Here is a 57,671-nt window from a genome sequence, read left to right as displayed (position 1 = left end):
AGTGGATATAAAAAATAATTTAATTAATATTGAAAAGAGTATACCAAAAGATGTTAAACTTGTTGCTGTATCCAAATATAAACCTATAGAAATGCTTCAGGAAGCATATGAAGCAGGAATCAGGGATTTTGGAGAAAATAAGGTTCAAGAATTACAGGATAAATATGATAAATTTCATAAAGATGTAAAATGGCATTTTATTGGACATTTACAAACAAACAAGGTAAAATATATTGTAGGTAAGGTTAACCTTATTCATTCACTAGATAGTGTTAAATTACTTAATGAATTAGAAAAAAACTACAAGAATAAAGATATAATAGCTGATGTTCTAATACAGATAAATATAGGTAGAGAAGAAAATAAATATGGAATATTAGAAGAAGAATTAATTTCTTTAATAGAAGAGGTAGAAAAGTGTAGTTTCGTAAAAGTTAAGGGATTAATGGCCATATTACCTAAAGGAGATGAAGTTTCTAATAGAGAATATTTTAAAAGAATGTATAAAATATGGAGTGATATGAAAGCAAAAAACTTCAAAAACATAACTATGGAGATATTATCTATGGGAATGAGTAATGATTATAAAATAGCTATAGAAGAAGGAGCCAATATGGTTCGTGTAGGGCAAGGCATATTTGGGAAAAGAGATTAGTATTAAGTTAATAAAGTATTAAATTAGGAGGATTTTATTATGGCTGCTAAAATGTTTAATAAAATGAAAGAAATTTTTGGCTTTGAAGATTATGAAGAGGATTATGAAGAATACGATGAAGAAGTAACTGGAAATGAAGTAGAAGAAGAAATAGAGCCAGTATTATCATCAAAAAGAAGTGGAAAAGTAGTAAATATTCATACTGCTAGTTCTGCAAAGGTAATGATAACAAAACCTACTATGTATGAAGATGCTACAGAAATATGTGATTCATTAAGAAATAGAAAAATAGTTGTTGTAAATACTACAGCTTTAGAGAATAGAATAGCACAAAGATTATTAGACTTTATAAGTGGTTCATGTTATGCGTTATCAGGAGAGCTTCAAGAAATAGAAAAAGGTGTATACATTTTATCACCTTCAAATGTTGAAGTTACAAATGAACTTAAAAATGAATTAAGTTCAAAGGGGTTATTCAATTGGTCTAAATAATTAGGAGGTGATATATATATTAGTTTTATTTTTTAGATTATTATTTAGTTGTATAGAACTAGTTATATTACTTGATTGCATATTTTCTTTTATATATCCTTATGATAGTAATAATAAGTATGTAAGACTTGTTAGAGATATTGCGGACCCTATTTTAGAACCTTTTAGAAAGCTTCAAAACAAATATATAAACGGCTTAAATATAGATTTATCACCAATATTTGCACTTATAGCGTTATCTTTAATTAGAAGAATATTATTTGTATTTATAATATAGTGGATAAAAATTCATTTATAGCCATGTTTAGAAAAGAAAGTTTTGAAGAAGCTACAAAATTATATGATAAATTTAAGATAGCAAGAGGAAAAGGGTATACAGTTTTTACTAAGGAATTATATACTCCAGACATATGGAAAGTGTTAGAAGATATTTCGGATAATTTTATCAAAATAGATAGCTATGGTATTTTTGAAGAGGCTGAGAGAAGAATTATAGCTTTTAATAACTATGAAGAGTGTTTTCCATTAGATTTAATAAAAATTACTGTGAAAAACAAATTTATAACATTAAACCATAGAGATTTTTTAGGAAGTATAATGTCCTTGGGAATAAATAGAAATAGGATTGGAGATTTAACAGTTAAAGATAATACATGTTATTTATCAGCTCATAGGGAAGTCACAACTTATCTATTAGATAATCTTATTAAAATTAGAAATTCAAATTGTGAACTACATATAATTGAAAATGAAAAAGATTATCCTAAAGTTTCGTATGATGCAAAGACGATAAATGTAAATTCTTTAAGATTAGATGCAGTAGTTGCTTCCATAGCTAATGTATCTAGAAGTGAAGCATTGATATTGTTGAAATCTGGAAAAGTATTACTTAATTATTATGTACAAAATGAAAAAAGTAAGGATATAAGTTTAAAGGATAAGATAACAATAAGAGGTTATGGAAAATTTATTGTTAATGAATATTTAGGAAGTAGTAAAAGTGGACGATTAAAAATTGAAATATTAAAATATTCATAGTAGAGGTGATAATATGAAACTAACTCCGATGGAAATAAATAATAAAGAGTTTAAAAGAGGATTAAGAGGATATAATGCTGAAGAAGTAGATGAGTTTTTAGATGAAATTGTTGAAAATTATGAGGAACTTTATAAGGAAAATTCAGTTTTAAAAGAAAGACTTACAGCGTTAAATGAAAAGGTGGATCATTATGCTAAAATAGAAAGCACAATACAAAATACTTTATTACTTGCGCAAAATACAGCGGAACAAGCGAAAGCTACAGCACAAAAAGAATCTGATATGTTAATCAAAAATGCAAATGAAACAGCTCAGAAGATTTTAGATAAGGCCCATAATGATGTTATTCACATAAATGATGAATATGATAGAGTAAAACAAGAATTTGTAAAATTTAGAGCTAAATTTAGGAATTTTATGAATACTCAGTTAGAAACTTTTGATGATTTAGAAAGAGAATGCATAAAACATTTTAACATAGCGAAACCAGAGGATATGCAAGAAAAAGGTATACATATTGATTCAAACAATGAAAACAATTTTGCTAATTTACCTGAAGAAAATATAGAGAGCTCTGAAATAGAAGAAATAAAAAGTTATTTTGCTAATAAATAATAAAAATCTCACTCATATGAGTGAGATTTTTATAATTACATAAATTCCAATAAATATTAATTAGAACATATATATTAAAAGTATATTGCTTTTATTAGCAATTTTTCTTATTATATATAATTGAAAGCAATTTAAGGCTTATGCAGAAAAATAATGAACTAAATATACTAGTATATTAAATTGTTATTTTTCTGAATATGCCTAAACTAATGAAGTAGTAGGAAAGAGGAACTTTAATAATGGATGAATTAAATGTAATAAATGCAAAAAGGCAGTTTGATATAGGAAATTTTGATTTTGGAGGTAAGGAAAAAATATATATTTCAGGTCCGTGTTCTGTGGAAAGTTATGATTCTATGAGAGAAATAGCAAAAGAACTAAAAGCAATTGGAGTAAATATGTTAAGAGGAGGTATATATAAACCTAGAACATCTCCACATGATTTTCAAGGTATTGGAGATGATGGACTTTCTATACTTAGTTCTATAAAAAAAGAATTTGATATACCTGTTTCAACAGAAATTTTAGATATAAGAGATATCGAAAAAGCAGTAAATCATATAGATGTTATTCAAATAGGAACAAGGAATATGTATAATTACACACTTCTCAATGAAGTTGCAAAAACTAAACTCCCCATAATACTTAAAAGAGGTATGAGTGCTACTATTAGGGAATGGATACTTGCAGCTGAGTATATAGCTAAAGCAGGAAATAATAAAATAATATTTTGTGAAAGAGGAATAAGAAGTTTTGAGACTATAACTAGAAATACAATAGATATAAATGCAGTTGCATATATGAAGGAAGTATATAATTTACCAGTAATAGTAGATCCGAGTCATGGAACAGGTATTAGAGATATAGTGAAGAGAACTTCTTTTGCAGCTATAGCTTGTGGAGCTGATGGGCTTATAATAGAAAGTCATGTAAATCCTGATAATGCAATTTCTGATGCAGCTCAAACAATAGATATAAAAACTATGAAAGAAATAATAGATACAGGAAATAAAATAAATAGTTTATTATTATAGTTATAAAAAATTGTCCTTTTGAAAGAATATAAAGTATGTATCAATTTTTGAAAGGATGATTTTTATGCAAGACAAAGAACTTTTGAATTATAAAAATAAGCTTTTAAAGGAAAAAGATAGAGTTTTGAAATTACTTGAACAGATGGAGAAAAACGAAGTAATAAATTCTAATGTAGAAATAGCATCAGAACTTTCTTTATATGATAACCATCCATCTGATATAGCTACTGAAACATTTGATATAGAAAAGGGAAGAGCTTTATATAATAATGAAAAAAATTTATTATATAAAGTAGATAATTCATTAAAGGAAATAGAAAATGGAACATATGGAATATGTAAAAAGTGTGGAGCTCAAATAGCAAAGGAAAGACTAGATTTTTTACCATATGCAGAAAATTGTATAAATTGTCAAAATGCGATTAGTGAAGTGGAAACATTTCATTCTAAAGAAAGACCAACAGAAGAAAGTAGTATAGAAAAACCTTTTAAAATGGGATTTAATAGAGTTGGTGGTAGTAAATTGGGGATAGATGAAGATGTCCCATATACATCACAAAAGAATGTTAACAATGTGTATGGTGTAGAAGAATATTATTATGATGATGATGAATATGTAGAAGAGATTGAAAAAATAAGTAACGAGGTATATAAAAATCAGTTACCAGACTAAAAATTCTAAGCTATAAATTAGGCATATGAAAGAAAATAATGAATTAAATATATTATCATACTATTTCAGTATTTTCTGGAATATGCCTTAGTAAGTTTAATATAAAAAAGGAAGTTGATTTATGGAAAAAATTTTACTAGAAGTACAACAAAGTGAAGAGGCGCAAAGAATAGATAAGTTATTAACTTTAAAAATAGAAAAATTATCTAGAAATTTTATACAAGGACTTTTTGAAAATGAAAGCATAAAGGTTAATGATAAGTTTGTAAAAAGTAAATACAAAGTAAAAGTGGGAGATAAAATAGAGGTGGACATACCTGAGGCTGAAGAGCTTAGAGTTGAGCCAGAGGATATACCACTTAATATAATTTATGAAGATGAGGATGTTGTAGTTATAAATAAACCACAGGGGATGGTGGTACACCCCGCACCTGGGAATTATAATGGTACATTAGTAAATGCACTTCTATATCATTGCAAGGATTTATCGGGTATAAATGGAGTTATAAGGCCAGGTATAGTTCATAGAATAGATAAAGATACATCAGGTGTTTTGGTTGTGGCAAAGAATGATAATGCTCACAACCATTTAGCAGCCCAATTTAAAGAACACAGTATAAAGAGAGAATATTATGCGTTGGTAGAAGGACGAATAAAAAAAGAGGGTGGGGTGATAAATGCACCTATAGGGCGACATGTAAATGATAGGCTTAAATTTGCAGTTGTTAAAGAAGGAAAACATGCAGTGACTCATTATGAGGTATTAGAGGTTTATGGTGGTTATAGTTTAGTTAAATGTAGATTAGAAACAGGTAGAACACACCAAATAAGGGTTCATATGAGCTTTATAGGGCATCCGCTTGTTGGAGATACTGTATATGGTCTTAAAAAGCAAAAGATGGCTCAAACAGGTCAAGTACTTCATGCTAAGACATTAGGTTTTATACATCCTAAAACTAATGAATATATTGAATTTGATTCAGAACTACCAGAAAACTTTAAAAGATTATTAGAAAAGTTAAGAAAAATTTAAAAAAAGGATTTGGAGGGGTAATTTATGAAATTAAAAGCATTACTTATGGATGAAAAAGCTATAAATAGAAGTTTGGTTAGAATATCCCATGAAATTATAGAAAAGAATAAAGGGGTAGAAGATATAATATTAGTAGGTATAAAAAGAAGGGGATATCCACTTGCACAAAGGATAGCAAATCAAATAGAAAAAATAGAAGGTATAAAAATACCAGTTGGAAGTGTAGATATAACTCTTTATAGAGATGATTTATCAAACATAAGTGAAATGCCAAATATAAATAGTACAGATATAGAAACACCTATAAAAGGGAAAAAAGTAATTTTAGTTGATGATGTATTATTTACGGGTAGGACAGTAAGAGCAGCTATAGATGCTGTAATAGATACTGGAAGACCAAGTGGAATACAACTTGCTGTATTAGTAGATAGGGGGCATAAGGAACTTCCTATAAGAGCAGATTTTGTAGGAAAGAATGTACCTACATCTAGGGATGAGATTGTTAAGGTTCAAATACTTGAAATAGATGAAGAAGATTCAGTCAAAATATATGAGAATTAAATTGAAATTAAAGGAGAATTTAAATGGAATATGATTTAATTGCTACTACAACATTTGGAATAGAAGCAATAACAGCAAAAGAGTTAAAAAGTTTAGGATATGAAGATTTAAAATTAGAAAATGGTAGAGTATCTTTTCAAGGGGATGAAATGGATATAGCCATTTCAAATATATGGCTTAGAACAGCAGAGAGAGTACTTATAAAAGTTGCTGAGTTTAAGGCTACAAGTTTTGAAGAGCTTTTTAAGGGTACTGAAGAAGTAGATTGGGGAAAATATATACCTCAAAATGGATTTATGCATGTAAATGGAAAATCAGTTAAATCAACCCTATATAGTGTTCCAGATTGTCAATCAATAGTTAAAAAAGCCATAGTTAAAAGTATGCAAAGAACTTATAATACTACATGGTTTCCAGAAGATGGACCAACTTATAAAATAGAAGTTGCTATACTAAAAGATGTAGTTACTTTAACTATAGATACATCAGGACAAGGTCTTCATAAAAGAGGTTATAGGGAAAATTCAGGAGAAGCGCCGCTTAAAGAAACGCTAGCTGCATCTATGGTTTTACTTTCAAAATGGAAAGAAGATAGATTTTTAGTAGATCCATTTTGTGGGTCAGGAACTATACTTATAGAAGCTGCTTTAATAGGAGCTAATATAGCACCAGGACTTCATAGAAACTTTGTTTGTGAAACTTGGCCATCAATGGATGAGGAAGTTTTTAAACAAGTTAGAGAGGGGGCAGAAAAATCTATTAAAAAGCCAGATATGCAGTTAATCGGCTTTGATATAAATGATTGGGTATTAAAAACTGCAAGAAGAAATGCTGAAAAAGCAAAGGTAAGAGAGTATATAGATTTCCAAAAGTTAGACTTCAACGAATTTTCATCTAAAAAGAAATATGGTTACATAATAACTAACCCACCTTATGGTGAAAGAATTGGAGAGAAATCAGCAGTAGAGGCACTTAATAGAAGAATGGGAAAAGTTAAAAAAGAGTTAGACACTTGGGACTTTAATATTTTAACTGCAGCTGAAAGTTTCCAAAACTTATTTGGTAGAAAAGCTACTAAAAATAGAAAACTATATAACGGTAGACTTCTATGTTACTACTATCAATACTTAGATAATGAATTAAAATAAAAATAGCAAGGCTATAATAGTGTTTTTTACTATTATAGCCTTATCTTTTATTTTAATTTTTTTAGGTCTAATTCTTTTGGCTCAGCATATATTGTTTTGTTAGTATAATAAATTACCATACCAGGTTTAGCGCCAGAAGGTTTTTTAACATTTTTAACAGCAGTATAGTCAATAGGCACTTTTGAAGAATTTTTCCCCTTACTATAGAAAGCGGCTAATGTAGCTGCCTCTTCTAAGGTCTGTTCTGGTACATCAGTTGTTTTTATTATAACATGTGAACCAGGCATGTTTTTAGCATGTAACCATACATCTGTTTTACTTGCAAACTTTAAAGTTAGAAAATCATTTTGAATATTATTTTTTCCCACATAAATATCTATACCATCAGAAGAAATAAAGTGCATTGGCTTAGATGGTTTATTTTTATTTTTAGGATTTTTCTTAAACTTAATATAACCAGAATCCATAAGTTCAGATTTTATATCTTCAATATCAGTATAAGTTTCTACATTGTTTAAATTAGAGTCTACGGAATTTAAATATTCAAGTTCTTCATTTGCAAGGGCTAGTTGAGCTATAGCATTTTCTTCTGATTTTTTTAATTTATTATATTTTTTGAAATAGTTTTGAACATTTTCAGAAGGAGATTTATTCTCATCTAAGCTTATAGTTATATATTCTTCCGTATCACTATAGTAATTAAGTAGTTCTACGCTTTTAGATCCAGCATTAATACTATAAATATAAGAAGTTAAGAGTTCTCCTTTAAGTTTTATAGAATCTTTTTCTTCACAATCCTTTAAAGTAGATTCTAAAATTGAAATTTTCTTTTTACATCTCTCTATGTTTGTGTGCAAAAGCCTGTGAAGTTCTTGACCTCTATTACTTAAACGTTCTTGTTTGTCTTTATTTACGTAATAGATATCTAATAGTTCAGAATGTGAATCAAAATGTAATGTTTCATATTCTTTTAAACTAATTAAATTAAAGAAGCTAAAGTCTTTAAATATTCCATTATCTAAATATATAACGTGATCCTTATTATTAAGGAGTGAATTCAAAGTATTTATTGTAAAATCTAAAATAGTATTTTCATTTAAAGTAATATTTTTAGCTGTAGCTAATAAAAATAATTCTTTTGATAAAGGTTTGGCTATACCTGTAAAGAGTTTTGAAAAAATGTTATCATCAAAGCCAAGATTATTTTCAAGTATTATAGATGAAATATCTTGTGATGTTGTATTAAATGGATTTAATTTTGATGATTTTGGAGGGAAAACATAATTAACCCCAGGATAAAGTACTCTATAGCTATTTACATCAAAGCTTATATGCTTTATAGATTCCATAACCTTATTATCACGTTGTCTAACTAAGCTTATATTACTATGACGTCCCATTATTTCAACGATTAAGCTATACATACTTTGAAAACCTAATTCGTCGTTGCATTCTATGTCAATACATAATACTCTATCTGTATCAAGTTGCCTTATATCTAGTATTTTACCACCTATTAGATATTTTCTTAAAACCATGCAAAACATAGGTGCTTGCTTAGGATTTTCTTTTTGATAAGTAGAAAAGTGTATTCTAGGACAATTGGAACTAGCTGAAATAAGGAGTTTTTTTTGCTCACGTCCTCTTAGAGTGAGAATGACTTCATCCTTTTCAGGCTGATTAATTTTATCTATTTTTAAATTAATCATTGAACTTTTTAATTCTTGTATTAAACTATATAAGTAGATACCGTCAAATGCCATATATATCTTTCCTTTCAAATATGTTAAACTAATGATAGTATAACATTTAGGCATCATAAAATAAATAACTAGTTAGTTATTTGGAGTTGCCTTTAAAGGAAAGTTTATCAACAATAATTGAATAGGGGTGTAATAATGAAATTTTCAAAGATGCAAGGAAATGGAAATGATTTTTTAGTTATAGAGGACCTTAGTGGTAATTTAATAGGGAGAGAAAGTGAAGTTTCTAAAAGGCTATGTAATAGAAAATTTGGAATAGGTGCAGATGGGATACTTATAGTAAGAAACAATAGTAAAGCTGATATAGAAATGATTATTATAAATTCAGATGGATCATATGCTTCAATGTGTGGTAATGGAATAAGATGTTTTGCAAAATATGTTTATGAAAGAAATATAGTAAAGAAACATATAATAAGCATAATGACTGGTGATGGAATAAAAGAAGCTGATTTAACGATTAAAGATGATAAGGTTGAAAAAATAAAAATATTTATGGGTAAAGAGGACTATAATCCAGCTAAGATACCATCTATAAACGAAGGTGAAATAATTAACAAACAAATTTTAATAGGTGAGGAATCTTTTATAATAAGTTCAGTTAGGATGGGGGTACCTCATACAGTGCTAATTGAAGATCAAGAAATGGATATAAACATAGGTGGAAGGATTGAAAAATACGAAGCTTTTCCTGAAGGAACTAATGTTAATTTTTGTAAAGTGATAGATAGAAAAAATATAAAGGTTAGGACATGGGAGCGAGGAGCAGGACCTACATTAGGGTGTGGTACAGGAAATTGTGCATCAGTAGTGATTGCAAATAGGTTAGGATTGATAGATGATAGTGTTACAGTAATAGTACCAGGTGGTAGACTTCAAGTAGAACTAAAAGAAGAGGGAGTTTATATGATAGGAGATGCTGAATTTATTTGTGATGGAATAAGTTATATATAGCGAGGTCAAGATGTTAAAAAAGAGGTGTATATTTTTTATAGTAGTAAGTTTAACTTTAATTTTTATTGGGTGTAATGATAAAAAAGGTAATGTGGAGCCAGAGGTAAGTAAGGCTAAATTTTCAATGGAAGAAACTTTAATTTTAGACGAGAATTCAAAGTCTTTTTATACAATAGATAATCATAAGTTAAAAGCGAAAGAACTAGCTATTACTGATGAAGAAATCTTATGCTTTAATAAAGATACTTTAGTAACTGCAATCAATAGTAAAAATGGAGAAGATATAATACTTTATAAGGGTAATAAGGTGTATAAAACAAGTTTTATAGGAGAGTTAGAATATTTCAATTTTAATAAAGAAGCTTCAAAAGCTATATATAAATTGAAATCTAAAGATGATGAATACGAGTATGGAATATTGGATTTATTAACTTCAAAAACTAGTAAAATAGATATGGATATAGCTATATCTGGAAATTTGATAGAATTTATAAATGATTCAAATTTAATTTTTTATGGGGCAAGTAAAACAGAGAAAGTTAGTGGTATTTACAGGTATAATATAGAAACTAAAGAGGTTAACCTTATAAAAGGGATAAATAACGGCTTTATTACATATATAAAGCCTATAAGTGAAGAATGTTTTATATATTTATTATCTAATTTTAATGATGAAAAGGTTACTTTTAAATATAATATAAATAATTCTAAAGAGTATATTGTATCAAAAGATATAACGAAAATTAAAGATATATTAGAATATAAAGATCAAATTTTTATGATAGGAAGTTTAAAAAATAATTTATTCAGTTTATATGGTATAAAAGATAATAAAGTAAATAGATTAGTTTATGATTTTCCAAGAGGTATTAGTGATGATAGCAATATTATACAGGTAAATGAAAGAATAGTTTTTGAAGGATATGATAAAAATCAAGAAAAAAATAATTTGTTTGAATATAATTTGTTAGATAAATCTACTAATATCATATCAAATAATGATGGTAAATATAGAATAATAAAAAAGTCCGATAAATATTAATTTATTGGACTTTTTTATTTGTTTAATATTGTAAAATGTGGATATCATATAAGGTGGAGGTGGTTTTGATGGGATAACCATAAAAGATATTGATATAAGTTATATGGATAAGATTAGTATGGAAATGGCCTATAATATGAATATATTATCAGTTGGTGAAAAGGACGGGACGTTGACATTTTATACTGGCAAAGCTGAATTTGTAAATAAAAAATATCTTTCATTAATATATGATAAAAATATAGAGCTCATAGATGCTAGTGAAGCACAAATAAAAGAAATATTAGATAAAATATATAATACTTCTTTAGGTATTTATAGTAGTGAAGAATTTACTAAAAGACAAATAGAAGAGATTATAAAAACAGCAATATCGATGAAGGTTAGTGATATACATTTCGAACCTCAGAAAAAATATGTAAATATTAGATTTAGAAAAGATGGAAATCTTTTTATATATGAGAAGCTTAAATTTAAAGATTATAATAATATAATTATTAGAGTTAAGCTTTTATCTAATATGGATATATCTGATAAGTTAAGAGCGCAAGATGGTAAAATGATTTTTTATTATAGCAATAATGAAGACTTAGATATTAGAATATCTACAATTCCTTGTGTTTATGGTGAGAAACTTGTAATGAGAATACTTTATAGAGATGAAGAACTTATAAATTTAAAAAAACTTAATTTTACTGAAAATCAATTAAAGAAAATTTATGGATTATTAAAGCTTAAGCATGGAATAGTTATAGTTAATGGACCTACTGGAAGTGGAAAATCTACAACTCTCTATTCAATGCTAAAGGAAGTAAATAAGGATGATATAAATATATCTACAATAGAAGATCCTGTAGAATTTTGTATAGATGGAATAACACAAATAAATATAAATGAAAAAATAGGGTTAAGTTTTTCAAGTGGGTTAAAACATTTATTAAGGCAAGATCCTGATATAGTAATGATAGGTGAAATAAGAGATGAGAATACTGCTAAGATAGCTGTTAGAGCAGCTATAACAGGGCATAAAGTTTTTTCTACAATTCATACCAATAATCCAGAAGAAGTATTTTATAGATTATTAGATATGGGAGTTGAAAAATATTTGTTGATGCAAGCTATTAACGGAGTAATATCTCAAAGGCTTGTTAGATTATTGTGTCCAAAATGTAAAACGAGAATAAGAAAAGAAGATATTGATTATGATATAAACTATTTTGAATTAAATAGTACACTATATAAAGCAAAAGGCTGTGAAGCTTGTAATTTTACAGGTTATAATGGTAGAACTATGATTTCAGAAATTTTAATTGTAGATAAAAATTTTATAAAAAATTTAAAAGATGGAAAGGAATTTTTATATAAAAAGGAAGAGGATATATTAAGTAGTTGCAAATATTTAGCTGAGAAGGGAGTTGTTTCTGTAGAAGATTTTTTTGCACTAAAGGATGGTGAAGGAATAATAAATGAACTTTAAAAAAAATTATGAAAGTATATTTATTATACTTTGGAATATTTATTTCAATTTGAAGGCTGGTATTCCAATAAATAAATCAATAAAATTAGTACAAGATATTTTGAAAAATAAAAGATATAAAAGCTCTATTGAAATTATAGAGAAAGATATAGAATCAGGTCATTCACTATATGAAGCTTTTTTTAAGCAGAAAGAATTATATCCAAGCTTAATGATAGATATGATACGGGTAGGTGAAGAGAGTGGTAGTTTAGAAATTGTATTAAAAACTTTATGTGAACATTATAAAAAAGTAAATAGGATAAAGAAAAAGATATTAAACATAATGATTTATCCAATATTTTTAAGTGTAATGATATTTTTATCATTAATATTATTTTTAACATTTATATTGCCTACATTTGTAAATATGTATGATGGAGTAAATGCTAAACTAGATAATTTCACAGGATTTTTAATGTTTTTGAGCAAAGATATATCAAAGAATAAGATATTTTGGATTGTCTTAATTATGTTATTATTTATAATTAAATTTTTATTTGTAGTAATAGTTATAAATGTATTTAAAAGGCTTAATATAGTTCCAAGCTTAAAGATTATAAGAAGATATTATGAGCTAAATCTTATATATATATTAAATTTAATATCTAAATCAGGTCAAGCCTTTTATAACAGTTTTAGTATTTTGCAGGAGAATTTAGCTTCATATGTTATTAAAGATTATATAAAAATTATAAGTGATAATTTAAAAAAAGGATTTCCGTTAAGCGAGTCTATGCAAAATATAAAGCATATATCTAAAACAACGCTAACATTTGTACAAAGTGGAGAACAATCAGGTAGTTTAGATGAAAGTTTAGATATATTATGTGAAATTACAGAAAATGATTTTAATAATACTATTGATAAACTTTTAGGATATTTACAACCTATAGTTATGATTTTCTTAGGAATTATAATAGGGGGTATGGTGCTTATGGTGTTTGTACCTATGTATTCGTATATGAATTATGTATAAAAGGATTAAGGGAATAACATTAATAGAATTATTGTTATATTTATCTTTAATAGCCATTATATTTGCTTCAGAAATATGTTTAATAGGATTTGCTAGGGCACAAAAGCAAAAAGCTGAGGAGAGTATAATGATTTCAGAAATAGAATCATTATTCATGTATAGTAAAGAGTATTCGCTAGCTAATAATTGCATATGTCAAGTGATTGTAGATAATCCTAAGAATAGTATTAAGGTAAAAAGTTCAAAAGACATGGATAAAATAAGAGAAATTAATTTAAATAAGATGAAAATATATAATGCAAATAGATATTTATATACAGTAGGAAATGATGGCCGTATAGGAGAAGGAGGAACTATTTGCATTAGTAGTGATGAAAGTAAAAAGAAATTTGAATTTGTGATAGGTGTAGGAACTGACAATATTAGAATTAATGAGGTGAAATAAAAATAGAGTGAAGAAAGACGGAAATATATTGATAGAGGCATTATGTGGTCTTATGGTATTTTCTATATTAGCTAGTGCATTACTTTCAGGTTATGATAGTTATTTAAAGGTAAAGAAAAGAAATAAATTTAATGAGAAAGCAATTCAATATATAGATATAATAACGAAGGAAATAAAATATAATATGAATTATGAAAATTTTGGTTTATATCAAAACGATAAGATTTATTATATGAAAAATACTAATGTTGAAGATTTAATGTGTAGCGAAATTAAAAATTTCATATCAGACACGAAGAATACTGAAAATGAAGTGTGTGTATTACAATTTATTAAGAATGATGATAAGCATAATATAAAGGTTAAGATAAGCTATGAATATGGTGATTACAAAATAAATCAGGAATTTTTCAAGCAGGAATTTTCTTAATGAAGAGAAATGGAAGTATATTAATAGAGCCGTTAATATATATGTTTATAGCAAGTCTTATAATGATATTATGTTTTAATATGCTTAGTATTTATATAAAGGAATTTAAGGCCGAAAAATTCAAAAGTAAAGTTAATAAAGCGTTAGAAACTGCAGATATTACAATTAAAAGCAGAATAAATGTGCCATATATAACCAATGTATGTGTAAATAACAATAGACTTTTTATTGAACATGATGATATTCAAAAAAAGATAAAATATAAAGATGAAATTTATTTAGATAAAAACAGTAGTATTATTAAAATAAATTATTATGAAGGAACAAATTTGAATTCAATAAATAATATATTAGAGGATGTAGAAAGCATAGAGTTAAAAGAGAAGGGTTCCATTATTTATATGAAAATAAGACTTAAGGAGGAGGTAGAGAAAATTTTAGTTTATGAAAAGGGTTAAAGGAAATGTGATTTTAAACGTTATACTTATAACTAGCTTGTGTACAGTATTTTTAAATGGAATTTTTTTAATAGCTATGCACAGTTCAGAAATAAATAGTTTAAAAAGGAAAGAGCAAAGGGAGATAAATTCAGAAGTAGATAAAAGAAAAGAGGCTGTAAATTCAGCAATAATTGAATGCTTTGATTCTAGTAATAAAATTGATGAAAATAAATTAAAATCATTAAAAAGAAGATATGATGATTTTGAAATTTATTATGAGGATACTAAAGGAATAGTAGTTAAAAAAAAGCTAAGTGGGTCAGTATTTGAATATCATTATTTTAAATGTGAGAAAAATGATAAGAATATTATTTTTTTGAAAGAGAGCAAATATTATGAGATTAAGTAGAAAAGAAATATTTTTAAAGAGTAATGAAGAATTTCAAACCATAGATGAAAAATCTATATTAAATGATTATCTAATACTTTTAGAAAGAGAATTATTTATTCATTTTGTAGAGGAAGGGAAAAATTTCACAAGTTCTGATAAAATAGAACGTTATATAGAAAAACTTTTTGTAAATAAAAACATTTTAATCAATTATGAGAAAGTAAATATAAATAATAAAAAATATTTTGTAGTTTATAGTATAGGAGAATATAAAAAATTAAATTATATATTAGGAAAAAATAATAAACTCGAAGTTTTGCCATTTCAAATTTATATAAGTAAAAAAATAAAAAAAGTAAAAGGGAAATGGGATATATTAATTATTAAAAATAGAGGGACTTTATATTTTATACTAAGGATAAGTGGAATCGTTTTTCAAGCTATAAATAAAAAACAAGACGAAGTGGAACTTTTGGAAGATTATATATTAAAGTTAAGGCAAATGGCCGAGATTAATTTCAATTTAAGCCCTTTAGATGAGAGAATTATATCAAATTTTGAGCTTGAAAAGGAATATAATTATAAGAACAATTATATAAGGGTGGTGATTTAAATTTTTTTTAAAACATATAAAAATTTTTTGCCAACTGAATATGTAAAAAAGCAAAATGAAAAAATATATAGAGAGTTAATAATAATTTTTTTATTAATATGTATATTAAATTTAATTTTGGTATTGGTGAATTATAGAAATGTTATAAATTATAATAAAATTAAAAGTATTTCAAGTAATATAGAAAAACCTAAAGAATATAAAACTTTAAATAATTCTAAGAAATTACTATTAGATATTGAAAAAATCGAAAAATTAAACACTAATAATAATATTAATAATATTAATTATAATAATGATAGTATTAGTTTCAATGTTAAAAATAATCTTATACTCAATAAAGAGATAGTAGAAAAAATAAATGATTATGTTGATATTGAGGAATTTAAGCGTCAAGATGATGTTGTTAGTTTTAAGGGTAAATTTAGATGAAGATAAAAAGAATATTTATTTTAATAAGTGTTTCATTAACATTACTTTTAATTCAAGGTATATTTTATAATGAAATTATGTTTAAAACTAAAAAATTAGAGATTAATAAAACTGAAAAAGCTAACATAGATACTAAAAAAGAAATTATTAATATAAATGATGCATATAAAATTTTAAATAATTTAGGAGTTCAAAAATGTGACTTAAAAAAAGAAGGACAGGTATGGATGACTAAAGTAAATTTGAGTGGGAATGATGAAAATATAATGAATATTTTAGCTAAAATTGGGCAAAATGATGAAGTAAAAGTGAAAAATTATACTATAACATTTAAAGATACAATCTATTCACTAGATTTAGATATAGTATTAGAAATTTAGTTGAGAAATGTTTAATTTGATAATTACTACTTAAATGGGCTTATATAAATTTTGGGTTACTTAAAGCTTATAATTGAAAGAAAAAAATTATATAAGCTCACTTTTTTATTAAAGTAATTGCAATTAGTTAATGGTTTTGATAAAATATCATTGTTGTGTTAAAAGGTAGAAATAGCTAATCACAAAATTAATGATGCCAATAAATTTGGCATTGCTTTGCCTGAAAAGGCTTATAATAAAAATCAATTAATAGAGATTTTGGAGGGATACTTAAATGATATCAGCTGGAGATTTAAGAAAAGGTACAACTTTTGAAATGGATGGACAAGTGTTTACTGTTATCGATTTTTTACATGTTAAACCAGGTAAAGGTGCTGCCTTTGTTAGAACTAAGTTAAGAAACGTAATATCTGGGGGAGTAACAGATACAACTTTTAATCCTACTGCAAAATTACAAGAAGCAGTAATAGAAAGAAAAGAAATGCAATATTTATATTCTGATGGAGAATTATATTACTTTATGGATCAAGAAACTTTTGAACAAATACCTCTAAATTATGAAAAAGTTGAAGATGCTATAAAATTCTTAAAAGAAAATATGTTTGCTGTTATAAAATTCTTCAAAGGCGAAGCATTCTCAGTAGAAGCACCAAACTTTGTTGAATTATTAATAACTCAAACTGAACCAGGAGTTAAAGGAAACACTGCAACAAACGTATTAAAACCAGCAACTGTTGAAACAGGTGCTATAGTTCCAGTTCCAATCTTCGTAAATGAAGGAGACACTATAAGAGTAGATACAAGAACTGGTGAATACATGGAAAGAGTTTAATAGCACTATAAATATGCTAAGTTCTAATTAGAACTTAGCATATTTAAAATTATACAAAGTTATATTAAACAATAATGGGGTAATGGACCTATTATTTTGTTTTATATAACTAAATTATTGCTAAAACCATATAAGTTATGGTTATATAAGGAAGTGTTTAAGATGAAAGAGCTTAGAGAGCAAATAGATTCCATATATAATTATTTTAAAAATAATGATGAACAAGATACCGAATTAAATAAAATGTTTTTGAAGGTTATCGAAGGAATTACAGATAAGTTAGAAGAAATTCAAGTGAATTTAGAAAACCTAGATGAAAATATAAGTTATTTAAATGAAGATCTTAGTGACATACAGGAAGATATTTTTGAAGAAGTTACTTTGGAGGAGCTAGAAGCTTACGAAGATGAATATATAGAAGTTACATGTAATAATTGTAATAAAGCAGCGTTTATAGAAAAAAGCGCTCTGGAAAATAATAAGCTTATACCATGCCCGTTTTGTAACAATAATTTAAAGTAAACAAAAAGATTAAGAAAAATAATGAAAGTTATTTTTCTTAATCTTTTTTTGTTTTAAAGTAATATTTTCTTATGTTAAGTAATATGAATTAATATAACGAAAGGAAGTAGGGTGAGTTTATGAATGAGATAATTAAAATTCTGTCTAAACCTATAGCAGATGAAATGAAATCTAGATATAACTTTGATGGGGTACAAGAGATAAGAATAAAAATAAATAGACCATTAATACTTATAAAAAATAATAGTGAAATTATAAGTGATTATGTTGTTACAACAGAAGATGTGAAAATTATAATGCAAAGAATGAGTGGCTATTCAATATATGCATTTGAAGAAGAGTTAAAACAAGGATATATAACAATAAATGGAGGACATAGGGTAGGGATTGCAGGACAATGTGTTATTGAAAATAACCAGATTAAGACTATAAAAGCGATATCCTCATTAAATATAAGAATATGTAGAGAAATAATAGGGTGTTCTAATGTTTTAATTAGAGAAATAATAAATAAAAATAAGGGTGAGTTATATAACACAGTAATAGTATCTCCTCCTAAGTGTGGGAAGACAACTATGCTAAGGGATATAGTAAGAAATATATCAAATGGAATAGGAAATATTGATTTTAAAGGGAGAAAGGTTGCTTTAATAGATGAGAGAAGTGAAATAGCAGCAAGTTTTAATGGTATTCCTCAAATGAATTTAGGTATTAGAACTGATGTATATGACAATTGTATAAAGAGCCAAGGTATGATGATGGCCATAAGAAGTATGGGGCCTGAGGTGATAGTTTGTGATGAAATAGGAACAGATAAGGATGTAGAAGCATTATTAATGGCATATAATTGTGGAGTTAACATAATAACGACCTTACATGGAGCAGACATTAATGATATTTATAATAGGCCTGTTTTCAATAAACTATTAGAAAATAGGGTTATTAAAAAGGTAGTTGTATTAAGTAATTTAAATGGTGTTGGTACCATAGAAAAAGTGCATACATTGTAAAGGAGGAATATTATGTTAAGGTTATTATTCTTAATATTTATAGTAGTTATATGCTCAATATTAGGATATATATATGGAGAAAAGTTTAATAGTAGATTTTTAGAACTGCAAGAACTTTTAAGAATAATTATAAATCTACAAAATGAAATATTATTTTGTTATACACCTCTTCCAGAATGTTTTAAAAAGATACATGAAACATCTAAAAAGCCAGTTGGTAATATTTTTAAAATGGCAGGAGAAAAATTAAATGATAATGAGGTTTATACAGTTTATGAAGCAATAGATAAGAGCATAAAAGAAAATAAACAAAATATGAGTTTGAAAAATGAAGACTACAATATTCTTTTAGACCTTAGTAAATCTTTAGGAGAAACAAGCATAGATGGACAAACTAATATATTTGAACTTGCAAAAGATAACTTGAAAAGAGTAATAGAAATTGCAGATAGTGAATGTCAAAAAAATAGAAAATTGTATAGATACCTAGGTGTGAGCTTAGGGTTTATGATAGCAATATTTTTATTCTAAATAATGAAGGAGGAGAGAAATGTTAGATTTAAGCTTATTATTTAAAATTGGAGGTGTGGGCATAATACTTGTTATTTTGGACAAGGTGCTTACAACTAGTGGAAAACAAGATGTAGCAACAATAGCTAATTTAACTGGAATAGTAATAATACTTAGTATGGTTATAGTTTTAATAAGCAAATTATTTGATTCAGTAAGAACTATGTTTATGCTTTAGGAGGAAGTAATGGAGATAATAAAGGTTATAGCATTTTGTTTAGTAGCGGTTTTCCTTTATGTATTTCTAAAGGATAAAAAACCGGATGTGGCAATACAAATATCAATAGTATCAGGTGTATTAATATTTTTATTTTTGCTTCCTAAGATAAATGAAGTAATAACTTTTATAAATACAATATCACAAAAGGCTGGAGTTGATTTACTTTATATAGGTGTAATATTTAAGATACTAGCAATAGCATATTTAGCTTCATTTTGTAGTGAACTTTGCAAAGATGCTGGAGCAAATAGTTTAGGTGCAAAAGTTGAGTTTTCAGCTAAAATTCTAATTTTAGCTCTTTCGATACCTATTTTGATGGCGGTTTTAGATTCAATACTTAAAATTTTATAAAATATATTTGAATTTTAAAAAATAAATTATTATTTTTTAAAGTCTTTAAAGTGGCGAAATGGAGATTAAAATGAAAAAATTTTTAATAGTATTATTATTTTTTATACCTCTAACATTTCTATTTACCACATATGTTTATGCAGATGACAATTTAGAGGAGAATAAGAAAAACTTGGAACAGGATAACAGGGTTGAAAATTTTTATAATTATATAAATAATAACAAAACTGACGAAGAATTTTTAAATGGTTTAAATGCCAAGGAATTTGTTACTGAATATATGAAAAAAGGACAAAGCTCCTTAAGTGTCGACATGGTAATTAAATCTTGTAAGGTATATTTATTAAAAGAAGTTAAATTAACATTAAAACTTATGATTGGAGTACTCGTAATTGGTGTAATAAGCGCATTACTTAAAAACTTACAGACTGCATTTTCAAATGAAGCAATATCTAGTATAGCTTATTATGCATGCTTTGCAGTATTAATACTATTATTATCAAAGAGCTTTATGATATCAATAACCTTAGCTAGAGATACCATAACAAAGCTTACAGACTTTATGGCTGTATTATTACCGGTTTTAGTTCTCTTACTCACCACCGCAGGAGGAGTAACATCGGCAGTAACGCTTGATCCAGTAGTTGTAGCAGCAGTAGGGTTAACTCCAAGAATATATATAGATTTTTTGATCCCATTAATATCATTAACTTTTGTTTTACAATTTGTTAGTAATCTTACAGGAGAAAATAAAATAACTAACCTATGTAAGCTTTTAAAGCAAATAGCTTTATGGAGTCAGGGGATAGTAATAACAATATTTATAGGAATACTTACGGTTAGAAGCATAACTACTAATACAATAGATGCAGTTACCTTGAAAACTACAAAATTTGCAGTAGATAATTTTATACCGTTAGTTGGAAAAGCTTTTTCAGATGCAATAACTACAGTGGCATCTTATTCGTTACTTATGAAAAATGCAATAAGCTCTGTAGGTTTAATTTTCGTTTGTATAATAGTCCTATATCCTATTATAAAAATTATAATAATTATATTTACGTATAAATTAACAGCAGCACTTATAGAACCTATATCTGAAAAAGGAATAGTTTCATCAATAGTTGGTGCCGCAGATTCCTTGGTTATATTACTTTCATGTGTATTCAGTATAAGTATAATGTTTTTTGTAATGGTTGCAATGCTTGCAAGTAGTGGAAAATTTATTGTGGGGGGATAAAACTATGGATATTTTAAGAAGTTTTGTAATAAATTTAAGTGTTACCATAATATTTTTTACTGCTATAAAGTTAATACTTCCAAGTAATAGCATAAAAAAATATGTAAGTTTTGTAATGGGGATAATGCTAATTGCTGTAATGTTACAGCCTATTATAACAATATTTACATCAGAAGATAAGTTAACAGCAAAAATAGAAAAAAATCTTCAAACTAATAACATAAATTTGGAAAAGTCAAATAATAATATTAATGAGAGTAAAAAAGCTGCTGTTCTTAAAAATATAGAGAATGAAGCTATTAGATTGTTGAAAGGAGAGAATGCAGATAAGGACTTTAAAGTAAAAATAAATGGAAGTGTAGATGTAGAAAAGGTAGTAGTAGATATAAAAGGTGTAGAAGTATGGGTTTCTGATTCCAAAAATATTAAAAAAGTACAAAAAGTACAAATAGGTAAAGAATCAAAAGAAGAACCTTTAAATGATGATTTCTCAGATAAAATCAAAGTTCAGCTTTCAAAAGCTTTAAGTATATCAAAAGATAAGATAATAATTTATAAGGATTAAAAAAAGGGATGGTGTTATGGATAAAAAGAGGTTAGATGAATTTATAGAGAAGATAGGCAAAGACAAAAAATTAACTAACGTACTTATAGCCGTACTAATTATAATTATGATTTATATGGTCGCATCCTATTTTATGGGATTAAATAAGGATCCTAAAAATTTGAAAACAACAATTAATGAACAAAAGAAAGCTGATGATAAAACCCAAGGAGATAGCACTTTAGATAAAGATTATGAATTTAAAGAGCAAAATGAACTTAAGAGTATATTAAAGCAGGTAGCTGGAGTTGGAAAGGTAGAAGTTAAACTTTACTTTGAAAGTGGTGAAATAAAGGTTCCAGCAGTGGACAGCAATTCTTCTAAAAGTACTACTGAAGAAACAGATAAGGAAGGTGGAAGGAGAGTAACAAATCAAAATACTGATGGAAGTAAGGTAGTTGTTACCAATAACTCATCAGGAAATGAACCACTTATAGTTAAAACTTATAAGCCTAAGATAACAGGTGTTGTAGTAGTGGCTGAGGGAGCAGAAAACTCAAAGATAAAATATGCCTTAGAAACAGCAGTTTCTAAGTTATATGACCTATCTATGGACAAGGTAAATGTATTTTCCATGGAGAAAGAAAAATAAATTTTAATATTCATATGGGAGGATTTTGAAAATGAATAAAAAGCAAATGGGAATAATTTTAACACTATTAATTTTGATAGCTTGTGCTGGTGTATTATCAGTAAAGATGAATGGAAAAATAGATGATCCAACAGGAAGTATACCATCAGCAATTTCGTTTAATAAAGAAGCAAAGGAAACTACTGATAAAAATGATTATTTTTATGAAGCAAAAAGTATAAAGGATCAACAAGATGCTAAGTATAAGGAGGAATTAAAGGCGGTAATAAATGATAAAAATTCTACAGCTAAAGATAAAGAAGAAGCATCAAAAAAAATAAAAGATATAGACTCAGCAAAAAATAATGAAACTAGGATAGAACTTGGGGTTAAGAGTAAGGGGTTTGAAGATGTTGTTTGTTTAATAGAAGGAAATAAAAAAGCTAGAGTAATAGTTAAGGCTAAAGAAGCTTTAACAGAAAAGCAAAATATTCAAATTCAAGAAGTAGTACTTAATGTTTCAAAATTAAAAGATGTTATAATAGAAACTAAATAATATAATTGTATTATGAATTTATATTTGTTATAATGAACCTAAGATTAACAAGATTTTCTATACCATTTAAATAGGAGGATATACTTTATGGATGAATTAAATAGAGAAGAAACTAACATTGGAATTGTTAAGATATCAGATGATGTAGTAAGTGTTATAGCATCAATAGCTGCTGCTGAGATAAAGGGAGTATCTGAGATTCATCAAGGAGTTACAAGTGGTATAACTCAGATGATAACAGGTAAAAAAAATGTTAGTAAAGGAATTAAAGTATCAATTGAAGAGGGTGAAGCTACGATTGATGTGGTTATATCTGTTGAATATGGTATTAAAATTCCAGATGTTGTAACTGAGGTGCAAATAAATGTTAAGAAAACAGTAGAAGCAATGACAGGGCTTAATGTTTCGGCTGTAAATGTTTATGTTCAAAACATAATACTTCCAAAGGTAGATGAGAAACAAAAATAAAAAATAATAAAAAATACCCTCTTTATATAAATTAAGAGGGTATTTTTTATTGTTTTTTTGGCTTTATTAAAGCGATTAGTAGCTTATTGCTATTTTAATTACTTTATGTTACCATCTAATATGGTATATTTGGGGAGCTTGTGTAATTTTATAATTAATGGTTTAATTATAGGTATATAGGTCAATAATACAATTAGAATAAGACAATCAGGAGGAAATGATGAACAGAGCAAAATCAAGAGAACACTTATTACAATTAACATATCAAATGAATATAAATAAAGAGAATTATATGGAAACATTTGATTCTTTTATGGAAAATGATGAGAATAAAGATGATATAGATCTTTCTTTTATAAAAACGAGCTTAAAGGGAATACAAGATAATAAAGATGCTATAGATGAAAAAATAGAATTACAGTTAGTAAATTGGAAATTAAATAGGGTTTCAAAGGTTAATCTATCAATATTAAGAATTGCTATATATGAAATAATTTATAAAGAAGACATACCTGCAAAGGTTTCTATAAATGAAGCTATTGAACTTGCTAAGAAATTTTCAGATGACAAATCAGTTTCATTTATAAATGGAGTTTTAGATAAAGTATATAAAAGTCTTTAAGAAATTAGTGAGGGGTTAGTATGGGAATAAAGATAGATGGAAAAGAACTTGCAAACAGAATAAAATTAAGATTAAAAAATGAAGTAGATATTATAAAAAACAATAGTGGAAAGTGTCCTAAAGTAGCATCTATATTAGTTGGAAATGATGGAGGCTCTATTTTTTATCAAAATAGTCAACAAAAAGTAGCGACATCATTAGGTATAGGTTTTGATAAAGTAAATTTAGATGAAACGATTGAACAAAAAGATTTGGAAAATATTATAATTAATCTAAATAATGATAATAATATCCATGGAATAATGTTATTATTACCATTACCAAAACAAATAGATTCTAAAAAAGTAACTTCATTAATAAATCCGGATAAAGATATAGATTGCTTAACAGATATATCAGTAGGCAGATTTTATAAAGGAGAGGAATCTTTTATTCCTTGTACACCTAAAAGTGTACTTACAATTTTAAAAGAATTAAATGTTACACTAGAAGGGAAGAATGCTGTTGTTATAGGTAGAAGTGATATTGTTGGTAAACCTGTTGCAAATCTGTTAACTAAGGGAAATGCAACCGTGACTTTATGTCACTCTAGAACCCAAAATCTTAAAACTATAACAAGTAAGGCAGATATATTAGTAGTTGCAATAGGAAAACCTAATTTTATAACAGCTGATTTTGTAAAAGAAGGTTCGGTGGTAATAGATGTTGGAACATCTTCATTAAACGGTAAAATTACTGGAGATGTAGATACAGAAAGTGTATTAGAGAAAGTATCTTTGGTAACACCAGTACCAGGAGGAGTAGGAGCGCTTACAACTACACTACTTCTTAGTAATGTGGTAGAAGCAAGTAAAAAATATGTATATTAAGGATTTATCAGTAACTGATGTAAATAACTACTTAAAAAAAGTAGTTGATAATGATTTTATATTAAGCAATTTATCTGTAAAAGGAGAAATATCTAATTTTAAGCTACATACAAGTGGGCATTTGTATTTTTCCTTGAAGGATGAAAATTCTAAAGTTAATTGTGTCATGTTTAGAAGTGATGCTTTTAAGCTTGATTTCAAGATGGAAAATGGAATGAAGGTAATTGTAAAAGCTAGGTTATCATTATACGTTAAAGATGGAAGCTACCAGTTATACTGTAAGGAAATAAAAAAAGACGGTATTGGAGACCTTTTTGTAGAATATGAAAAACTCAAAAAGAAACTTTTTGAGGGAGGTTTTTTTGATGAAGAACATAAAAAAGCCATTCCTAAGTTTCCAAGTAGAGTAGGAGTTATAACATCAGAAACAGGAGCTGCTATTCAAGATATAATAAAGGTAATAAGAAGAAGAAATAATTTTGTAGACATTATATTATATCCATCTTTAGTACAAGGTTCAGATGCACCAAATAATTTATTAAAGGGATTAAAATATTTTAACAAAGAAAAGAATGTAGATGTAATAATAATTGGTAGAGGTGGAGGTTCTATAGAAGAGTTATGGGCATTTAATAGCGAAGAGCTAGCTATGGAAATTTACAGAAGCAAAATACCTGTAATCTCAGCAGTAGGACATGAGGTAGATTTTACAATTTGTGATTTTATAAGTGATTTAAGAGCAGCGACACCATCAGCAGCTGCTGAAATAGCAGTGCCTAATCTTAAAGAACATAAAAAGACATTAGAATATTATGAAAACATATTACGAAAAAAAATGGATAGTATTGTGAATGAGGAGAAACACAAGCTTAATATAAGTAATAAAATATTAATGCTAAACTCTCCAACTAAAGTTATAGCTCATGAATATGAGAAGATAATGAAAATTAATGAGATTTTAGATAAAAGTATAATTGGAAAAATAGAAATAAGTAAAGAGCGAATACAAAACTTGAATGCACTTTTAAAAGCTTATAATCCAACAAATATACTTGAAAAAGGATATTCTATAGTTCAAGGTAAAAATGGAGTTATAAAAAGTGTAGATGAGGTTAACATAGAGGATAGTTTAAATGTAAAATTAAGAGATGGAAATTTAACTGTGGTTGTAAAAAAAAAGAGTTAGAATTTTAAATATATTATAAATGGAGGGTTATATGCCTAAGAAATCAGAATCATATGAAGATATGATGATTAAATTAGAAGAAATAGTTACTTCAATAGAAAGTAGTAAGCTAACATTAGAAGAATCTATGAAAGCTTATGAAAATGGAGTGAAACTTATAAATAAGCTGTATAAAACTTTAAACACTTATGAAGGGAAAATAAAAGTTATTAAAAATAACGTTGAGTTAGAAGTTGAGGAATAGATATGAAAAGCGAATTATTAAAAGAGAAAATCGATAATTACTTAAATAATTATTTTAAAGATAAATATGACGATAAATACGAAAAGGTATTATTTGATTCTATGAGCTATAGCTTAAATATAGGAGGGAAGAGAATAAGACCTATACTTATGTTACTTACTTATGGTATATATAAAGAAGATTTAGATAAGATAATTAAGTTTGCAGCGGCTATAGAGATGATACATACCTATTCTCTTATACATGATGATTTACCATGTATGGATAATGATGATTTAAGAAGAGGTAAACCGACTAATCACAAGGTATTTGGTGAAACAATGGCAGTACTAGCAGGTGATGCTCTTTTAAATGAAGCTATGAATATATTATTTGATGCATCTTTAGAATACGGGAATTTGGGGTTGAAGGCAAGTAAAGAAATATCTAATGCAGCAAGTGCTTATGGTATGATAGCAGGGCAAGTTGTTGATATACTTAATGAGCAAAAGAAAAGTATAGATATAAAAGAGCTTGAATATATGCATACTAAAAAGACAGGTGAATTAATTAAAGCTTCAGTAGTTAGTGGTGCTATATTAGGAGATGCAAGTGAAGAAGATATAAAAGCTTTAGAAGAGTTTGGATATAAACTTGGGCTAGCTTTTCAAGTAAAAGATGATATATTAGATGTTATAGGAACAACAGAAAAGTTAGGTAAAAAAGTTAATAGTGATACTGAAGGCAATAAAAATAATTATATAACTTTATTTGGTTTAGAAAAATCTATAGCCATAAGTGAACAACTAACAAAAGAATGTTTAGAAATTTTAAATAATATAACAGGAAACACTAAAGATTTAGAGAATTTAACTTTAAATTTATTAAGAAGACAAAATTAGTTAGAAGGATTTGATAGTGATGTATAAGATTTTAGAAAATATAAAAAGTCCAAATGATATAAGAAAGCTAACTAATGAAGAACTAAATCAGATTTCAGATGAAATAAGAAGGTTTTTAATAGAAAAGGTTTCGAAAACTGGAGGACACTTAGCTTCTAATTTAGGTGTTGTAGAACTTACCTTAGGACTTTATAAAAATTTCAATTTTGATTTTGATAAAGTTATATGGGATGTAGGGCATCAAAGCTATGTACATAAAATATTAACAGGAAGAATGAGTAGTTTCGATACTTTGAGAAAATATAATGGGTTAAGTGGTTTTCCAAAAAGATGTGAAAGTAAATATGATTTTTTTGAAACTGGTCATAGTAGTACATCTATATCAGCAGCTTTAGGTATGGCTAGAGCTAGGGACTTACTTAAACAAGATCATCATGTAATTGCAGTAATTGGTGATGGAGCTTTAACTGGTGGTATGGCTTTAGAAGCATTAAATGATGTAGGTTATAATAAAACTAGGCTTATAATAATTTTAAATGATAATCAAATGTCTATATCAAAAAATGTTGGGGGAATTTCTAAATATCTAAGTAAAGTTAGAGTAGATCCAAGTTATAATAAAATAAAAAATGAAGTTAATGAAGCTTTAAATCATAGTAACTTCGGTAAAAATGTGGCATCATCTTTAAGTAAAATTAAAGATAGTATAAAACAATTAGTTGTGCCAAGTATGCTTTTTGAAGAAATGGGAGTGAAATATTTAGGTCCTGTAGATGGACATAATATTAGAGAGTTTAATGAAGTATTATCACTTGCAAAGCAAGTGGAAGGACCTGTAATAATTCATACTGTAACTCAAAAGGGAAGAGGATATAATTATGCAGAAAGTAATCCCAAGAAGTTTCATGGGGTAGGCCCTTTTGATTATGATAGTGGTGAAATTGTTAGTAAAGGTGGAGACAATTATTCAAAGGCATTTGGAAATGCTATGTTAAAATTAGCATCTGAAAATGATAAGTTAGTTGCAATAACAGCAGCTATGCCAGATGGAACTGGGTTAATAGATTTTTTGAAAAAATATCCGAAAAGGTTGTTTGATGTAGGAATAGCAGAACAACATGCAACTACACTAGCAGCTGGTATGGCTAGAGCAGGATTAAAGCCTGTATTTGCAGTGTATTCAACTTTTTTGCAAAGAGCTTATGATCAAGTTTTACATGATGTTTGTATTCAAAAATTGCCAGTTACATTTGCGATAGACAGGGCTGGTATTGTTGGTGAAGATGGAGAAACTCATCAAGGAATTTTTGATATATCATATTTAAATATGATTCCCAATATGACTATTGTAGCACCTAAATGTATGGAAGAAATAGAATATCTTTTAAGATTTGCTTTAGATTATAATAATCCAATAGCAATAAGATATCCTAGAGGCGGAGATTATAATATAGAAGGCCTTAGCCCAATTAAAAAATTTGAAAAGGGAAAATGGGAAACTATATTAAAGAATGGGGATATAGCTATAATAGCTATTGGAAGAATGCTTCAAAATTCATATAAAGCTAGTAAGTTATTAAATGATATTGGAGTAGAAACTACAGTTATAAATGCAAGTTTTATTAAGCCTTTGGATGAAACAATGCTAAAAGATTTAGCTAAAAATTATAAATTAATTATAACTGTAGAAGACAATGTTATAAAAGGTGGATTTGGAAGTTCTGTTTTATCTTATGTAAATACTTTAGAAAAAAAATGTAAGGTTGTTAATTTAGGATATAAGGATGAATTCATTCCTCATGGTGACGTAAATATACTTTATAAACTTTGTAAACTAGATCCTGAAGGGATAAAAGAGCAAGTATTAAATCTTTTATAAAAGGAGTAGTCATGGCAATAAAAAAGGAAAGATTAGATATATTATTAGTTGAAAAAGGAATTTTTAAGTCAAGAGAACGAGCCAAGGCTAATATAATGGCAGGTAAAGTTTTTGTGGATGGAAAAAGAGTTGATAAATGTGGTGAAAAGGTAAATGTAGAATTGAAGATAGAATTTAAAGGTGAAGATATCCCTTATGTAAGTAGAGGTGGACTTAAGCTTGAAAAGGCAATAAAGGCACTTAATATAAATCTTAAAGATAAAGTTTGTTTAGATATAGGAGCGTCTACAGGTGGTTTTACTGATTGTATGCTACAAAATAATGCTAGTAAGGTATTTTCTATAGATGTTGGATATGGTCAATTCGCATGGAAACTTAGAATTGATCCGAGAGTAGTTTGTATGGAAAGAACTAATGTTAGATATGTTACAAAAGAGACTTTAGGTGAAGTAGCAAACTTTGCATCAATAGATGTATCGTTTATATCTCTTAGAACAGTAGTACCAGGTATTTTAGATTTGTTAACAGACGATGGAGAAGTTGTAGCATTAATTAAGCCACAATTTGAGGCTGGTAGAGAAAAAGTAGGCAAAAAGGGTGTTGTTAGAGAAAAATCAACTCATGAAGAAGTTATTACAAATATAGTAGATTTTTTAATAAGTAAGGATGTTAATATATTAGGACTTGATTTTTCACCTATAAAAGGACCGGAAGGGAATATAGAATTCTTAGTTTACTTTACAAAAAATAAAAATTTAAATAAAGACTTTGATAGAAATGAGATAAATAAAGTTGTAGAAAAGGCTCATGGAGATTTAGTGAATATATAGATTTTAAATAATAGGAAATGTGAGAGTTATGGATAATATAGGTATAATAATTAATAACATTAAGGATGCTAATGGTGTTATATTAAATAAAGTTAAAAGTAAAATAAAAAATACTTTTCCAAATAGTGACATTTTAATATTACATCAATTTGATCATCAGGACAAAAAACATATTAAGAATTTAAGTCTTTTAGTTGTCTTAGGTGGAGATGGAACTTTACTAGGAGTAGCAAGAGATGTATTAAAATATATAAAAGCACCAATATTAGGTGTTAATATTGGTAATCTAGGATTTTTATCTAGTGTAGAATGTGATGAGATTGATATAGCACTATCAGAATTAAAAAAAGGAAATTATAAGATAGAACCTAGAATGATGCTGAATTGTACCATAGAAGGTGAAGAATGGTTTAGCTCTAATGCATTAAATGATATAGTAGTAGCAAAGGGAACTTTATCTAGAATGGTTAAGTATAGAATATATGTTGACAATAACTATTATGCATCATTTAAAGGAGATGGAGTAATTGTTTCAACACCAACTGGATCAACTGCATATTCTTTTTCAGCAGGTGGACCGCTTATATATCCGAGTTTGGAGCTTATTTCAATTGTACCTATATGTTCACATACTCCTAATGTTAGACCTATAATATTAAATGCAAATAGTAGTATAGATATACTGGCTGAAAATTTAGGTGAAACTATGTATCTTACAATTGATGGTCAGAAATCTATAAGTTTAAAGAAAAAAACAAATGTAAAAATTACAAAATCAGTTGTTAAATGTGAAATTGTAGTTTTTAATAATAAAAATTATTTTAGTGTATTAAGAAAAAAAATTTTGGATACTAAAAAAGAATGTGAAGGGGATTAATTATGAAATCAAAAAGGCATTCTAAGATAATAGAAATAATAAATACAAAGGCAGTAGAAACTCAAGAGGAGTTAGCAGAAGAATTAAAAAATGCGGGTTTTGATGTGACGCAAGCTACAGTTTCAAGAGATATAAAAACATTAAAACTTATAAAGGCGCAAGGTGCTGATGGCAAATATAAATATATAGCTATTGAAACAGAAAAAAATGATATAACAAATAAACTTACCAATATATTTCACAATACAGTTTTACATGTAGAAAGAGTTGATAAAATAGTTGTAGTAAAAACAATTACAGGTTCTGCAAATGCAGCAGCAGAAGCAATAGATATACTAAATCTTGGAGATATTGCGGGTACTATTGCTGGAGATAACACTATATTTATTTTAGCTAGGACAAAAGAAACTGCTGATGAATTAGTAAATACAATAATAAAAATGATTCAAAGATAACTTCTTAATTAGGGCTTTAAGGAGGAGAGGAATGTTATTACAATTATCTATTAAAAATTTTGCTCTTATAGAAAAGCTTTCTTTAGATTTTTCAGAAGGCTTTAGTATATTATCTGGAGAAACTGGAGCAGGTAAATCAATATTAATCGATGCTATAAATTATGTACTTGGAAGTAAGTTTAATAAAGAGCTTATAAGAACTGGTGAAACAAAGACAGTTGTAGAGGCTATATTTACTATAGAAAATGAAAAAATAAAGAACGTATTAGAAGAAAATAATATAGAATATGATGATAGCGTTATAATTTCTAGAGAAACTTTCCAAAATGGAAAAAGTATAATTAAAGTTAATGATAAAGCTGTAATTTTATCAACTTTAAAAAAAATAAGTGAAAAATTAATTGATATACATGGACAGCATAATAATCAGAATTTGTTAGATAAGGAAAATCATATACATTATTTAGATAGCTTTGCCGAAAATGAGATAGACAAGTATCTTTTAGAATATAAAGAAAATTATGTGAAATTAAAAGAAATAGAATCTAAAATAGATGAAATAAGTAATCAAGGTGAGAATGATAAACTTTTAGATTATATAAAATTTCAATTAGATGAGATTAATAATGCAAAGGTTATATTAGGTGAAGATGAAGAGCTAAATGAACGGTTTAATATACTTTCAAATGCTGAGAAAATAAGTAATTCATTACAACTATCATATAATAGTTTAAATGGAGAAGATGACAAAACAGTTATTCAAATGTTGTCAGTTATTACAAAAGAACTCTCACATGTAGAAAAACATTCGGAAAAAATAAAAGTATTAAATAATAATATTTTTAATATATATTATTCACTTGAAGATATAAGTAGGGAATTAAGAGCTATAAGTGAAGAAACAGTATATGATGAGATAGAATTAGAAAAAATAAATAGTAGACTTTATAAATTAGCATCATTAAAAAAGAAATATGGTGGTTCTATAGAAAGTATATTAGAAACTAGAAATAAGCTTCAAGCTCAATATGATTCAATAGTAAATGGTGAGGAAATAATTAAAAAGCTAAATGAAGAGAAAGCATTAATAGTAAAAAAATTAAAAGAAATAGGAAAAGCTATTAGTGAAATAAGAAAAAAATTCTCACAAAAATTAGAAGAAAAAGTTCAATATGAACTTAAATATATAGGTCTTGAAAAATGCACATTTAAAGTTTGTGTAGAACAAACTGAAAAATTAAATTCAAAGGGCATAGATGAAGTGCAATTTATGATATCCACAAATCCAGGTGAGCCTATAAGACCAATGGAGAAAATAGTTTCAGGTGGAGAGCTTTCTAGAATAATGTTAGCTTTAAAATGTGTATTTATAGATAAGGATGAAATTCCAACAGTTATATTTGATGAAATAGATACTGGAATAAGTGGAAGAGTAGCTCAAAGTGTAGCAGAAAAAATGTATGAAATATCAACTAAACATCAGATATTTTGTATAAGTCATCTTCCTCAAATAGGAAGTATGTCTGACACTCATTATTTGGTTAAAAAGCATATAGAAGGAGATAAAACTTTTACTAAAGTTACACTAATAAATGTAGAAGAAAAAGCTAAGGAATTAGCATTTATGCTAGGCGGAGTAGAACTTACAGAAATAACATTGCAAAGTGCTAAGGAAATGATACGCTTAGCTGATGAAAAAAAGAAAAAAATTAGAGCATTAAATACATAATGCTAGAAAAATTAGGCAAAATAGAACTGTTAAAGTTCTATTTTTTTTATTTAAAAAAATTATATGAGTTTACAATAAATTAATAACTAATGAAAGAAAAGAGTATTCTATATAGTTTTTAGCTAAGAAATTTTTTCTTATACAATGATAATATTAGAATACTTTAAAATATATTGGCTATAATAACAAAGTTAATATAGCATAAGCATTTTTAAAAAAGGGTAAATTATAATTACAAAAGGAAGGAGGAGATATAATGAACAAGAAAAAATTTTTTAATAAATTAAATTTTATGTTAATATTATTAGGTCTATTCTTGTACGTATCTTCTAGTATAAGTTATGAATCAAAAAGCTTATACCTAAGTAAGAGTAATAATATTTTACCCTTAACAACTTCAAAGAATGCAAATAATGAAAAAAAATTAATAAATAAGTATAAGGAAACAGAAAAAACTTCAATTAAACCTACATTTTCAAAAACAAATGAGGATTTAAAGATATATGCAGGAGGAAATCCGGTTGGGGTTAAAATATCTACAGAGGGAGTTATTGTTGTAGGGTATTCTAATATAACAATAAATGATAAAATTTTAGAAAGCCCAGGTAAGCTTGGTGGTATAGAACTTGGAGATACTATAATTAAAATAGATAATTTTAAAATTCAGGATTCAAAAGATTTATCTAATAAATTGAAAAAGATTAATAAGCAAGAGGTTAATATCGAGATTAATAGAAAAGGAGAAATTGTAAATAAAAAAATAAAAACTATAAAAGTAGCTGAAGATGAAAGTATTAAGATTGGTCTTTGGGTTAGGGATTCAACTGCTGGAGTTGGAACTATGACTTTTTATGATGTTAAAAATAATAAATATGGTGCATTGGGACACCCAATTACAGATAATGATACTAATGTACTTCTAAATGTAAAGGATGGTAAATTAATAAAATCATCTATAATTAGTGTTAAAAAAGGAGAAAAAGGAGCACCAGGAGAATTAAAAGGTATATTTATAAGTGAAGAAAATCCTTTAGGAAATGTAAAAAATAATACTCAATGTGGTATATTTGGAGAAATAGATGGAAATAAGAATTATTTCAGAAATCAAAATTATCTAAAGGTAGGTTTTAGGGATGAAGTAAAAGAAGGTAAAGCACAAATTATAACTACAATAGATGAAGAAGGTCCTAAAGCATATGATATAGAAATAATTAAGCTTTTACCTCAAGATATACCAGGACCTAAAAGTATGGTAATAAAGGTAACTGATGAAGAATTGTTGAAAAAGACTGGTGGAATAGTTCAAGGTATGAGTGGATCACCAATAATTCAAGATAAAAAGATAATAGGTGCTGTTACACATGTACTTGTAAATAAACCAGATGTGGGATATGGTATATATATAGAATGGATGCTTAAAGATGCTGGTATAATTAATTAAAAGAAAATATTGCAAAAATTCTAATAAAAAGAACAAATTAACATGTTTTTATGTTATAATAATACCAAAAAGATATTTAATATGTATCTTTTTGGTATTATATATTTGTAAAAAATTTCAATGTTTTCTAAATTTTATTTAAATTTAAGAAGGATTTAAATAAGTTTTGTCGAATTTAAATAAATGTAAATCAATGGAGTATGAAGGGGAGATATTATGCAAGACTCAAAAATATCAGTATTAATAGCAGACGATAATAAAGAATTCTGTAATATTTTAAACGATTATTTACTAAATCAAAGGGATATTATAGTTACAGGAATAGCAAAGGATGGATTAGAAGCTTTAGAATTAATCCAAGAAAAGAAACCAGATTTAGTAGTTTTAGATATTATTATGCCTCATTTGGATGGACTTGGAGTTTTAGAAAGATTAACGTCTATGAATTTAAATCCAATGCCTAGAATAATAGTTTTATCAGCTGTTGGACAAGATAAAATAACTCAAAGAGCTATAACTCTTGGAGCAGATTATTATGTTGTAAAACCTTTTGACATGGATGTATTCACTAAAAGGATAAGACAAATGTTTAATAATACGATATCAAGTGACAGTAATAAAAAAACAGTTTCATTTATTGAAATACCTGAAGTTAAATTAGAGCAGAAAAAAGAACCTTTAGATTTAGAAGCAGAAATAACAAATATAATTCATGAAATTGGAGTACCAGCTCATATAAAAGGATACATGTATTTGAGAGAGGCTATTACTATGGTAGTTAATGATATGGAACTTTTATCAGCAGTTACAAAAGAATTATATCCATCTATAGCTAAAAAATATAATACTACTGCGTCAAGAGTAGAAAGAGCTATAAGACATGCTATTGAAGTAGCTTGGGGAAGAGGACAAATGGAATCTATCAATAAGCTATTTGGATATACTATTCACAATGATAAAGGCAAGCCTACAAATAGTGAATTTATTGCTATGGTAGCTGATAAATTAAGACTTAAGAATAAGGTTAGCTAATATTTAGAAGAAAATTAGTTAAAAAAATCTTGAATAAATAACTTAAAATTTAAAATCTAGATTGAGTATATTAAGTAATTATAGGAAATACTTTCAATCAGTTGAGTATATTCACAATTGATTGAAGGTATTTTTTTGCAAAATTATTAGCAAGATTTTATAACTCCTGATGATTTGAGTTTATTTACGTAAGGAGAATATTATAGAATATTATTTTTAAGAATAAAGCTTTTAATAGAAAATAGTTAATTGTAGGGATATTATTCATAAATAAGGATATATATGTTATAATATTTATTATAAAATTAGGAGGAAAAGGGATGGACACAAAAAAGGAAAAAAGTGCAGTTATATTATGTTTTCTTTTGCTAGTTGCACTTGTAGCAGTTATTATATTAGGTAATATTAAAAATAATAAAGAAAACAAAAATATAGTTGTTAAAAGTGAAGATAAAAAAGTAAGTTTACAAAAAGAAGATAAAAAAGTAAATGAAAAAGAAAAGAAAGATTTATATATTAAGCTTAAAAACAAAGAAGACATTTCAATTTGTATAATAGGAGATTCGATAGCTAATAGTGAAGGCGTGATAAAACAAGAAAATAATTGGAATGAAAAATTGAAAAAGTATATTGAAAATACATATAACTCAAAAGTTACTATTGAACATATTATAAATAATGGTGGATTATCAGAAAGATTAGATTTATATAATAAAAATAAAAAACAATATGACTTAATATTGCTTTGTTCAGGATATAATGATAGAAATGCTAAGATAGAGGAATTTGGACCTAAATATGAAAATTTTTTAAATAATATAATTGAAAGAAATGATAAAACAGAAATTTTTTTAGTTGTAGAAAATTCCTTACGTAAATTTGATAAAGTTCCAAATGAAATAAAAAAAATAAAAGAATATTATGAATTAAATTTAATAGATTTACGTGAAGCATTTGCAGATTCACCAAAACCATACAAACAATTAACAAAAGACAATATAAATCCAAATGATGATGGATATGATCTATATTCAACAGCTATATTTGACAAGATAAAGTTAAATAATAAGGAAAACAAAAAAATAGATTATAAAGTAAAAGATAAATTATATAAATAGAGGTGAAGTTAATGAAGTTAGAAGAAGAATTATTAGAAGAAAAACTCATTCATAAAGGTTCTTTTTTAACAGTAGTTAATCAAAAAGTTAAATTACCTAATGGTAAAATTGGCTTTAGAGACATAATAAAGCATCCAGGTGCAGTAGCAATAGTTGCATTTTCAGAAGAGAATAAAATTATTTTAATTGAACAATTTAGAAAGGCTTTAGATGAAATAATTTTAGAGATACCAGCTGGTAAGTTAGATAATACAGAAGAACCTATTAAGGCTGCAATACGAGAACTTAAAGAAGAAACTGGTTATATAGCAGATAAAGTTGAGTATTTAGGAAAATTTGTTACAGCTCCAGGATTTTGTGATGAGATTATTTATATTTTTAAAGCAACTAATTTAACAAAAGGAAAGACTTCATTAGATGAAGATGAATTTATAAACGTTAAAGCCTATTCTATCAATGAAATAAAAGCTATGATAAAAAAAGGTTATATAAAAGATGCCAAAACTATAGCGGCTTTTGGCTACCTCTAACAACAACTTTAAGTTGTTGTTTTTTTTTAGAATATATTTATTATGTTAAGCATAGACTTAAGCATAAGGCATATTTTGGATATTTTTTAGATATGTCTAAAGCAAGGGAGGGGTATATTTTGAAAAAATATTTAGGTGGTGTAAATGGAGCTATAAAAGAAAATAAAGGTATATTTTTATGTATATTATTATTTTTTTTAATAGGTTTAGTACTTGGATCATATACTGTATTTTATATGAGCGAAGTAGATAAAAAAGAGTTATCAAGTTATTATACTAACTTTATAGGTGTATTAAAAAATAATCCTATAAATTACACAGGAATTATATGGGATAGTATAAAAAATAATTTGATTTTTATTGTAATTATTATATTACTAGGCTTTACAATTATAGGTACACCATTTATACTCATAATGGATTTAATCAAAGGGTATATTATAGGATTTACCTTTTCGATGCTTGTAGCTATAATGGGAAACAAGGGAATATTAATGGCATTTATAGCTTTAGTACCACAAAATATTGTTTTTATAATATGTGTATTTGTATCAAGTATTATAGCATTAAAATATTCTATTATAAGACTGAAGACAAAAGTTTCGCAAAAAGCTGATATTTCTTCAAAGTTTTCAAAAGAATATATAAATAGTTATATTTTTATAATTATTATGTTAGTATTTGGTATATTAATTGAGACGTATATTTCGCCAAATTTAATAAGATTAGTAATTACTAAAATGATAAGTTAATATAAATAATAGTGGATATAATATTTAAGGTAGGAGAAAGAATGAGAGATTTATTACTTAAGTATGAAAATTACTTAAACTCCATTGGGAAGAGAAAAAATACCATAAGTGCATATGTTACTGATGTATCAATGTATTTGAAATTCATAGAAGCTAATAAATATGAAATCAACGAAGAAGGATACTCTTTAACAGCGTATGTTCAGTACTTAACACAATCCAAAAAATCAACATCATCTATTCAACGTACAATAATTGCTTTAAGAAATTTTTATAGTTTTTTAGTTGCTGAAAATGTTATAGCAAAGGTTCCTCCATTTAATGCGCAACGAGATAAGGTGGAAAGGAAGAAGCCTATAATATTATCTGTAGATGAAATAACAAAGATAATGAATTCTACTACATCAACAACTGATAAGGGTCTTAGAGATAAAGCCTTATTAGAATTGATGTATGCAACAGGGATGAAAGTATCAGAGCTTATTTCGTTAGATTTAGAAGATGTTGATTTAGAACTTTGCTATGTAAAATGTAAGGATAACAAAGGTTACGAAAGATTAATTCCTATAGGAAGAGAAGCCAAAGAATCTTTAAAGAGATATATAGAGGTGAGAAAGTATATAAGTAGGGATAATGATAAACTATTTATAAATATGAATGGTGATCCAATAACCAGACAAGGAGTTTGGATGATAGTAAAAGAATGTTCAGCTTCTGCAGGAATAAAAAAAGAAGTTAATTTAAACACTTTTAGACATTCATTTGCTGTACACTTATTACAAAATGGTGCAAATGCTAAAGTTGTACAAGAATTATTAGGTAATCAAGTTATGACATATATAGATATCTATTATGACATAATAAATAAAGAAAAAATAAATAGTATTTACAAAAAAACACACCCAAGAGCATAAAATAACACTGAAAAGGCTTTCTTTTGAAGAAAGTCTTTTATTTTTACGGATTACAAGAAAAAATGTATTGAATTTTTTAAATAATAGTTGTAATATTATAATATAACTATGAAAAGGTTACCACAAATATTCAGATGGAAGATGGAGGAAAAGAATTATGAGAATGTACGACTTAATATTAAAAAAGAGAAATGGACATGAGTTAACAAAAGAGGAAATAGAGTTTTTCGTTGATGGATATACTAAAGGTAATATTCCTGATTATCAAGTATCAGCTTTATTAATGGCTATTTATTTTCAAAAAATGAATAAGAGAGAGACTTCAGATTTAACTATGGCTATGGTTAATTCAGGTGATATATTAGATTTGAGTGCTATTGAAGGAATAAAAGTAGACAAACATTCAACAGGTGGAGTTGGTGATACAACAACATTAGTTTTAGGACCTATGGTAGCAGCTCTTGGTGTTCCTGTTGCAAAAATGTCAGGTAGAGGTCTTGGTCATACTGGAGGAACAATAGATAAATTAGAAGCATTTAAAGGTTTTTCAGTTGAAATGCCACAAGATAAATTTATAAAAAATGTTAATAGTATAAAATTGGCTTTAGTTGGCCAGACAGGAGATCTTGCGCCAGCAGATAAAAAATTATATGCATTAAGAGATGTTACAACTACAGTTGATAATGTATCATTAATAGCATCAAGCATAATGAGTAAAAAAATAGCAGCAGGAGCAGATGCTATAGTTTTAGATGTTAAGGTTGGTGACGGAGCTTTCATGAAAACTCCAGAAGATGCAAAGATTTTAGCAACTGAAATGGTTGAAATAGGAAAACATATAGGAAGAAATACAGTAGCTATAATTTCAGATATGGATCAACCTTTAGGATTAGCGATAGGTAATGCGTTAGAAGTTGAAGAAGCAATAAAAACTTTAAAAGGTGAAGGTCCTGAAGATTTAGTAGAGCTTTGTTTAGAACTTGGAAGCAATATGGTTGTATTAGCTAAAAAAGCAAACACAGTAAAAGAAGCTAAAGAAATGTTGAAAGAAACTATAAAATCAGGATCAGCTTTAAATAAATTAAAAGAATTTATTGCAGCACAAGGTGGAGATATTGAATGTATAGATGATACTTCAAAATTCCCAAAAGCTAAACATATAATACCTGTAATTTCAGAAAAATCAGGTAAAGTATCTAAAATTCATTCTGAAAATATAGGTATAATAGCTATGGAGCTAGGAGCTGGAAGAGCAACTAAAGAAAGTATAATAGATCAAGCTGTTGGTATAATTTTAAATAAGAAAAGAGGCAATGAAGTAGCTGTAGGAGATATTATAGCTTACGTTCATGCTAATGATTTAGAAAAAGGAAATAAGGCAGTTAAAGATATATTAGCCAATTATGAAATAGTTGAAGGTTATGAAAATAATATTCCTTTAATTTATGATATAGTAAGATAATCAATTTGAAAAAATCACTACTAAAAAGTAGTGATTTTTTTTATATAAGAAAAATATAAAAAAATAAGGATTATAAAATCTAAGTTTAGAGCTATTAGTTATTCATTTTTAATTCTTAATCAAATAAGTGTGGGCACTTTGTCCTTTATAGGAATTTAGATGCATTAAAATTGTAAATAGCCTTAGTTGTAGTCTGGATTCCAACAGAAGATAAGTTTTGCTACATAAGTTAATTTTTAAAATATTAACAAAATATAGATTGACAAAGTAGTTTGATTGATGTATATTTTGATTATCAAACAAAAAGGTTTGATAATCAAAGTATACTAAAAGCAAAAATAAAATTGATAATTTTTTCTAAAGCTATTAATATTAAAATTGAAAGTAAATAAAGGAGCTGAATCAAATGAAAAATAGTGAATATATACTTAATGAGCTTTTAGTAGAATTATTTAACGATATTCTTCATATTGAACAAAATGAACTTAAAAATGGTGTGTTATCAGATTTATCTGTTACAGAAATACATACTATTGAAGCTATAGGCATGTATGTGCCAAGAACTATGTCTGAAGTAGCTGCAGATCTTAAAATTACTGTAGGAACTCTTACAACAGCTATAAATAAATTAATTAAAAAAGGCTATGTAGAAAGAAAAAGAATAGAAGAAGACAGGCGTGTAGTTATGGTTGAGCTTACTAAAAAAGGTAAACTTGCTTATAGATTACATGATAAATTTCATAAAGAAATGATACAGGCTACTATTATAGGACTAAATGAGCAAGAAGAAGAAGTTTTAATATCCTCGTTAGATAAATTAACTAGTTTTTTTAAGGAGAAGTATAAATTAACTAATTCTAAGGAGAAATAACATGATTAATTCTAAAATAGTTGGATTAGGAGCATATGTTCCTAGCAATATAGTGACTAACGATAAACTATCAGAGTTTGTAGATACAAGTGATGAATGGATATTAACGAGAACTGGAATAAAGGAGAGAAGGGTATCTATAGATGAAGATACTTCAGAATTGGCAACTAGGGCATGTATAGAAGCACTTAAAAATGCATCTATAAAAGCAGATGATGTAGATCATATAATAGTAGCTACTGTTAGTCCAGATATGTTTTGTCCATCAGTTTCATGTATAGTCCAAAATAATATAGGGGCTGTTAATGCTTCTGCATTAGATATAAATGCAGCTTGTTCAGGATTTTTGTATGGAGTTAAACTTGCAAATTCGTTAATAAAATCTGGAGAGGCAAAAATAGTTTTGGTTGTTGGAGCTGAGACTTTATCAAAGGTTACAGATTGGACAGATAGAAGGACTTGTGTTCTATTTGGAGATGCAGCAGGAGCTGCTGTTATTAAGGCTACAGAAGAAAATGGAATTATGGCAGTTCATACTATGGCAGAAGGTGATAAGTGGAATGCTCTTAAAATAGATGGAATTCCGGTTAGAAACCCTTTTGTAAAGGCCGAGGAAAGGGCACATTATATTAGTATGAATGGTCAAGAAGTTTTTAGATTTGCAACTAGAGTTATTGTAGAAGCAACACGCAAAGTGCTTAAAAAAGCAGATTTGAACATTTCAGATATTACTTATATAATTCCACATCAAGCAAATTTAAGGATAATTGATTATGCAAGTAAAAAGTTAGGATTTCCTATAGAAAAATTTTATATAAATCTTGATAGGTATGGCAATACTTCTAGTGCAAGTGTACCACTTGCTTTATATGAAATGTTTCAAGAGGGAAAGCTTAAAAAAGGAGATAAAATTATATTAGTTGGTTTTGGTGGAGGCTTAACTTACGGAGCAACACTTATAGAATGGTAAAAATAAAAATTTTTATAAATTTGTAATAAATATTTGGAGGTACTATAAATGGTTTTTGAAAAGATTAAAGGAATAATAGTTGAACAATTAGGAATTGAAGAAGATAAGGTGAATTTACAAACTACTTTTGAGGAATTAGGAGCAGATTCTTTAGATTTATTCCAAGTTATAATTGAAATAGAAGAAGAGTTTGGAATCCAATTAGAAGATGCTGAAAAAATTAAAAAAGTTGAAGATGCTGTAAAATATGTTGAATCAAAAATAGAAGCTTAATTTATGTTGAAGGTCAGATAATTTTTATCTGACCTCTTAAATAGAAAAAAGTATTTGATAATGTCTTAAATACGGAGGGCTAAATGAAAAAAATAGGATTTTTATTTGCTGGGCAAGGTGCTCAATATCCTGGTATGGGAAGAGATTTGTATGAAAATTATGAAGAATGTAAAAAAGTTTTTGAAGTTGCAAATAAAGCTTTAGGCTTTGACATAAAAGAAATATGTTTTAATGGAAGCAAAGATGAATTAGGTAAAACTGAAATAACACAACCTGCTATATTGGCAGTTAACATGGCGGCACTTAAGATTCTTAAAGAAAATCATATAGAAGCTTATGCAAGTTGTGGATTAAGTCTTGGTGAATATTCAGCACTTATTTATGGTGGGGTTTTGAATTTTGAAGAAGCGTTACCTCTTGTAAATAAAAGAGGCAAGTTTATGCAGGAAGCAGTACCTTTAGGTGTTGGTGGTATGGTTGCAATTTTAGGTCTAAAAGATGAAATAGTAGAAGAAGTTCTTAAAAAAGCATCTTATGAGGGTAAGGTAGAAGCTGCAAACTATAATTGTCCAGGACAAATTGTAGTTGCAGGAGAAAACAAAGCTTTAGATAAAGTTATTGAGCTTTCTAAAGAACTAAGAGGAAAGGCTAAAAAATTGCCAGTATCTGCACCGTTTCATTCATCATTATTAAAGCCAGCAGCTGATAAACTTATGGATGAACTTAATAAAGTAACAATTAAAAGAACAGATGCTATTGTGATGTCTAATGTATTAGGTGATATATATCCTAAAGGTGCAGATGTAAGGGAGTTATTGAAAACTCAAGTTATGGCATCTGTACTTTTTAAGCAAAATATAGAAAAAATGATAGCTATGGGAATAGATACGTTTGTTGAGATTGGTCCAGGAAAAACTCTTGGGGGATTTGTGAAAAAAATAAAAAGAGATGCTATCGTATTAAATGTTGAGGATAAAGATTCTTTAGAAAATACTATAAAAGTAATTAAGGGATAGGTGGTTTTTTATGCTAAAAGGGAAATGTGCTATAGTGACAGGAGCTACTAGAGGAATAGGGAGAGCTATAGCTTTAAAACTAGCAAGTTTAGGATTTAATATAGTCATAAATTATAGAAGTAAGGATAGTGAAGCTGAAACATTAAAAGCTGAGGTAGAGGCTTTGGGAGTTAAATCACTTATAGTAAAAGGTGATATAAGTAAAGTTGTAGAGGCCAGAGAATTAATAGAAAAAGCTAAAGAGTATTTTGGAACTATAGATGTATTAGTTAATAATGCAGGGATAACTAGAGATGGTTTAATACTAAGAATGAAAGAAGAAGATTTTGATAATGTTATAGAAGTTAATCTAAAGGGTACTTTTAATTGTTTAAAGAGTGTAAGTCCTATAATGATAAAACAAAGACATGGTAAAATAGTAAATATTTCATCAGTGATAGGGTTAATTGGAAATGCAGGTCAAGTTAATTATGCGGCTTCAAAGGCTGGAGTTATAGGAATGACAAAATCATTAGCAAAAGAGCTTGGTTCAAGAGGAATAAATGTAAATGCTGTGGCGCCTGGATTTATTGATACTGATATGACTAAGGAATTGTCAGAAAAGGCTAAAGAAGTAATACAAACTTCAATACCTTTAAAGAGAATTGGAACAACTAAAGATGTAGCTGAAGTTGTAGGGTTTTTAGTAAGTGACGCATCAGATTATATAACAGGTCAAGTTATAAATATAGATGGTGGAATGGTAATGTAAGGTGGTGATTTTATGATAAATAGAGTAGTTATTACAGGAATGGGAGCTGTGACTCCTGTAGGAAATGATGTTTATAGTTTTTGGAACAATATAAAATCTGGAAAGTGCGGAGTTGATTATATTAGCCTATTTGATACTGAGGGTTTTGATGTAAAAATAGCAGCAGAAGTAAAAGGCTTTAGTGTAGATAAGTATTTTGATAAGAAAGAAGCTAAAAGACTTGATAGATTTTGCCACTTTGCTTATGCAGCAGCAGATGAGGCTATAAAAGATTCAAATTTAGATTTAGATAAAATTAATAAAAATAGATTTGGGGTTATTGTAGGTTCAGGTATAGGTGGATTTTCTACTATGGAAGCTGAATATGAAAAATTGTTTTCAAAGGGGCCAAGGAGAATATCTCCATTTTTTATTCCAATGACAATAATAAATATGGCATCAGGAAATTTAGCTATTAAGTATGGTGCTAAAGGATTAAGTACATCAGTAGTTACAGCTTGTGCCGCTGGAACTAATTCTATAGGTGAGGCGTTTAGAAACATTAAGCATGGGTATACTGATATAATGTTAGCTGGTGGAGCAGAAGCACCTATTACTAAAATAGGAGTAGCTGGTTTTAGTAATTTGAAAGCCCTTAATCCAAGTAATGATATAAATAGAAGTTCAATACCTTTTGATAAGGAAAGAAATGGATTTGTTATTGGCGAAGGTGCTGGAATATTAGTTTTAGAAAGTTTAGAGCATGCGCTTAATAGGGGTGCTAAGATATATGGAGAAATTGTAGGTTATGGTGCTACCTGTGATGCTTATCATGTAACATCTCCAGATCCAGAAGGTGATGGGGCTGCTAGAGCTATGTTAATGGCTATAAATGAAGCAAATATAGATAAAGAAGAAATATCATATATAAATCCACACGGAACAAGTACACCATATAATGATAAATTTGAAACTATAGCAATAAAAAAGGTATTTAATGAATATGCTTATAAGGTGCCAGTTTCATCAACTAAATCTATGACAGGACATTTACTTGGAGCAGCAGGAGCTATTGAAGCAGTTATATGCATAAAGGCTTTAGAAGAAGGTTTTGTACCACCAACGATAGGTCTTAAGGTTAGAGATGAAGATTGTGATTTAGATTATGTTCCAAATGAAGGGAGAAAACAGAGGATTAAATATGCACTTTCAAACTCATTAGGTTTTGGAGGACATAATGCTACTTTAGTATTTAAAAAATGGGAATAGGTGATTTAAATGGATATAAAAGAAATTAAAGCTCTTATAGATAAGATAAATGAATCGAATATAGCTTATTTTGAAGTTAAAATAGGTGATGGATTTATAAAAATGGATAAATCACTAACAAGAAATAATAATGAAACAAATGAATTAAAAAGAGAGACTGAAGTTGTAGAAGAAGTGGTACTGTCTAATAAAAAAACAGAAACTATAAGAGAAGAGATAGATATAAAAGAAGAACTAATTGATGATAAAGATATAGTGGTTGTAAAGGCTCCTATAGTAGGTAGTTTTTATAAATCAGCAGCGCCTGATAAACCTGCATTTGTAGAAATTGGATCTAAGATTAAAAAAGGTCAAGTTCTTTGCATAATAGAAGCTATGAAGCTCATGAATGAAATAGAAAGTGATGTAGATGGAGAAATAGTAGAAATAATGGTTAACAATGAAGACATGGTTGAATATGGAGCACCATTATTTAAAATTAGGAGGGCGTAGAGTATGTTAAATATTAAAGAAATTAAAGAAATCTTACCTCATAGATATCCATTTCTATTAGTAGATAAAGTAGAAGAATTGGAGCCAGGTATTAAAGCTGTAGGATATAAAAATGTAACAATAAATGAGCCCTTTTTTCAAGGACATTTTCCGAATGAACCAGTAATGCCAGGTGTGCTTATAATAGAGGCTTTAGCTCAAGTTGGAGCAGTAGCTATGCTTTCAAAGGATGAGTTTAAAGGTAAAACAGGATATCTAGCAGGAATAGATAAGCTTAAAATCAAAAGAAAAGTTATTCCAGGAGATGTATTGAAACTTGAAGTTGAAATAATTAGACTTAAAGGCAAAATTGGAATTGGAAAGGCTATAGCTACAGTAGATGGCCAGAAGGCCTTAGAAGGAGAAATTTTATTTGCTATAGGTTAGGTGATAACATGTTTAAAAAGATATTAATTGCCAATAGAGGAGAAATAGCTGTTAGAATAATAAGAGCTTGTAGAGAGATGGGTATTAGTACAGTTGCAGTTTATTCAGAAATAGATAGAGATGCCCTTCATGTAAAACTAGCAGATGAAAGTGTTTGTATAGGACCATATAAATCAAAAGATAGTTATTTAAATATACAAAATATTTTAAGTGCCTGTGTATTAACCGGTGCAGAAGCTATTCATCCAGGCTTTGGTTTTTTATCTGAAAACAGTAAGTTTGCTAAAATGTGCAAAGAATGTAATATAAAATTTATAGGTCCAGATTATAAGGCTATAGAGCTTATGGGAAATAAGGCAAGGGCTAGAGAAGTTATGAAAGATGCTAATGTTCCTGTAGTTCCAGGGTTTGAGGGTGAAATAGTTTCAGAAGAGCAGGGGTTAGAAATAGCAAAAGAAATAGGTTTTCCTGTCATGATAAAAGCTGCGGCTGGCGGTGGTGGTAAAGGTATAAGAATAGCTTATAATACGGAAGAATTTTTAAATGGATATAGTACAGCTAGAAGTGAGGCTAAAGTTAATTTTGGTGATGATACAATATATATTGAAAAATTTATAGAAAATCCAAAGCATATAGAGTTTCAAATACTTTCAGACGAGCATGGTAATGTAATTCATTTATTTGAAAGAGATTGTTCAGTTCAAAGAAGAAATCAAAAAGTTATGGAAGAGGCTCCATCAAGTTTCTTATCAGAAGAAGTAAGAAGTAATATGGGAGAGGTTGCAAAAAGGGCTGCAAAAGCTGTTAATTATGCAAATGCAGGAACAATTGAATTTTTAGTAGATAAAAATAAAGAGTTTTATTTTATGGAAATGAATACTAGAATACAAGTTGAACATCCTATTACTGAAATGATTACAGGTATAGATTTGATAAAAGAGCAAATTAAAATTGCAAATGGAGATAAGCTTGATATTATACAAGAAGATTTGAGGATAAAAGGCCATGCTATTGAATGTAGAATAAATGCTGAAGATCCTAGTAATGATTTTAGACCATGCCCTGGTCTCATTGAGGATGTAAATTTTCCAGGTGGTTTTGGTGTAAGATTGGATAGTGCTATATATGCAGGGTATAAGATACCACATTGTTATGATTCAATGATAGGAAAGCTTATTGTACATGGAAGTACAAGGGATGAAGCTATAATGAAGATGCAGAGAGCTTTAGATGAATTTGTTGTAGATGGTATTGTTACAAATATAGACTTACATTTTAAAATACTAAACAGCAAAGAATTTAAAAAAGGAGATTATGACACTTCATTTTTAAAGGATAAGTTGGTGAATAAATAATGCTTAAGGATTTATTAAATAAAAGAAAATACTTTACTATAAGTAGTATGCCTCTTGAAGAAATAAGTAAGGAAGAGGAAAAACCTAATATACCTACTGGAATGTGGAGTAAGTGTGAAAATTGTGGGACTATAATATATACAGAAGATTTGAATTCAAATTTAAAGGTATGTCAAAATTGTGGATATCATTTTAGAATTGGTGCAGTAGAAAGAGTAGAATATGTTTTTGATACAGATACTTTTAAAGAGTTTGATATTGATTTAGTAGGTAAGAATCCTTTGGATTTTAAAGGATATAATGAAAAACTAATAGGTATAAGGATAAAAACTGAGCTAAAAGAAGCTGTTGTAACAGGCGAAGGATTAATAAATAATATTAAAACTGTAGCTTGTATTATGGATTCTAATTTTATGATGGGAAGTATGGGGACAGCTGTTGGTGAAAAAATAACAAGGGCTATAGAATACGCTACAGCAAATAAGTTGCCATTAATAATTTTTACAACATCAGGTGGAGCTAGAATGCAAGAAGGAATATTTTCACTTATGCAAATGGCTAAAATAAGTGGAGCTATTTATAGACATGGCGAGGCTAACCTGTTATATATAACCGTAATTACAGATCCAACAACTGGTGGAGTTACTGCAAGCTTTGCTATGGAAGGCGATATAATAATAAGTGAGCCTAAAGCACTTATAGGTTTTGCAGGAAGAAGGGTTATTGAAAAAACAATAAATGAAAATTTGCCAGATGGATTTCAAACAGCAGAATTTCTTTTAGAAAAAGGGTTTATTGATAAAATAGTTGATAGACGTGAAATGAAAAAAACATTATATAAGATTTTACAGTTACATGAGGTGAGATGATGGCAAGAGAACTTATTAATACCTTGAATACATGGGAGAAAGTAAAAACTGCTAGACTAAATGAAAGACCTACTGGAAAGTTTTATATAAATAATATTTTTGATGATTTTATTGAGTTTCATGGAGACAGAAATTTTAGAGATGATAAAGCTATAGTAGGTGGAATAGCTAGTTTAGATGGGGTAAGTGTTACAGTAATAGCTATTGTTAAAGGTGAAAATACTAAGGAAAATATAATGAGAAACTTTGGTATGCCACATCCGGAAGGGTATAGAAAAGCTCTTAGATTAATGAAACAAGCTGAAAAATTTAATAGACCTATAATATGTTTGGTTGACACTCCAGGTGCTTTTTGTGGAGTTGGTGCTGAGGAAAGAGGACAGGGGCAAGCAATTGCGCAAAACTTAGTAGAAATGATGGGAATTAAAGTCCCAATAATATCTGTTATTATAGGAGAGGGTGGGAGTGGTGGAGCTTTAGCTCTAGCAGTAGGTGATAAAGTACTTATGTTAGAACATTCTATATATTCGGTTTTAACTCCAGAAGGGTTTGCAGCAATTTTGTGGAAAGACTCTTCCAGAGCAAAAGAAGCTGCTGAAGTTATGAAGCTTACAGCCCAGAATTTAAAGGATTTTAAAGTTATAGATAAGGTTATAAAGGAACCATTTGGTGGAGCACATAAAAATCCGCAAAGGATGGCTCTTACGCTTAAAAAAGAACTTATGTTAATAATAGGAGAATTAAAAGTTAAGGAAATAAATGATTTGCTTAATGATAGATATAATAAATTTAGAAGCATACAGTGCAATCTTTAAAGTATGACATAATAATATGTCGTACTTTTTGTATTATAGCAATAATATTTAACATACATATATATAGTAATAATATTATGGAGGCAAAGTATTTGTATGCAGTAAAGAGCAATTTTTATAACTTATCAGAGTTTAATGAGATATTAAAAGATTCTATAGGTTATACTGATTTTAAAAATATAAGTAGAATTGCGGTAAAAAATATTAATCAAATAAGAAAAAAAAGTATTAATATTAAAATTTTAAAAACAAAAAATATTATCGTGCCAAATGCTAGGGAAGCAAAAAGTTTCATTGAAATTAAGAAAGGCATACTAGTTGATGGATTAGTTTGTTATAACATAAATTATACTACTAAAGAAAATTGTGAACAGTTGTATAATTATGAATGGTATAGTCCGTTTTCAGTTATTATATATGTAAATCAAAATAATTTTAGTAATAGATATAAATTCTATACATTTGTTGAAAGCTCCAGTATAGATATTATTAAAGATGAATATATAGATGGAATATGTAAGATTATAATATCTACTGGTTATTCAGAAAATAGTTATTTAGTAGAAGAGAAGGAAACTATATATGAAGAAGTGAGTGGAGTAATTTCAATAGATGAACTTAATTCGTTAAGTAAGGAAAAAACTGAGTTTTTAAAACTGTATACAGATATATTTTTAATAGATTTAAATAGCTTTAAAGGCAGATTAAAGAAAATTATTAGTTTTAATAATTGTGAAAATATTATTTCTATAAGAAATATAAGAAATCAATATTTAAGTGATTATATTAATTATGATGGAGAGTTAAATCTTTCAAACAAAGTTTGTATAGATGGATTTATGATATATAGTATAAAATACGAAACCTATGATTGTAACGAAGAATATTTAATTAAAAATCTCTTAAGACCATTAACAATATCTTTTTCTAAGGGTAATAATATAGAGAAGATAAATAAAAATAATGTTTGTTTTTATACATTAGATAGCAATATATACAGTTTTAATAAAAGATATCTAATCATAAGAAGCGTATATTTTTCATTTGTTAAATTAGAAGCTTATATATATGGTGAAGGCTTTATGGGAGGCAGTGAAAAATGGACAGGGATATAAAGTTTTTAGTTAAAGCCTCTAGTAACGAAGTTTATGATTATGAAGAGTTTGAAATATGCGCAATCATAGAAAGTCTATATATTGATTTTCTTAATATAAAAATATGCTTTGGAGACCTTGATCATATTAAATTTATTGATGACAGTTTAAGAATAAATAACATAGAATTTAAGGATATTAATATTCAAAAAGGAATTGATTTAAATAAACTTTATAAGGATGTAGATAAAAATAAGGAAATCGAAATAAAGTTTAAAGCACAGGTTATAACAGAAAGCAATATTCAGAGTAAAAGTTTATTATTTAAACTAACATATGAATATATGAAAAATGATATTAGAGTAATAGAGGAAGTTCTAAGTAATAAATATATTTTAAAAGTAAAATGGAATGAATTTAGTAATCAAGTGTTTTGTGATAAGAAAAAAGTAAATGTAAATCAAGTAATATCATATATGTGTAAGGTTAAATATAAAGGAAATGTAAAATCTTTAATAAAAGTTTATATTGATATTCCAAAGAATACAGTATTAGTAGATGAAAGCTTAAGGATAAACAATATTAAGAGTGAATGGAAATCTTGGAATGAAGGCTTTGAATTAGGAGTAACAGATGAATTTTATATAGAGAAAGATTTTACTATCAATTTTTCTGTAAGAGTAACAGTATTCGCCGACACATGGTGCAAGATAGTACCTAAAATATCCTTTAGGCAAGAACTAGAAAAATTAGAGATAAAGAAATATGAGTCAAATATACCTATTGTGTTTTATGGATATTCTGCAATTAAGGAGTTTTCAGTTTGTGGGATGTTTAAAAATAATTCATATGAAGATGAAGTTAGTGAAATATATGATTATTATGGAAGCTTAGTTATAGTAAAGGAAGAAAAATATTTAGGTCCTGAAAGCATAAAGGATGGAATTCCATATATAGTTGGTGGAGGAAATGTTGTTAATGGATTTATAGTGGTTAAATTAACATATTCAACTAAAAATATTCAAGCGCCTATCTTTAGCGAAGAGTTTAAATTACCATTTACTGAATATATAAAAAATATAAGTGATAATATAACTAAACAAATAGTAAATGGAGAAGTCTTTGATGTGTTTGTAAGTAAAGTCCTAGAGAATAGTATATATGTAAGTGTAAAAGCCTATCTTGAAGTTTTTTAACAGTGCTTTATAAGCACTTTTTTAATTAATTAATATAAAGTTATAGTAAAAAAATCTTACTATAGCTTTATTTTTTATGTATATATGTTGTAATATGCTTTCTACAAATTAAATTAAATATTATCTTTATTTTGTGTTTAACAAATGTATTAATAGAAATGTAGATTTTAAATTGATATATATATTTGAATATTTTTAAAAGTAAAGTTAAAATGTAGCATATAGATTAAATTGAAAAACTAAGAGGTGAAATAATGAAACCACTTGCGGAAATAATGAGACCAACTAAGCTTGAAGATTTTATAGGTCAGAAGCAAATAGTAGCTAAGGGTAAGCCGCTATATAATTTAATAACAAACAAAGCAATACCTAATTGTATATTGTATGGGCCGCCAGGTACTGGTAAAACAACATTAGCTAATATAATGGCTAATTATGTTGATAAAAAGTTTTATAAGCTAAATGCAACTACGGCCTCAGTTAAAGATATACAAGAAATAACAGAAAGCTTAGACAGCTTACTTAATTATAATGGTGTAGTTATATATATTGATGAATTGCAACATTTTAGTAAAAAACAGCAACAAGCATTATTAGAGTTTATTGAAAATGGTAGAGTGACTTTAATAGCAAGTACTACAGAAAATCCGTATTTTGCAATACATAAAGCATTAATTAGTAGGTGTAATATATTTAACTTTAAGCCATTAGATTTAGAAGAAATAAAAATAGGTCTTGAAAAGGCTTTAAAAAAGATAATTTATGAAGGAATAAAAATAAATTATACAAATGAAGCGTTGATATATATTGCTCAAATTTCTCAAGGAGATTATAGAAAAGCTTATAATATCTTAGAGCTAGCTATAAATTCTCAGATGGCATATGAGAAAAATATTTCAGTTGAATATATTGAAAGCCTAGAGCAATCACATATGAGGGCTGATGCTAGTGGAGATGAGTTTTATAATTTATTAAGTGCACTTCAAAAGAGCATAAGAGGGAGTGAACCTAATGCCTCTATTCATTATCTTGCAAGACTTATTAAATCTGGAAATTTAATAGCTATAACTAGGAGATTGGGAGTAATTGTAGCAGAGGATATTGGACTTGCTCATCCAAACGCTTTAACTGTTGTAAATTCAGGTTTAGAACTTGCTTTAAAGGTTGGATTACCAGAAGCTCAGATAATACTTTCAGAAATAGTTATATATTTAGCCACTCTTCCAAAGTCGAATAGTGCATACTTAGCTATAAGCTTAGCTATGAAGGATTTAGAAACTAAAAATATTGGTGATATACCAAGTTATCTTAAAGACTCACATTATTCTGGTGCAGAAAAATTAGGAGTTAGTGGGTATAAATATCCTCATAATTATAAAAATAATTATGTAGATCAGATATATTTACCAAAAGAATTGGAAGATGTAACCTATTATGAAGAACAGGAAAATAAGTATGAAATAAGTATTAAGAAGTATTGGCAAAATATAAAATAAGAGTAATGTTAAAATGATAAATTTTTATCAGATTCTTAGTTAAATTTATAAAAATAAATGGTATTTCTTGTGAGAAAAGAATACAAAAATTAGTGATTAATTAGAAATTTAAGTTCAAGTTTATTGTTGACATAAATACTCGGATTTGATATTATAATCAAGTAAAGTACATTATAAAATAATAAAGGGGTGAGTAGATGAAGTTATCTACCAAAGGCAAATATGGTGTAAAAGCTATGGTTGATTTAGCAATACATTATGGTGAAGCGCCCGTTTCAATTAAATCAATATCTAAAAGACAGGATATATCTGAATATTATTTAGAACAACTGTTTAGTCCTCTTAGAAAAGCAAAGCTTATAAAGAGTATTAGAGGAGCACAAGGAGGCTATGTTTTAAATAGAGAACCTAAAGAAATAACAGTTGCAGATATAATGAACGTGTTAGAGGGTCCTATAGAGATTGCAGACTGTATAGAAGGTGCATACTGTGATAATTTGGATAGTTGTGCTACTAAATTATTGTGGGAAAAAATCAAAAAAAGTATTGATGAGGTTTTAAACTCAGTAACATTACAAGATATAGTTAATGATGCTGAGGCTATTAAAGATAAAAATAAAGGGATTAAGTTAGTGAATAGGAGTGAATAAAATGAACAAAGTTGTATATATGGATTATGCTGCCACAACATTTGTAAAGCCAGAAGTATTGGAAGAAATGATTCCTTACTACACTGAAAAATTTGGTAACCCATCCTCATTTTATGCAGTTTCAAGAGAAACTAAAATGGCTATTGATAAAGCTAGAGGTAATGTGGCTAAAACTTTAAACTGTGATTTAAATGAAATTTATTTTACAGGGGGAGGTTCTGAGGCTGACAATTGGGCTATAAAAGGAATAGCTTATGCTCATAGAAATAAAGGAAATCATATTATAACAAGTAAAATAGAACATCATGCTGTCTTACATACTTGTCAATATCTTGAAAAACAAGGTTTTGAGGTTACTTATTTAGATGTTGACAGCGAAGGGTTTATTAATATAGATGACTTAAAAAATGCTATAACTGATAGAACTATATTAGTTTCAATTATGTTTGCAAATAATGAAATAGGAACTATACAACCTATTAAAGAAATAGGAGCAATTTGTAAGGAAAAGAAAATATTTTTCCATACAGATGCAGTTCAAGCAATAGGTAATGTTAAAATAGATGTTAAAGAAATGAATATAGATTTACTTTCTTTAGCTGGTCATAAAATATATGCACCTAAGGGTGTTGGTGCCTTATATATAAGAAAAGGTATAAGAATAGATAATTTAATTCATGGTGGTTCTCAAGAAAGAGCTAGAAGGGCCGGAACTGAAAACATACCGGGGATAGTAGGTCTTGGTAAAGCGATAGAAATAGCTAATAATAATTTAGAAAGTCATGCTGAAAAGATGACGTTCTTAAGAGATAAGCTTATAGATGGACTTTTAAAGGTTCCGTATACAAGATTAAATGGACCTAAAGGTGATAAGAGGTTACCAGGTAACGTTAATGTTTGTTTTGAATTTATTGAAGGGGAATCAATTCTTTTATCATTAGACTTTGAAGGAGTATGTGCTTCAAGTGGTAGTGCTTGTACATCAGGATCATTAGATCCATCACATGTATTACTTGCAATAGGACTTCCACATGAAATAGCTCATGGATCTTTAAGATTAACTCTTGGAGAAAATTCAACTGAAGAAGAAGTTGATTATGTTTTAGAAGTTATACCACCTATAATAAAAAGGTTAAGAGAAATGTCACCACTATGGGAAGATTTCTTAAAGAAGGGAGATAAATAATTATGATATATAGTGATAAGGTAATGGAACATTTCAGAAATCCAAGAAATGTTGGGGAAATAGAAGATGCAAATGGTGTTGGTGAAGTTGGAAATGCTAAATGTGGAGATATAATGAAGATATACCTTAAAATTGAAGATAACGTAGTTAAAGATGTTAAATTCAAAACTTATGGTTGTGGATCTGCTATAGCTTCTTCAAGTATGGCAACAGAACTTATAAAAGGAAAAACATTAGAAGAAGCATGGGAGCTTTCAAACAAAGCAGTAGCAGAAGCATTAGATGGACTTCCACCGGTTAAAATGCATTGTTCAGTATTAGCAGAGGAAGCTATTCATAAAGCTATAAATGATTACAGACAGTCACAAGGATTAGAACTTTGGGATTTTGAAGAACATTCCCATGACATTCACGATCATGTACATGGTGAAGAATAAGGAAGCGTGTGATTAACATGAATAAAAAAGTAGTTTTAGGTATGAGTGGAGGGGTAGACAGCTCAGTTGCTGCCTACCTTTTAAAACAGCAAGGTTATGATGTAATAGGTGTGACCATGCAAATATGGCAAGATGATAAAGAGTACGAAGAAAGAGAAGGTGGATGTTGTTCGCTTTCAGCAGTAGATGATGCAAGAAGAGTGGCTGAGAAATTAGATATTCCATTCTATGTTCTTAATTTTAGAGATAAGTTTAAGGAAAAGGTAATTGACTATTTTGTAGAAGAATATATAAATGGTAGAACTCCTAATCCTTGTATTCAGTGTAATAAGCATTTGAAATTTGACGACTTATTAAGAAAAGCGCAAGGTATAGGAGCTTATTATGTAGCAACAGGACATTATGCTAAAATAGAACAAGTAGATGGTAGATACTGTCTTGTACGAGCTGATGATGATAAAAAAGATCAAACTTACGCATTATATAATTTAACTCAATATCAATTAGAAAGAACTCTTATGCCTTGTGGAGAATATACAAAGGATAAAATAAGAGAGATAGCTAAAGAAATTGGTTTAGATGTTCATAATAAAAAAGATAGTGAAGAAATATGTTTTATTCCAGATAATAATCATGGTAACTTTATATTAAATGCTAAGCCTGGAAAGGTTAAGCAAGGTAATTTTGTAGATAAAGAAGGTAATATTTTAGGAAAGCATAAAGGAATAGTTTATTATACTATAGGTCAAAGAAAAGGGTTAGGTTTGGCACTTGGAAGACCAGTATTTGTTACAGATATAAATCCTATTACTAATGAAGTTGTTATAGGACCAGAAGAAGATATATTTAAAACAGATTTGCTAGCTAATGATATAAACTTTATATCTATATCAGAGCTTAAAGAGCCAATGGAGCTTCAAGCTAAAATAAGATATTCTGCAAAACCAGCAGAAGCTATAATCTACCCTGAAAAAGATGGTAAGATTAGAGTTAGTTTTAAAAATAAACAAAGAGCTATAACAAAGGGGCAGTCAGTTGTCTTTTATCAAGGGAATGTTGTAGTTGGCGGTGGAATCATAGAAAAAATATTATAAAAAAGGATTAGTTTTGGTTTATTTACTAAAACTAATCCTTTTTTTACAGTATGAATTTATAATTATAAAGTTAGTTATAATTAATATTTAATATTGTATAAATAGATGATATAAATTTTCTTATCCGTAAGAAAAAAACTGAATTTTATATAGGATTATCTTTTATGCATTTTTTTATTATTTTAGGTAACAATATGAAAATGAGGGGTGATAATCCATGAGTTATAGAATGAAAGATTTTATATCTATGAAAGTTTATGATGATAAAGGTATTTTTAGAGGAAGAGTAAAGGATATAGCTCTTGATTATTATAATGAAAAAATAATTGGTTTTATAGTTAATCCTAAAATGCTTTCAAATAGAAATTATGTAGATATAACTGATTTAATAAGTATTGATGGATGTATAATAGTAAGGAGAATACAAAATAAAAAAGAATTTTCTTTTGATGATATTAAAGGAATGGAGGTTATAAATAAATTTGGCAAAATGCTAGGGGTAATAGAAGATATATTAGTTGATTTAATGAATTTTAACATAAAAGGATTAATAGTATCTACAGGTTTTTTAGATAAGATATTTTATGGTAAAAAAATTATTTTAATAAAAAATACTATTTTAGGTGATTCAGAAATGCTTTATTGTGGAGATGAAAAAATAATATTAACATCTGTGCCACATAATTTTTTGAAAAGGGAAGAATGTTATGAAAAAAACCTTTAAAAAAAATATAATAAAACTTTTAATTATAATAGTATGTATAATAAGTATATTATATTTGAAAAAATTTGATTTCGTGAAAGAGACAATAAAAATATTGGTATTTTCTTTTATTCTTTCTTATAGCTTAAAGCCTATATATATTTCTATAATAGAAAAATATAAAATAAATAATAGGATAGTTGCATTTTTATTAATTTTAGCTGTAATGGTAGTAACATTATCTATAATTTTTTTGTTTTTACCAAAAATATTCAAAGAAAGTGTTAATATAGAGAGTATAATGAAGGGTTTAGATGACTTAATGATGA

70 protein-coding genes (1 of these 70 cut by a window edge) are annotated in these 57,671 nt (G+C 27.5%); 69 read left to right on the top strand and 1 reads right to left on the bottom strand.

The features are described from left to right. Position 1 precedes the first annotated feature (1 nt). The 10 genes from BUB01_RS11030 (at position 2) to BUB01_RS10985 (ending at position 7,250) form a co-directional block, all read left to right on the top strand. The gene (locus BUB01_RS11030; RefSeq protein WP_072987321.1) at positions 2-655 is read left to right on the top strand and encodes a YggS family pyridoxal phosphate-dependent enzyme; all 654 of its coding nucleotides are present in this window, start codon (positions 2-4) and stop codon (positions 653-655) included. Positions 656-694: 39 nt separating this feature from the next. Next, complete coding sequence (locus BUB01_RS11025) at positions 695-1,147, top strand: cell division protein SepF (RefSeq protein ID WP_072987318.1); 453 nt, start codon at positions 695-697, stop codon at positions 1,145-1,147. A gap of 7 nt (positions 1,148-1,154) precedes the next feature. Beyond that, entirely contained in the window at positions 1,155-1,424 is a 270-nt protein-coding gene (locus BUB01_RS11020) for a YggT family protein (RefSeq protein ID WP_072987313.1), read from the top strand. A 23-nt stretch (positions 1,425-1,447) separates the two neighbouring features. Beyond that, positions 1,448-2,185, top strand: a complete 738-nt coding sequence (locus BUB01_RS11015; protein ID WP_072987593.1) for a YlmH/Sll1252 family protein — start codon at positions 1,448-1,450, stop codon at positions 2,183-2,185. A 13-nt stretch (positions 2,186-2,198) separates the two neighbouring features. Then, positions 2,199-2,801 (top strand): DivIVA domain-containing protein, encoded by a 603-nt coding sequence (locus BUB01_RS11010; protein ID WP_072987310.1) that lies wholly within the window; start codon positions 2,199-2,201, stop codon positions 2,799-2,801. 239 nt (positions 2,802-3,040) lie between these two features. Then, complete coding sequence (aroF, locus tag BUB01_RS11005; protein ID WP_072987308.1) at positions 3,041-3,835, top strand: 3-deoxy-7-phosphoheptulonate synthase; 795 nt, start codon at positions 3,041-3,043, stop codon at positions 3,833-3,835. Between the two features lie 64 nt (positions 3,836-3,899). Further along, on the top strand, positions 3,900-4,508 hold the full coding sequence (locus tag BUB01_RS11000) for a TraR/DksA C4-type zinc finger protein (protein ID WP_072987304.1): 609 nt from the start codon (positions 3,900-3,902) through the stop codon (positions 4,506-4,508). A gap of 121 nt (positions 4,509-4,629) precedes the next feature. Beyond that, on the top strand, positions 4,630-5,541 hold the full coding sequence (locus BUB01_RS10995) for an RluA family pseudouridine synthase (RefSeq protein WP_072987302.1): 912 nt from the start codon (positions 4,630-4,632) through the stop codon (positions 5,539-5,541). A 24-nt stretch (positions 5,542-5,565) separates the two neighbouring features. After that, a complete protein-coding gene (gene pyrR, locus BUB01_RS10990; protein WP_072987298.1) occupies positions 5,566-6,102 on the top strand; it encodes a bifunctional pyr operon transcriptional regulator/uracil phosphoribosyltransferase PyrR in 537 nt (178 codons plus the stop codon). Positions 6,103-6,125: 23 nt separating this feature from the next. Then, on the top strand, positions 6,126-7,250 hold the full coding sequence (locus BUB01_RS10985) for a THUMP domain-containing class I SAM-dependent RNA methyltransferase (protein WP_072987295.1): 1,125 nt from the start codon (positions 6,126-6,128) through the stop codon (positions 7,248-7,250). Between the two features lie 47 nt (positions 7,251-7,297). Here the strand turns inward: BUB01_RS10985 and BUB01_RS10980 are convergent, their stop codons facing one another. Then, positions 7,298-9,013, bottom strand: coding sequence for an Rqc2 family fibronectin-binding protein (locus BUB01_RS10980; RefSeq protein ID WP_072987293.1), 1,716 nt, complete (start codon positions 9,011-9,013; stop codon positions 7,298-7,300). Between the two features lie 135 nt (positions 9,014-9,148). Here BUB01_RS10980 and dapF point away from each other — a divergent pair, with 135 nt between their 5' ends. The 59 genes from dapF to BUB01_RS10685 form a co-directional block, all read left to right on the top strand. Next, the gene (dapF, locus tag BUB01_RS10975) at positions 9,149-9,967 is read left to right on the top strand and encodes a diaminopimelate epimerase (protein WP_072987290.1); all 819 of its coding nucleotides are present in this window, start codon (positions 9,149-9,151) and stop codon (positions 9,965-9,967) included. Positions 9,968-9,977: 10 nt separating this feature from the next. After that, a complete protein-coding gene (locus BUB01_RS10970) occupies positions 9,978-11,009 on the top strand; it encodes a hypothetical protein (RefSeq protein ID WP_072987287.1) in 1,032 nt (343 codons plus the stop codon). Between the two features lie 103 nt (positions 11,010-11,112). Beyond that, positions 11,113-12,486 (top strand): GspE/PulE family protein, encoded by a 1,374-nt coding sequence (locus BUB01_RS10965; protein ID WP_072987284.1) that lies wholly within the window; start codon positions 11,113-11,115, stop codon positions 12,484-12,486. After that, on the top strand, positions 12,476-13,504 hold the full coding sequence (locus BUB01_RS10960) for a type II secretion system F family protein (protein WP_072987281.1): 1,029 nt from the start codon (positions 12,476-12,478) through the stop codon (positions 13,502-13,504). The genes BUB01_RS10965 and BUB01_RS10960 overlap by 11 nt, the downstream gene beginning before the upstream one ends. Further along, positions 13,497-13,949 carry a prepilin-type N-terminal cleavage/methylation domain-containing protein gene (locus tag BUB01_RS10955; protein WP_072987279.1) on the top strand — a complete coding sequence of 151 codons (453 nt, stop codon included), beginning with the start codon at positions 13,497-13,499 and terminating at the stop codon, positions 13,947-13,949. The genes BUB01_RS10960 and BUB01_RS10955 overlap by 8 nt, the downstream gene beginning before the upstream one ends. 7 nt (positions 13,950-13,956) lie before the next feature. Then, positions 13,957-14,379: a hypothetical protein gene (locus BUB01_RS10950; RefSeq protein WP_072987276.1), complete on the top strand. Its 423-nt coding sequence runs from the start codon at positions 13,957-13,959 to the stop codon at positions 14,377-14,379. Then, the gene (locus tag BUB01_RS10945; RefSeq protein ID WP_072987272.1) at positions 14,379-14,837 is read left to right on the top strand and encodes a hypothetical protein; all 459 of its coding nucleotides are present in this window, start codon (positions 14,379-14,381) and stop codon (positions 14,835-14,837) included. Before BUB01_RS10950 ends, BUB01_RS10945 begins: the two co-directional genes overlap by 1 nt. Next, positions 14,824-15,228, top strand: a complete 405-nt coding sequence (locus BUB01_RS10940) for a hypothetical protein (protein ID WP_072987269.1) — start codon at positions 14,824-14,826, stop codon at positions 15,226-15,228. The genes BUB01_RS10945 and BUB01_RS10940 overlap by 14 nt, the downstream gene beginning before the upstream one ends. Beyond that, positions 15,215-15,823 carry a hypothetical protein gene (locus tag BUB01_RS10935; protein ID WP_072987266.1) on the top strand — a complete coding sequence of 203 codons (609 nt, stop codon included), beginning with the start codon at positions 15,215-15,217 and terminating at the stop codon, positions 15,821-15,823. Before BUB01_RS10940 ends, BUB01_RS10935 begins: the two co-directional genes overlap by 14 nt. A 27-nt stretch (positions 15,824-15,850) precedes the next feature. Then, positions 15,851-16,255, top strand: a complete 405-nt coding sequence (locus BUB01_RS10930) for a hypothetical protein (protein ID WP_072987263.1) — start codon at positions 15,851-15,853, stop codon at positions 16,253-16,255. Further along, positions 16,252-16,635 carry a hypothetical protein gene (locus BUB01_RS10925; protein WP_072987260.1) on the top strand — a complete coding sequence of 128 codons (384 nt, stop codon included), beginning with the start codon at positions 16,252-16,254 and terminating at the stop codon, positions 16,633-16,635. Before BUB01_RS10930 ends, BUB01_RS10925 begins: the two co-directional genes overlap by 4 nt. A 274-nt stretch (positions 16,636-16,909) precedes the next feature. Further along, complete coding sequence (gene efp, locus BUB01_RS10920) at positions 16,910-17,467, top strand: elongation factor P (protein ID WP_072987257.1); 558 nt, start codon at positions 16,910-16,912, stop codon at positions 17,465-17,467. Between the two features lie 162 nt (positions 17,468-17,629). After that, positions 17,630-17,989 carry a hypothetical protein gene (locus tag BUB01_RS10915; protein ID WP_072987254.1) on the top strand — a complete coding sequence of 120 codons (360 nt, stop codon included), beginning with the start codon at positions 17,630-17,632 and terminating at the stop codon, positions 17,987-17,989. A 119-nt stretch (positions 17,990-18,108) separates the two neighbouring features. Further along, positions 18,109-18,999: a stage III sporulation protein AA gene (spoIIIAA, locus tag BUB01_RS10910; RefSeq protein WP_072987251.1), complete on the top strand. Its 891-nt coding sequence runs from the start codon at positions 18,109-18,111 to the stop codon at positions 18,997-18,999. Between the two features lie 12 nt (positions 19,000-19,011). Then, complete coding sequence (spoIIIAB, locus tag BUB01_RS10905; protein ID WP_072987248.1) at positions 19,012-19,530, top strand: stage III sporulation protein SpoIIIAB; 519 nt, start codon at positions 19,012-19,014, stop codon at positions 19,528-19,530. Positions 19,531-19,549: 19 nt separating this feature from the next. Next, complete coding sequence (spoIIIAC, locus tag BUB01_RS10900) at positions 19,550-19,747, top strand: stage III sporulation protein AC (RefSeq protein WP_072987245.1); 198 nt, start codon at positions 19,550-19,552, stop codon at positions 19,745-19,747. 9 nt (positions 19,748-19,756) lie between these two features. Continuing rightward, positions 19,757-20,140 (top strand): stage III sporulation protein AD, encoded by a 384-nt coding sequence (gene spoIIIAD / locus BUB01_RS10895; protein ID WP_072987242.1) that lies wholly within the window; start codon positions 19,757-19,759, stop codon positions 20,138-20,140. A gap of 70 nt (positions 20,141-20,210) precedes the next feature. Beyond that, positions 20,211-21,380, top strand: a complete 1,170-nt coding sequence (gene spoIIIAE / locus BUB01_RS10890) for a stage III sporulation protein AE (protein WP_072987239.1) — start codon at positions 20,211-20,213, stop codon at positions 21,378-21,380. A 4-nt stretch (positions 21,381-21,384) separates the two neighbouring features. After that, the gene (spoIIIAF, locus tag BUB01_RS10885; protein ID WP_072987236.1) at positions 21,385-21,945 is read left to right on the top strand and encodes a stage III sporulation protein AF; all 561 of its coding nucleotides are present in this window, start codon (positions 21,385-21,387) and stop codon (positions 21,943-21,945) included. Positions 21,946-21,961: 16 nt separating this feature from the next. Then, entirely contained in the window at positions 21,962-22,576 is a 615-nt protein-coding gene (spoIIIAG, locus tag BUB01_RS10880) for a stage III sporulation protein AG (protein ID WP_072987233.1), read from the top strand. Between the two features lie 31 nt (positions 22,577-22,607). Beyond that, positions 22,608-23,111 (top strand): SpoIIIAH-like family protein, encoded by a 504-nt coding sequence (locus tag BUB01_RS10875; protein ID WP_072987230.1) that lies wholly within the window; start codon positions 22,608-22,610, stop codon positions 23,109-23,111. Positions 23,112-23,198: 87 nt separating this feature from the next. Continuing rightward, positions 23,199-23,579: an Asp23/Gls24 family envelope stress response protein gene (locus BUB01_RS10870; RefSeq protein WP_072987227.1), complete on the top strand. Its 381-nt coding sequence runs from the start codon at positions 23,199-23,201 to the stop codon at positions 23,577-23,579. A 220-nt stretch (positions 23,580-23,799) separates the two neighbouring features. Next, complete coding sequence (gene nusB, locus BUB01_RS10865; protein ID WP_072987223.1) at positions 23,800-24,201, top strand: transcription antitermination factor NusB; 402 nt, start codon at positions 23,800-23,802, stop codon at positions 24,199-24,201. 20 nt (positions 24,202-24,221) lie between these two features. After that, positions 24,222-25,070, top strand: a complete 849-nt coding sequence (locus BUB01_RS10860; protein ID WP_072987219.1) for a bifunctional 5,10-methylenetetrahydrofolate dehydrogenase/5,10-methenyltetrahydrofolate cyclohydrolase — start codon at positions 24,222-24,224, stop codon at positions 25,068-25,070. Next, positions 25,060-26,256 carry an exodeoxyribonuclease VII large subunit gene (gene xseA / locus BUB01_RS10855; RefSeq protein ID WP_072987216.1) on the top strand — a complete coding sequence of 399 codons (1,197 nt, stop codon included), beginning with the start codon at positions 25,060-25,062 and terminating at the stop codon, positions 26,254-26,256. The genes BUB01_RS10860 and xseA overlap by 11 nt, the downstream gene beginning before the upstream one ends. 31 nt (positions 26,257-26,287) lie before the next feature. Beyond that, entirely contained in the window at positions 26,288-26,500 is a 213-nt protein-coding gene (locus BUB01_RS10850) for an exodeoxyribonuclease VII small subunit (protein ID WP_072987214.1), read from the top strand. Between the two features lie 2 nt (positions 26,501-26,502). Next, positions 26,503-27,381 carry a polyprenyl synthetase family protein gene (locus tag BUB01_RS10845; protein ID WP_072987212.1) on the top strand — a complete coding sequence of 293 codons (879 nt, stop codon included), beginning with the start codon at positions 26,503-26,505 and terminating at the stop codon, positions 27,379-27,381. Positions 27,382-27,400: 19 nt separating this feature from the next. Continuing rightward, a complete protein-coding gene (gene dxs / locus BUB01_RS10840) occupies positions 27,401-29,260 on the top strand; it encodes a 1-deoxy-D-xylulose-5-phosphate synthase (RefSeq protein ID WP_072987590.1) in 1,860 nt (619 codons plus the stop codon). A gap of 11 nt (positions 29,261-29,271) precedes the next feature. Beyond that, positions 29,272-30,090: a TlyA family RNA methyltransferase gene (locus BUB01_RS10835; protein ID WP_072987209.1), complete on the top strand. Its 819-nt coding sequence runs from the start codon at positions 29,272-29,274 to the stop codon at positions 30,088-30,090. A gap of 28 nt (positions 30,091-30,118) precedes the next feature. Beyond that, complete coding sequence (locus tag BUB01_RS10830) at positions 30,119-30,967, top strand: NAD(+)/NADH kinase (protein WP_072987206.1); 849 nt, start codon at positions 30,119-30,121, stop codon at positions 30,965-30,967. A 2-nt stretch (positions 30,968-30,969) separates the two neighbouring features. Then, complete coding sequence (locus BUB01_RS10825; RefSeq protein ID WP_072987203.1) at positions 30,970-31,422, top strand: arginine repressor; 453 nt, start codon at positions 30,970-30,972, stop codon at positions 31,420-31,422. A gap of 31 nt (positions 31,423-31,453) precedes the next feature. Then, a complete protein-coding gene (gene recN, locus BUB01_RS10820; protein ID WP_072987200.1) occupies positions 31,454-33,151 on the top strand; it encodes a DNA repair protein RecN in 1,698 nt (565 codons plus the stop codon). 256 nt (positions 33,152-33,407) lie between these two features. Continuing rightward, positions 33,408-34,592, top strand: coding sequence for a SpoIVB peptidase (spoIVB, locus tag BUB01_RS10815; protein ID WP_072987197.1), 1,185 nt, complete (start codon positions 33,408-33,410; stop codon positions 34,590-34,592). A 216-nt stretch (positions 34,593-34,808) separates the two neighbouring features. Next, on the top strand, positions 34,809-35,624 hold the full coding sequence (gene spo0A / locus BUB01_RS10810; protein ID WP_072987194.1) for a sporulation transcription factor Spo0A: 816 nt from the start codon (positions 34,809-34,811) through the stop codon (positions 35,622-35,624). Between the two features lie 320 nt (positions 35,625-35,944). Next, a complete protein-coding gene (locus BUB01_RS10805) occupies positions 35,945-36,742 on the top strand; it encodes an SGNH/GDSL hydrolase family protein (RefSeq protein WP_072987191.1) in 798 nt (265 codons plus the stop codon). Positions 36,743-36,753: 11 nt separating this feature from the next. Next, positions 36,754-37,272 (top strand): NUDIX hydrolase, encoded by a 519-nt coding sequence (locus tag BUB01_RS10800; protein WP_072987188.1) that lies wholly within the window; start codon positions 36,754-36,756, stop codon positions 37,270-37,272. A gap of 119 nt (positions 37,273-37,391) precedes the next feature. After that, entirely contained in the window at positions 37,392-38,024 is a 633-nt protein-coding gene (gene spoIIM, locus BUB01_RS10795; protein ID WP_159433234.1) for a stage II sporulation protein M, read from the top strand. Positions 38,025-38,065: 41 nt separating this feature from the next. Next, complete coding sequence (locus tag BUB01_RS10790; RefSeq protein WP_072987181.1) at positions 38,066-38,938, top strand: tyrosine-type recombinase/integrase; 873 nt, start codon at positions 38,066-38,068, stop codon at positions 38,936-38,938. A 157-nt stretch (positions 38,939-39,095) separates the two neighbouring features. Then, positions 39,096-40,400, top strand: a complete 1,305-nt coding sequence (locus tag BUB01_RS10785) for a pyrimidine-nucleoside phosphorylase (protein WP_072987178.1) — start codon at positions 39,096-39,098, stop codon at positions 40,398-40,400. A gap of 406 nt (positions 40,401-40,806) precedes the next feature. After that, positions 40,807-41,271, top strand: coding sequence for a MarR family winged helix-turn-helix transcriptional regulator (locus tag BUB01_RS10780; protein ID WP_072987176.1), 465 nt, complete (start codon positions 40,807-40,809; stop codon positions 41,269-41,271). A 1-nt stretch (position 41,272) separates the two neighbouring features. Beyond that, positions 41,273-42,241, top strand: a complete 969-nt coding sequence (locus BUB01_RS10775; protein WP_072987173.1) for a beta-ketoacyl-ACP synthase III — start codon at positions 41,273-41,275, stop codon at positions 42,239-42,241. Positions 42,242-42,289: 48 nt separating this feature from the next. Then, positions 42,290-42,514 (top strand): acyl carrier protein, encoded by a 225-nt coding sequence (acpP, locus tag BUB01_RS10770; RefSeq protein ID WP_072987170.1) that lies wholly within the window; start codon positions 42,290-42,292, stop codon positions 42,512-42,514. 83 nt (positions 42,515-42,597) lie between these two features. After that, positions 42,598-43,530, top strand: a complete 933-nt coding sequence (gene fabD / locus BUB01_RS10765; protein WP_072987167.1) for an ACP S-malonyltransferase — start codon at positions 42,598-42,600, stop codon at positions 43,528-43,530. Positions 43,531-43,540: 10 nt separating this feature from the next. Beyond that, a complete protein-coding gene (fabG, locus tag BUB01_RS10760; protein WP_072987164.1) occupies positions 43,541-44,281 on the top strand; it encodes a 3-oxoacyl-[acyl-carrier-protein] reductase in 741 nt (246 codons plus the stop codon). Between the two features lie 12 nt (positions 44,282-44,293). Beyond that, positions 44,294-45,529 carry a beta-ketoacyl-ACP synthase II gene (fabF, locus tag BUB01_RS10755; RefSeq protein ID WP_072987161.1) on the top strand — a complete coding sequence of 412 codons (1,236 nt, stop codon included), beginning with the start codon at positions 44,294-44,296 and terminating at the stop codon, positions 45,527-45,529. 9 nt (positions 45,530-45,538) lie between these two features. Further along, a complete protein-coding gene (gene accB / locus BUB01_RS10750) occupies positions 45,539-46,021 on the top strand; it encodes an acetyl-CoA carboxylase biotin carboxyl carrier protein (RefSeq protein ID WP_072987158.1) in 483 nt (160 codons plus the stop codon). 3 nt (positions 46,022-46,024) lie between these two features. Then, positions 46,025-46,447, top strand: a complete 423-nt coding sequence (fabZ, locus tag BUB01_RS10745; protein WP_072987155.1) for a 3-hydroxyacyl-ACP dehydratase FabZ — start codon at positions 46,025-46,027, stop codon at positions 46,445-46,447. Between the two features lie 8 nt (positions 46,448-46,455). Then, positions 46,456-47,802: an acetyl-CoA carboxylase biotin carboxylase subunit gene (locus BUB01_RS10740; protein WP_072987152.1), complete on the top strand. Its 1,347-nt coding sequence runs from the start codon at positions 46,456-46,458 to the stop codon at positions 47,800-47,802. Further along, positions 47,802-48,671, top strand: a complete 870-nt coding sequence (gene accD, locus BUB01_RS10735; protein ID WP_072987150.1) for an acetyl-CoA carboxylase, carboxyltransferase subunit beta — start codon at positions 47,802-47,804, stop codon at positions 48,669-48,671. Before BUB01_RS10740 ends, accD begins: the two co-directional genes overlap by 1 nt. Further along, positions 48,671-49,486, top strand: a complete 816-nt coding sequence (locus tag BUB01_RS10730; RefSeq protein ID WP_072987147.1) for an acetyl-CoA carboxylase carboxyltransferase subunit alpha — start codon at positions 48,671-48,673, stop codon at positions 49,484-49,486. The genes accD and BUB01_RS10730 overlap by 1 nt, the downstream gene beginning before the upstream one ends. A gap of 92 nt (positions 49,487-49,578) precedes the next feature. After that, the gene (locus BUB01_RS10725; RefSeq protein WP_072987144.1) at positions 49,579-50,601 is read left to right on the top strand and encodes a hypothetical protein; all 1,023 of its coding nucleotides are present in this window, start codon (positions 49,579-49,581) and stop codon (positions 50,599-50,601) included. Continuing rightward, positions 50,586-51,776, top strand: coding sequence for a hypothetical protein (locus BUB01_RS10720; protein ID WP_072987142.1), 1,191 nt, complete (start codon positions 50,586-50,588; stop codon positions 51,774-51,776). The genes BUB01_RS10725 and BUB01_RS10720 overlap by 16 nt, the downstream gene beginning before the upstream one ends. A gap of 254 nt (positions 51,777-52,030) precedes the next feature. Then, positions 52,031-53,272 carry a replication-associated recombination protein A gene (locus tag BUB01_RS10715; RefSeq protein ID WP_072987140.1) on the top strand — a complete coding sequence of 414 codons (1,242 nt, stop codon included), beginning with the start codon at positions 52,031-52,033 and terminating at the stop codon, positions 53,270-53,272. A gap of 197 nt (positions 53,273-53,469) precedes the next feature. After that, on the top strand, positions 53,470-53,922 hold the full coding sequence (locus BUB01_RS10710; RefSeq protein WP_072987138.1) for an RrF2 family transcriptional regulator: 453 nt from the start codon (positions 53,470-53,472) through the stop codon (positions 53,920-53,922). 1 nt (position 53,923) lies between these two features. Then, on the top strand, positions 53,924-55,108 hold the full coding sequence (nifS, locus tag BUB01_RS10705; protein ID WP_072987136.1) for a cysteine desulfurase NifS: 1,185 nt from the start codon (positions 53,924-53,926) through the stop codon (positions 55,106-55,108). Between the two features lie 2 nt (positions 55,109-55,110). Then, positions 55,111-55,545 (top strand): Fe-S cluster assembly scaffold protein NifU, encoded by a 435-nt coding sequence (nifU, locus tag BUB01_RS10700; RefSeq protein WP_072987134.1) that lies wholly within the window; start codon positions 55,111-55,113, stop codon positions 55,543-55,545. 17 nt (positions 55,546-55,562) lie between these two features. Then, entirely contained in the window at positions 55,563-56,639 is a 1,077-nt protein-coding gene (mnmA, locus tag BUB01_RS10695) for a tRNA 2-thiouridine(34) synthase MnmA (protein WP_072987132.1), read from the top strand. Between the two features lie 217 nt (positions 56,640-56,856). Further along, entirely contained in the window at positions 56,857-57,363 is a 507-nt protein-coding gene (locus BUB01_RS10690; protein WP_072987130.1) for a PRC-barrel domain-containing protein, read from the top strand. Continuing rightward, positions 57,347-57,671 carry the start of an AI-2E family transporter gene (locus BUB01_RS10685; protein WP_072987128.1) on the top strand. 701 nt of this gene lie beyond the right edge of the window, so 325 of the gene's 1,026 nt are visible here — the first part of the coding sequence; its start codon is at positions 57,347-57,349; its stop codon lies beyond the right edge, outside the window. The genes BUB01_RS10690 and BUB01_RS10685 overlap by 17 nt, the downstream gene beginning before the upstream one ends.

Origin of the sequence: Clostridium cavendishii DSM 21758, from assembly GCF_900141845.1 — a bacterium.
GTDB classification, from domain to species: Bacteria; Bacillota; Clostridia; order Clostridiales; family Clostridiaceae; genus Clostridium_AG; species Clostridium_AG cavendishii.
This window is presented reverse-complemented; position numbering and strand designations above follow the sequence as displayed.

Bases quoted from the DNA above. Each gene is read 5' to 3' on its own strand.
- BUB01_RS11025 (WP_072987318.1), top strand. From the start codon at position 695: ATGGCTGCTAAAATGTTTAATAAAATGAAAGAAATTTTTGGCTTTGAA.
- BUB01_RS11015 (WP_072987593.1), top strand. From the start codon at position 1,448: ATGTTTAGAAAAGAAAGTTTTGAAGAAGCTACAAAATTATATGATAAA.
- BUB01_RS11010 (WP_072987310.1), top strand. From the start codon at position 2,199: ATGAAACTAACTCCGATGGAAATAAATAATAAAGAGTTTAAAAGAGGA.
- aroF (WP_072987308.1), top strand. From the start codon at position 3,041: ATGGATGAATTAAATGTAATAAATGCAAAAAGGCAGTTTGATATAGGA.
- BUB01_RS11000 (WP_072987304.1), top strand. From the start codon at position 3,900: ATGCAAGACAAAGAACTTTTGAATTATAAAAATAAGCTTTTAAAGGAA.
- BUB01_RS10995 (WP_072987302.1), top strand. From the start codon at position 4,630: ATGGAAAAAATTTTACTAGAAGTACAACAAAGTGAAGAGGCGCAAAGA.
- pyrR (WP_072987298.1), top strand. From the start codon at position 5,566: ATGAAATTAAAAGCATTACTTATGGATGAAAAAGCTATAAATAGAAGT.
- BUB01_RS10985 (WP_072987295.1), top strand. From the start codon at position 6,126: ATGGAATATGATTTAATTGCTACTACAACATTTGGAATAGAAGCAATA.
- BUB01_RS10980 (WP_072987293.1), bottom strand. From the start codon at position 9,013: ATGGCATTTGACGGTATCTACTTATATAGTTTAATACAAGAATTAAAA.
- dapF (WP_072987290.1), top strand. From the start codon at position 9,149: ATGAAATTTTCAAAGATGCAAGGAAATGGAAATGATTTTTTAGTTATA.
- BUB01_RS10970 (WP_072987287.1), top strand. From the start codon at position 9,978: ATGTTAAAAAAGAGGTGTATATTTTTTATAGTAGTAAGTTTAACTTTA.
- BUB01_RS10965 (WP_072987284.1), top strand. From the start codon at position 11,113: ATGGATAAGATTAGTATGGAAATGGCCTATAATATGAATATATTATCA.
- BUB01_RS10960 (WP_072987281.1), top strand. From the start codon at position 12,476: ATGAACTTTAAAAAAAATTATGAAAGTATATTTATTATACTTTGGAAT.
- BUB01_RS10955 (WP_072987279.1), top strand. From the start codon at position 13,497: ATGTATAAAAGGATTAAGGGAATAACATTAATAGAATTATTGTTATAT.
- BUB01_RS10945 (WP_072987272.1), top strand. From the start codon at position 14,379: ATGAAGAGAAATGGAAGTATATTAATAGAGCCGTTAATATATATGTTT.
- BUB01_RS10940 (WP_072987269.1), top strand. From the start codon at position 14,824: ATGAAAAGGGTTAAAGGAAATGTGATTTTAAACGTTATACTTATAACT.
- BUB01_RS10935 (WP_072987266.1), top strand. From the start codon at position 15,215: ATGAGATTAAGTAGAAAAGAAATATTTTTAAAGAGTAATGAAGAATTT.
- BUB01_RS10925 (WP_072987260.1), top strand. From the start codon at position 16,252: ATGAAGATAAAAAGAATATTTATTTTAATAAGTGTTTCATTAACATTA.
- efp (WP_072987257.1), top strand. From the start codon at position 16,910: ATGATATCAGCTGGAGATTTAAGAAAAGGTACAACTTTTGAAATGGAT.
- BUB01_RS10915 (WP_072987254.1), top strand. From the start codon at position 17,630: ATGAAAGAGCTTAGAGAGCAAATAGATTCCATATATAATTATTTTAAA.
- spoIIIAA (WP_072987251.1), top strand. From the start codon at position 18,109: ATGAATGAGATAATTAAAATTCTGTCTAAACCTATAGCAGATGAAATG.
- spoIIIAB (WP_072987248.1), top strand. From the start codon at position 19,012: ATGTTAAGGTTATTATTCTTAATATTTATAGTAGTTATATGCTCAATA.
- spoIIIAC (WP_072987245.1), top strand. From the start codon at position 19,550: ATGTTAGATTTAAGCTTATTATTTAAAATTGGAGGTGTGGGCATAATA.
- spoIIIAD (WP_072987242.1), top strand. From the start codon at position 19,757: ATGGAGATAATAAAGGTTATAGCATTTTGTTTAGTAGCGGTTTTCCTT.
- spoIIIAE (WP_072987239.1), top strand. From the start codon at position 20,211: ATGAAAAAATTTTTAATAGTATTATTATTTTTTATACCTCTAACATTT.
- spoIIIAF (WP_072987236.1), top strand. From the start codon at position 21,385: ATGGATATTTTAAGAAGTTTTGTAATAAATTTAAGTGTTACCATAATA.
- spoIIIAG (WP_072987233.1), top strand. From the start codon at position 21,962: ATGGATAAAAAGAGGTTAGATGAATTTATAGAGAAGATAGGCAAAGAC.
- BUB01_RS10875 (WP_072987230.1), top strand. From the start codon at position 22,608: ATGAATAAAAAGCAAATGGGAATAATTTTAACACTATTAATTTTGATA.
- BUB01_RS10870 (WP_072987227.1), top strand. From the start codon at position 23,199: ATGGATGAATTAAATAGAGAAGAAACTAACATTGGAATTGTTAAGATA.
- nusB (WP_072987223.1), top strand. From the start codon at position 23,800: ATGAACAGAGCAAAATCAAGAGAACACTTATTACAATTAACATATCAA.
- BUB01_RS10860 (WP_072987219.1), top strand. From the start codon at position 24,222: ATGGGAATAAAGATAGATGGAAAAGAACTTGCAAACAGAATAAAATTA.
- xseA (WP_072987216.1), top strand. From the start codon at position 25,060: ATGTATATTAAGGATTTATCAGTAACTGATGTAAATAACTACTTAAAA.
- BUB01_RS10850 (WP_072987214.1), top strand. From the start codon at position 26,288: ATGCCTAAGAAATCAGAATCATATGAAGATATGATGATTAAATTAGAA.
- BUB01_RS10845 (WP_072987212.1), top strand. From the start codon at position 26,503: ATGAAAAGCGAATTATTAAAAGAGAAAATCGATAATTACTTAAATAAT.
- dxs (WP_072987590.1), top strand. From the start codon at position 27,401: ATGTATAAGATTTTAGAAAATATAAAAAGTCCAAATGATATAAGAAAG.
- BUB01_RS10835 (WP_072987209.1), top strand. From the start codon at position 29,272: ATGGCAATAAAAAAGGAAAGATTAGATATATTATTAGTTGAAAAAGGA.
- BUB01_RS10830 (WP_072987206.1), top strand. From the start codon at position 30,119: ATGGATAATATAGGTATAATAATTAATAACATTAAGGATGCTAATGGT.
- BUB01_RS10825 (WP_072987203.1), top strand. From the start codon at position 30,970: ATGAAATCAAAAAGGCATTCTAAGATAATAGAAATAATAAATACAAAG.
- recN (WP_072987200.1), top strand. From the start codon at position 31,454: ATGTTATTACAATTATCTATTAAAAATTTTGCTCTTATAGAAAAGCTT.
- spoIVB (WP_072987197.1), top strand. From the start codon at position 33,408: ATGAACAAGAAAAAATTTTTTAATAAATTAAATTTTATGTTAATATTA.
- spo0A (WP_072987194.1), top strand. From the start codon at position 34,809: ATGCAAGACTCAAAAATATCAGTATTAATAGCAGACGATAATAAAGAA.
- BUB01_RS10805 (WP_072987191.1), top strand. From the start codon at position 35,945: ATGGACACAAAAAAGGAAAAAAGTGCAGTTATATTATGTTTTCTTTTG.
- BUB01_RS10800 (WP_072987188.1), top strand. From the start codon at position 36,754: ATGAAGTTAGAAGAAGAATTATTAGAAGAAAAACTCATTCATAAAGGT.
- BUB01_RS10790 (WP_072987181.1), top strand. From the start codon at position 38,066: ATGAGAGATTTATTACTTAAGTATGAAAATTACTTAAACTCCATTGGG.
- BUB01_RS10785 (WP_072987178.1), top strand. From the start codon at position 39,096: ATGAGAATGTACGACTTAATATTAAAAAAGAGAAATGGACATGAGTTA.
- BUB01_RS10780 (WP_072987176.1), top strand. From the start codon at position 40,807: ATGAAAAATAGTGAATATATACTTAATGAGCTTTTAGTAGAATTATTT.
- BUB01_RS10775 (WP_072987173.1), top strand. From the start codon at position 41,273: ATGATTAATTCTAAAATAGTTGGATTAGGAGCATATGTTCCTAGCAAT.
- acpP (WP_072987170.1), top strand. From the start codon at position 42,290: ATGGTTTTTGAAAAGATTAAAGGAATAATAGTTGAACAATTAGGAATT.
- fabD (WP_072987167.1), top strand. From the start codon at position 42,598: ATGAAAAAAATAGGATTTTTATTTGCTGGGCAAGGTGCTCAATATCCT.
- fabG (WP_072987164.1), top strand. From the start codon at position 43,541: ATGCTAAAAGGGAAATGTGCTATAGTGACAGGAGCTACTAGAGGAATA.
- fabF (WP_072987161.1), top strand. From the start codon at position 44,294: ATGATAAATAGAGTAGTTATTACAGGAATGGGAGCTGTGACTCCTGTA.
- accB (WP_072987158.1), top strand. From the start codon at position 45,539: ATGGATATAAAAGAAATTAAAGCTCTTATAGATAAGATAAATGAATCG.
- fabZ (WP_072987155.1), top strand. From the start codon at position 46,025: ATGTTAAATATTAAAGAAATTAAAGAAATCTTACCTCATAGATATCCA.
- BUB01_RS10740 (WP_072987152.1), top strand. From the start codon at position 46,456: ATGTTTAAAAAGATATTAATTGCCAATAGAGGAGAAATAGCTGTTAGA.
- accD (WP_072987150.1), top strand. From the start codon at position 47,802: ATGCTTAAGGATTTATTAAATAAAAGAAAATACTTTACTATAAGTAGT.
- BUB01_RS10730 (WP_072987147.1), top strand. From the start codon at position 48,671: ATGGCAAGAGAACTTATTAATACCTTGAATACATGGGAGAAAGTAAAA.
- BUB01_RS10720 (WP_072987142.1), top strand. From the start codon at position 50,586: ATGGACAGGGATATAAAGTTTTTAGTTAAAGCCTCTAGTAACGAAGTT.
- BUB01_RS10715 (WP_072987140.1), top strand. From the start codon at position 52,031: ATGAAACCACTTGCGGAAATAATGAGACCAACTAAGCTTGAAGATTTT.
- BUB01_RS10710 (WP_072987138.1), top strand. From the start codon at position 53,470: ATGAAGTTATCTACCAAAGGCAAATATGGTGTAAAAGCTATGGTTGAT.
- nifS (WP_072987136.1), top strand. From the start codon at position 53,924: ATGAACAAAGTTGTATATATGGATTATGCTGCCACAACATTTGTAAAG.
- nifU (WP_072987134.1), top strand. From the start codon at position 55,111: ATGATATATAGTGATAAGGTAATGGAACATTTCAGAAATCCAAGAAAT.
- mnmA (WP_072987132.1), top strand. From the start codon at position 55,563: ATGAATAAAAAAGTAGTTTTAGGTATGAGTGGAGGGGTAGACAGCTCA.
- BUB01_RS10690 (WP_072987130.1), top strand. From the start codon at position 56,857: ATGAGTTATAGAATGAAAGATTTTATATCTATGAAAGTTTATGATGAT.